General features: G+C 72.8%; 50 protein-coding genes (2 of these 50 only partly in view). 18 read left to right on the forward strand and 32 right to left on the reverse strand.

The annotated features are described in order from the left end of the window. Positions 1 to 431 carry the 3' portion of an EF-hand domain-containing protein gene (locus ACZ4SV_RS24220; protein ID WP_468006370.1) on the forward strand. The gene continues 88 nt to the left of window position 1, outside the view, so only the last 431 of its 519 coding nucleotides appear in the window; its start codon lies beyond the left edge, outside the window; it ends in the stop codon at positions 429 to 431. A gap of 58 nt (positions 432 to 489) precedes the next feature. On the opposite strand, the gene purU is transcribed toward ACZ4SV_RS24220, so the two are convergent. After that, positions 490 to 1374 (reverse strand): formyltetrahydrofolate deformylase, encoded by an 885-nt coding sequence (gene purU, locus ACZ4SV_RS24225; protein WP_365872470.1) that lies wholly within the window; start codon positions 1372 to 1374, stop codon positions 490 to 492. A gap of 40 nt (positions 1375 to 1414) precedes the next feature. Then, complete coding sequence (locus ACZ4SV_RS24230) at positions 1415 to 1915, reverse strand: SCO4402 family protein (protein ID WP_365876262.1); 501 nt, start codon at positions 1913 to 1915, stop codon at positions 1415 to 1417. Positions 1916 to 2032: 117 nt separating this feature from the next. Here ACZ4SV_RS24230 and ACZ4SV_RS24235 point away from each other — a divergent pair, with 117 nt between their 5' ends. Next, on the forward strand, positions 2033 to 3349 hold the full coding sequence (locus ACZ4SV_RS24235; RefSeq protein WP_468006371.1) for an ABC transporter substrate-binding protein: 1317 nt from the start codon (positions 2033 to 2035) through the stop codon (positions 3347 to 3349). Between the two features lie 31 nt (positions 3350 to 3380). Here the strand turns inward: ACZ4SV_RS24235 and ACZ4SV_RS24240 are convergent, their stop codons facing one another. Continuing rightward, positions 3381 to 5153 (reverse strand): hypothetical protein, encoded by a 1773-nt coding sequence (locus ACZ4SV_RS24240; RefSeq protein WP_468006372.1) that lies wholly within the window; start codon positions 5151 to 5153, stop codon positions 3381 to 3383. A 201-nt stretch (positions 5154 to 5354) separates the two neighbouring features. After that, positions 5355 to 6740 carry a transcriptional regulator gene (locus ACZ4SV_RS24245; protein ID WP_365876256.1) on the reverse strand — a complete coding sequence of 462 codons (1386 nt, stop codon included), beginning with the start codon at positions 6738 to 6740 and terminating at the stop codon, positions 5355 to 5357. Between the two features lie 299 nt (positions 6741 to 7039). Between ACZ4SV_RS24245 and ACZ4SV_RS24250 the strand changes: the two genes are divergently transcribed. Further along, complete coding sequence (locus ACZ4SV_RS24250; RefSeq protein WP_468006373.1) at positions 7040 to 7705, forward strand: bifunctional DNA primase/polymerase; 666 nt, start codon at positions 7040 to 7042, stop codon at positions 7703 to 7705. A 210-nt stretch (positions 7706 to 7915) separates the two neighbouring features. On the opposite strand, the gene ACZ4SV_RS24255 is transcribed toward ACZ4SV_RS24250, so the two are convergent. Both ACZ4SV_RS24255 and ACZ4SV_RS24260 read right to left on the reverse strand, forming a co-directional pair. After that, complete coding sequence (locus ACZ4SV_RS24255) at positions 7916 to 8857, reverse strand: alpha/beta fold hydrolase (RefSeq protein ID WP_468006374.1); 942 nt, start codon at positions 8855 to 8857, stop codon at positions 7916 to 7918. 273 nt (positions 8858 to 9130) lie between these two features. Continuing rightward, positions 9131 to 9823, reverse strand: coding sequence for a metal-dependent transcriptional regulator (locus tag ACZ4SV_RS24260; protein ID WP_030734521.1), 693 nt, complete (start codon positions 9821 to 9823; stop codon positions 9131 to 9133). 378 nt (positions 9824 to 10201) lie between these two features. Here ACZ4SV_RS24260 and ACZ4SV_RS24265 point away from each other — a divergent pair, with 378 nt between their 5' ends. Next, positions 10202 to 10957: an SIS domain-containing protein gene (locus ACZ4SV_RS24265; RefSeq protein WP_365876250.1), complete on the forward strand. Its 756-nt coding sequence runs from the start codon at positions 10202 to 10204 to the stop codon at positions 10955 to 10957. Positions 10958 to 11080: 123 nt separating this feature from the next. Here the strand turns inward: ACZ4SV_RS24265 and ACZ4SV_RS24270 are convergent, their stop codons facing one another. Together ACZ4SV_RS24270 and pdxH are read right to left on the reverse strand one after the other, a co-directional pair. Continuing rightward, entirely contained in the window at positions 11081 to 12490 is a 1410-nt protein-coding gene (locus ACZ4SV_RS24270; RefSeq protein ID WP_468006375.1) for a PAS domain-containing protein, read from the reverse strand. 380 nt (positions 12491 to 12870) lie between these two features. After that, positions 12871 to 13557, reverse strand: a complete 687-nt coding sequence (gene pdxH, locus ACZ4SV_RS24275; protein ID WP_468006376.1) for a pyridoxamine 5'-phosphate oxidase — start codon at positions 13555 to 13557, stop codon at positions 12871 to 12873. A gap of 175 nt (positions 13558 to 13732) precedes the next feature. On the opposite strand from pdxH, the gene ACZ4SV_RS24280 reads away from it, so the two are divergent. Next, positions 13733 to 14833, forward strand: coding sequence for a citrate synthase 2 (locus ACZ4SV_RS24280; RefSeq protein WP_365876244.1), 1101 nt, complete (start codon positions 13733 to 13735; stop codon positions 14831 to 14833). A gap of 143 nt (positions 14834 to 14976) precedes the next feature. On the opposite strand, the gene ACZ4SV_RS24285 is transcribed toward ACZ4SV_RS24280, so the two are convergent. From ACZ4SV_RS24285 to ACZ4SV_RS24320, 8 genes are all read right to left on the reverse strand, one after another. After that, complete coding sequence (locus tag ACZ4SV_RS24285) at positions 14977 to 16002, reverse strand: isopenicillin N synthase family dioxygenase (RefSeq protein ID WP_365876242.1); 1026 nt, start codon at positions 16000 to 16002, stop codon at positions 14977 to 14979. A 244-nt stretch (positions 16003 to 16246) separates the two neighbouring features. Beyond that, positions 16247 to 16852: a TetR/AcrR family transcriptional regulator gene (locus tag ACZ4SV_RS24290; RefSeq protein ID WP_365876240.1), complete on the reverse strand. Its 606-nt coding sequence runs from the start codon at positions 16850 to 16852 to the stop codon at positions 16247 to 16249. After that, entirely contained in the window at positions 16840 to 17577 is a 738-nt protein-coding gene (locus tag ACZ4SV_RS24295) for an enoyl-CoA hydratase family protein (protein ID WP_397937694.1), read from the reverse strand. The genes ACZ4SV_RS24290 and ACZ4SV_RS24295 overlap by 13 nt, the downstream gene beginning before the upstream one ends. A 144-nt stretch (positions 17578 to 17721) precedes the next feature. Then, entirely contained in the window at positions 17722 to 18882 is a 1161-nt protein-coding gene (locus ACZ4SV_RS24300) for an acyl-CoA dehydrogenase family protein (protein WP_468006377.1), read from the reverse strand. 7 nt (positions 18883 to 18889) lie between these two features. Continuing rightward, on the reverse strand, positions 18890 to 20743 hold the full coding sequence (locus ACZ4SV_RS24305) for an acetyl/propionyl/methylcrotonyl-CoA carboxylase subunit alpha (RefSeq protein WP_468006378.1): 1854 nt from the start codon (positions 20741 to 20743) through the stop codon (positions 18890 to 18892). An 8-nt stretch (positions 20744 to 20751) separates the two neighbouring features. Then, on the reverse strand, positions 20752 to 22350 hold the full coding sequence (locus tag ACZ4SV_RS24310; RefSeq protein ID WP_468006379.1) for an acyl-CoA carboxylase subunit beta: 1599 nt from the start codon (positions 22348 to 22350) through the stop codon (positions 20752 to 20754). A 13-nt stretch (positions 22351 to 22363) separates the two neighbouring features. Beyond that, a complete protein-coding gene (locus ACZ4SV_RS24315) occupies positions 22364 to 24040 on the reverse strand; it encodes an acyclic terpene utilization AtuA family protein (protein WP_468006380.1) in 1677 nt (558 codons plus the stop codon). Further along, the gene (locus ACZ4SV_RS24320; RefSeq protein WP_468006381.1) at positions 24037 to 24831 is read right to left on the reverse strand and encodes a TIGR03084 family metal-binding protein; all 795 of its coding nucleotides are present in this window, start codon (positions 24829 to 24831) and stop codon (positions 24037 to 24039) included. The genes ACZ4SV_RS24315 and ACZ4SV_RS24320 overlap by 4 nt, the downstream gene beginning before the upstream one ends. Before the next feature lie 388 nt (positions 24832 to 25219). Here ACZ4SV_RS24320 and ACZ4SV_RS24325 point away from each other — a divergent pair, with 388 nt between their 5' ends. Further along, a complete protein-coding gene (locus ACZ4SV_RS24325; protein ID WP_468006382.1) occupies positions 25220 to 26071 on the forward strand; it encodes a methyltransferase domain-containing protein in 852 nt (283 codons plus the stop codon). Between the two features lie 139 nt (positions 26072 to 26210). Here the strand turns inward: ACZ4SV_RS24325 and ACZ4SV_RS24330 are convergent, their stop codons facing one another. Continuing rightward, positions 26211 to 26987 (reverse strand): alpha/beta fold hydrolase, encoded by a 777-nt coding sequence (locus tag ACZ4SV_RS24330; protein WP_468006383.1) that lies wholly within the window; start codon positions 26985 to 26987, stop codon positions 26211 to 26213. 110 nt (positions 26988 to 27097) lie between these two features. On the opposite strand from ACZ4SV_RS24330, the gene ACZ4SV_RS24335 reads away from it, so the two are divergent. Further along, entirely contained in the window at positions 27098 to 27925 is an 828-nt protein-coding gene (locus tag ACZ4SV_RS24335; protein ID WP_468006384.1) for a helix-turn-helix domain-containing protein, read from the forward strand. 113 nt (positions 27926 to 28038) lie between these two features. Here the strand turns inward: ACZ4SV_RS24335 and ACZ4SV_RS24340 are convergent, their stop codons facing one another. Then, complete coding sequence (locus tag ACZ4SV_RS24340; protein WP_365871206.1) at positions 28039 to 28980, reverse strand: EamA family transporter; 942 nt, start codon at positions 28978 to 28980, stop codon at positions 28039 to 28041. A 145-nt stretch (positions 28981 to 29125) separates the two neighbouring features. Next, positions 29126 to 32470, reverse strand: coding sequence for an FAD-binding and (Fe-S)-binding domain-containing protein (locus ACZ4SV_RS24345; RefSeq protein WP_468006385.1), 3345 nt, complete (start codon positions 32468 to 32470; stop codon positions 29126 to 29128). Positions 32471 to 32626: 156 nt separating this feature from the next. Here ACZ4SV_RS24345 and serC point away from each other — a divergent pair, with 156 nt between their 5' ends. Continuing rightward, on the forward strand, positions 32627 to 33745 hold the full coding sequence (gene serC, locus ACZ4SV_RS24350; protein ID WP_365871208.1) for a phosphoserine transaminase: 1119 nt from the start codon (positions 32627 to 32629) through the stop codon (positions 33743 to 33745). Positions 33746 to 33816: 71 nt separating this feature from the next. Here serC and ACZ4SV_RS24355 read toward each other — a convergent pair whose 3' ends face one another. After that, positions 33817 to 33996, reverse strand: a complete 180-nt coding sequence (locus ACZ4SV_RS24355; protein ID WP_468006386.1) for a DUF397 domain-containing protein — start codon at positions 33994 to 33996, stop codon at positions 33817 to 33819. After that, positions 33993 to 34862, reverse strand: coding sequence for a helix-turn-helix domain-containing protein (locus tag ACZ4SV_RS24360; RefSeq protein ID WP_397937673.1), 870 nt, complete (start codon positions 34860 to 34862; stop codon positions 33993 to 33995). The genes ACZ4SV_RS24355 and ACZ4SV_RS24360 overlap by 4 nt, the downstream gene beginning before the upstream one ends. 140 nt (positions 34863 to 35002) lie before the next feature. Here ACZ4SV_RS24360 and ACZ4SV_RS24365 point away from each other — a divergent pair, with 140 nt between their 5' ends. Then, positions 35003 to 35401, forward strand: a complete 399-nt coding sequence (locus tag ACZ4SV_RS24365; RefSeq protein WP_397937671.1) for an ATP-binding protein — start codon at positions 35003 to 35005, stop codon at positions 35399 to 35401. Between the two features lie 16 nt (positions 35402 to 35417). Here ACZ4SV_RS24365 and ACZ4SV_RS24370 read toward each other — a convergent pair whose 3' ends face one another. Next, positions 35418 to 36266, reverse strand: a complete 849-nt coding sequence (locus ACZ4SV_RS24370) for a helix-turn-helix domain-containing protein (protein ID WP_468006387.1) — start codon at positions 36264 to 36266, stop codon at positions 35418 to 35420. 11 nt (positions 36267 to 36277) lie between these two features. Beyond that, entirely contained in the window at positions 36278 to 37045 is a 768-nt protein-coding gene (locus ACZ4SV_RS24375; protein ID WP_468006388.1) for a DUF6879 family protein, read from the reverse strand. 198 nt (positions 37046 to 37243) lie between these two features. On the opposite strand from ACZ4SV_RS24375, the gene ACZ4SV_RS24380 reads away from it, so the two are divergent. Both ACZ4SV_RS24380 and ACZ4SV_RS24385 read left to right on the forward strand, forming a co-directional pair. Then, on the forward strand, positions 37244 to 37477 hold the full coding sequence (locus ACZ4SV_RS24380) for a DUF397 domain-containing protein (protein ID WP_365871220.1): 234 nt from the start codon (positions 37244 to 37246) through the stop codon (positions 37475 to 37477). Between the two features lie 85 nt (positions 37478 to 37562). After that, positions 37563 to 38030 (forward strand): hypothetical protein, encoded by a 468-nt coding sequence (locus ACZ4SV_RS24385; protein ID WP_468006389.1) that lies wholly within the window; start codon positions 37563 to 37565, stop codon positions 38028 to 38030. 40 nt (positions 38031 to 38070) lie between these two features. Here ACZ4SV_RS24385 and ACZ4SV_RS24390 read toward each other — a convergent pair whose 3' ends face one another. Next, positions 38071 to 39603 (reverse strand): cellulase family glycosylhydrolase, encoded by a 1533-nt coding sequence (locus tag ACZ4SV_RS24390; RefSeq protein WP_468006390.1) that lies wholly within the window; start codon positions 39601 to 39603, stop codon positions 38071 to 38073. A gap of 305 nt (positions 39604 to 39908) precedes the next feature. Here ACZ4SV_RS24390 and ACZ4SV_RS24395 point away from each other — a divergent pair, with 305 nt between their 5' ends. Then, complete coding sequence (locus ACZ4SV_RS24395) at positions 39909 to 40637, forward strand: hypothetical protein (RefSeq protein WP_468006391.1); 729 nt, start codon at positions 39909 to 39911, stop codon at positions 40635 to 40637. A gap of 214 nt (positions 40638 to 40851) precedes the next feature. On the opposite strand, the gene ACZ4SV_RS24400 is transcribed toward ACZ4SV_RS24395, so the two are convergent. Continuing rightward, positions 40852 to 41829, reverse strand: a complete 978-nt coding sequence (locus tag ACZ4SV_RS24400; protein ID WP_468006392.1) for a WD40 repeat domain-containing protein — start codon at positions 41827 to 41829, stop codon at positions 40852 to 40854. A 99-nt stretch (positions 41830 to 41928) separates the two neighbouring features. Here ACZ4SV_RS24400 and ACZ4SV_RS24405 point away from each other — a divergent pair, with 99 nt between their 5' ends. The 3 genes from ACZ4SV_RS24405 (at position 41929) to ACZ4SV_RS24415 (ending at position 44403) form a co-directional block, all read left to right on the forward strand. Further along, positions 41929 to 42612 carry a GDSL-type esterase/lipase family protein gene (locus ACZ4SV_RS24405; protein WP_468006393.1) on the forward strand — a complete coding sequence of 228 codons (684 nt, stop codon included), beginning with the start codon at positions 41929 to 41931 and terminating at the stop codon, positions 42610 to 42612. Positions 42613 to 42700: 88 nt separating this feature from the next. Then, positions 42701 to 43294 carry a Uma2 family endonuclease gene (locus ACZ4SV_RS24410; RefSeq protein WP_468006394.1) on the forward strand — a complete coding sequence of 198 codons (594 nt, stop codon included), beginning with the start codon at positions 42701 to 42703 and terminating at the stop codon, positions 43292 to 43294. A gap of 113 nt (positions 43295 to 43407) precedes the next feature. Continuing rightward, positions 43408 to 44403, forward strand: coding sequence for an aldo/keto reductase (locus ACZ4SV_RS24415; protein WP_468006395.1), 996 nt, complete (start codon positions 43408 to 43410; stop codon positions 44401 to 44403). A 249-nt stretch (positions 44404 to 44652) separates the two neighbouring features. Here ACZ4SV_RS24415 and thpR read toward each other — a convergent pair whose 3' ends face one another. After that, a complete protein-coding gene (gene thpR, locus ACZ4SV_RS24420) occupies positions 44653 to 45225 on the reverse strand; it encodes an RNA 2',3'-cyclic phosphodiesterase (RefSeq protein ID WP_468006396.1) in 573 nt (190 codons plus the stop codon). Positions 45226 to 45264: 39 nt separating this feature from the next. Between thpR and ACZ4SV_RS24425 the strand changes: the two genes are divergently transcribed. Next, entirely contained in the window at positions 45265 to 45789 is a 525-nt protein-coding gene (locus tag ACZ4SV_RS24425; protein ID WP_468006397.1) for a GNAT family N-acetyltransferase, read from the forward strand. Positions 45790 to 45949: 160 nt separating this feature from the next. Here ACZ4SV_RS24425 and ACZ4SV_RS24430 read toward each other — a convergent pair whose 3' ends face one another. The 3 genes from ACZ4SV_RS24430 to ACZ4SV_RS24440 form a co-directional block, all read right to left on the reverse strand. Beyond that, positions 45950 to 47293 carry an MFS transporter gene (locus tag ACZ4SV_RS24430; RefSeq protein WP_468006398.1) on the reverse strand — a complete coding sequence of 448 codons (1344 nt, stop codon included), beginning with the start codon at positions 47291 to 47293 and terminating at the stop codon, positions 45950 to 45952. A gap of 27 nt (positions 47294 to 47320) precedes the next feature. Then, positions 47321 to 47758 (reverse strand): MarR family winged helix-turn-helix transcriptional regulator, encoded by a 438-nt coding sequence (locus ACZ4SV_RS24435; RefSeq protein WP_468006399.1) that lies wholly within the window; start codon positions 47756 to 47758, stop codon positions 47321 to 47323. Positions 47759 to 47934: 176 nt separating this feature from the next. Beyond that, positions 47935 to 49386, reverse strand: a complete 1452-nt coding sequence (locus ACZ4SV_RS24440; RefSeq protein WP_365871240.1) for an NCS2 family permease — start codon at positions 49384 to 49386, stop codon at positions 47935 to 47937. A gap of 151 nt (positions 49387 to 49537) precedes the next feature. Between ACZ4SV_RS24440 and ACZ4SV_RS24445 the strand changes: the two genes are divergently transcribed. Then, complete coding sequence (locus ACZ4SV_RS24445; protein ID WP_468006400.1) at positions 49538 to 49804, forward strand: DUF2530 domain-containing protein; 267 nt, start codon at positions 49538 to 49540, stop codon at positions 49802 to 49804. A gap of 476 nt (positions 49805 to 50280) precedes the next feature. Beyond that, positions 50281 to 52677 (forward strand): HAD-IC family P-type ATPase, encoded by a 2397-nt coding sequence (locus tag ACZ4SV_RS24450; RefSeq protein WP_468006401.1) that lies wholly within the window; start codon positions 50281 to 50283, stop codon positions 52675 to 52677. 3 nt (positions 52678 to 52680) lie between these two features. Here the strand turns inward: ACZ4SV_RS24450 and ACZ4SV_RS24455 are convergent, their stop codons facing one another. The 3 genes from ACZ4SV_RS24455 to ACZ4SV_RS24465 all read right to left on the reverse strand — a co-directional run. Next, the gene (locus tag ACZ4SV_RS24455) at positions 52681 to 53463 is read right to left on the reverse strand and encodes a hypothetical protein (RefSeq protein ID WP_468006402.1); all 783 of its coding nucleotides are present in this window, start codon (positions 53461 to 53463) and stop codon (positions 52681 to 52683) included. 218 nt (positions 53464 to 53681) lie between these two features. After that, on the reverse strand, positions 53682 to 54440 hold the full coding sequence (locus ACZ4SV_RS24460) for a calcium-binding protein (RefSeq protein WP_468006403.1): 759 nt from the start codon (positions 54438 to 54440) through the stop codon (positions 53682 to 53684). Positions 54441 to 54570: 130 nt separating this feature from the next. Then, positions 54571 to 56174, reverse strand: partial view of a sacsin N-terminal ATP-binding-like domain-containing protein gene (locus ACZ4SV_RS24465; protein ID WP_468006404.1) — the 3' portion only. It continues 1555 nt past the right edge of the window; the window shows 1604 of its 3159 coding nt (coding positions 1556–3159); the start codon falls outside the window, past its right edge — the gene reads right to left on this strand; its stop codon occupies positions 54571 to 54573.

Here is a 56174-nt window from a genome sequence, read left to right on the forward strand (position 1 = left end):
TCAGCGCGGCGGCCAAGGCGCTGCTCGCCGAGTTCGCCGTGCCCGCCCGCTCCGCCAAGGGACAGGCGCTGTACGCCGGCGCGGAGGCGTTCTGGCAGGGCATGGCCGGGATCGCCGACCGGGACGGCGACCAGCGCATCACCCGCGCGGAGTTCGTCAGCGGCGCGGTCAAGCGGCTGAGCGACAGACCCGGCCGCTTCGCCGAGATCGCCCGGCCCTTCCTGCACGCGGCCCTGGCGGTCGCCGACACCGACGACGACGGCCGCGTCACCGTCCCGGACGCCGCCCGCGCGCTGCGCGCCCTGCGGGTGCCGGACCCGCTCGCCGAGACGAGCGCCGGCGCGCTCGACACCGACGGCGACGGGAAGATCGGGGAAACCGACGTCGTACCGGCCTTCGCCCGTTACTTCACGATGCCGGAGCAGCCCTGACCGCACGCGCCAGCCGGCCCGTCAGGCTCGCGGGCCGGCCTCCGGGCGCGGCCCCGGCTCAGGCGAAGACGACCGTCCGGCGGCCGTTCAGCAGGATGCGCCGCTCCGCGTGCCACTTGACGGCGCGCGCCAGCGCCTGGCACTCCACGTCGCGGCCGAGGGCGACGAGCTGGTCCGGCGTCACGCCGTGCCCGACCCGCTCGACCTCCTGCTCGATGATCGGCCCCTCGTCCAGGTCCGCGGTGACGTAGTGCGCCGTCGCGCCGATCAGCTTCACGCCCCGCGCGTGCGCCTGGTGGTACGGCTTCGCGCCCTTGAAGCTGGGCAGGAACGAGTGGTGGATGTTGATGATCCGGCCGCTGAGCCGCTTGCACAGGTCGTCCGAGAGGACCTGCATGTAGCGGGCGAGGACGACCAGTTCGACCTGCTCCTCGCGCACGATCTCCAGCAGCTTCCCCTCGGCCTCGGACTTGGTGTCCTTGGTGACCGGGAGGTGGTGGAAGGGAATGTTGTACGAACCCACCAGTTCCTGGAAGTCGGTGTGATTGGAGACCACGCCGACGATGTCCACCGGGAGCGCGCCGATCCGCGCCCGGAACAGCAGGTCGTTCAGGCAGTGCCCGAACTTGCTGACCATGAGCAGGATGCGCATCCGCTGGTCGGCCCGGTTGAGCTGCCAGTCCATGTGGAAGGAGTCGCCGACCGCGGCGAAACTGGCCCGCAGCTTCTCCACCGTCACCGGCGCCTCGGCCGAGAAGTGGACGCGCATGAAGAACAGTCCCGTGTCGTGGTCGCCGAACTGCTGGCTGTCCTCGATGTTGCAGCCGGTCATGAACAGATAGCTCGACACGGCGTGCACGATGCCCTGCTTGTCCGGGCAGGAGAGCGTCAGGACGTACTGGTCGGCCGGCGCGGCGGCGGAGGAGGCGGACTGATCGGTCATGCACTACAGGGTCCCATACCGGCCACCCCGCGCGGGTCCGCTAGGCGGACCGCGTCAGGATGCGCAGCATCTCCAGGCTCTGCGGCGGCGCGTCCGGATCGTCGCCGTCGCTCGCCGCGAGCCGCAGGTGCGCGTCCCGCGCCGCCCGGACCGCGTCCGGCCAGCCCGAGTGCTCCAGATACGCGGAGACCGGCGCGTCCGGGCCGACCTGGTGCATGATCCGCAGCACCCGCAGCACGGCGGTGTCGACGAGCGCCGCCTCCTGCGAGTCCCGGAAGATGGTGCCGACGTACTTCTCCGCCGACCAGTTGTCCAGCCAGGTGTCCTCCACCAGCCGGTACACGGCGTCCGTCACGTCGCCGTAGCCGTCGACGCCGGCCAGCCAGACGTCCCGCTGGAACACCGGGTCGGAGAGCATGTGCAGCGCCGAGCGCACGTTGCTGCGCCAGCGCCACCACGGCATGTCGTTCAGGGGCATGCCGCCCATGGTGGAGGAGCGACGGCCGCGACGGGAAGAGTTCTCCGAACCTTGCACGGTCACCGATCGTACGTTCCCCGGCCTCCGGCCCTCGCCGGACCCCGTAATTCACCGTGATGTCACCCGTCGTTGCGCGTGGGTCACTTCCCGGTTAGCGGTGTGAGGGAATCGTGTGGGCCCATGACCGGCAGGCGACGCACCAGCCCTCTTCCCGCCCTCCCCCGCCCCGTCCGGGCCGCCGCCCTCGCCCTGGGCGCCACGGCCCTGTGCGCGTCGCTCACCGCCGCGTGCGGGATCGTCCCCGGTGCCACGGGGGGCTCCGGGGACGATCCGGTCAGGGTGATGACCTGGGCCCCGCAGGACACCGACGCCACCAACAAGCCCGGCATGCCCGCGATGGCCCTCGCCTACGCCCGGTGGGTCAACGCCCACGGCGGGGTCCACGGCCACAGGCTCGAGGTCCTGACCTGCAACGACCACAACGACAGCGTCGGCGCCGCGAAGTGCGCGAAGCGTGCCGCGGCCGAGGACGTGGTCGCGGTCGTCGGCTCCTACAGCCAGTTCGGCGACTCCTTCCTGGCCCCGCTGGAAGGCGCCGGCATCCCCTACATAGGCGGCTACGGCGTCACCAACGACGAGTTCACCGGCACCATGTCCTACCCGGTCAACGGCGGCCAGCCCGCCCTTCTGGCCGGTCTCGGCAAGGCCCTCGCGGCGAACTGCGGCGGCATCGCCCTGGTCCGCCCCGACAGCATCGCCGGCGACCAGCTCCCCGCGCTGCTCGACTCGGGCCTGAAGGCCGGCGGGCACCCGGACGCCCGGGACCAGCTCGCCGCCGAGGACGCCACCGAGTACGGCGACCAGGCCGAGCGGGCGCTGCGCTCGGCCACCAAGGGCGCGGCCGGGGAGGGCTGTGTGGTGCCCGCGCTCGGCGACCGCACGGACACCTTCATGGACTCCTTCCGGCGCTCCCGCCAGGACTTCCCGGAGGTGCGCACGGCGACCGTGCTCGGCAGCGTCGACCAGACGGTGATCAACGCCACCGGCGGGGCGTCCGGGCCGTACGAGGGGTCGTACATCACCGGCTGGTACCCGGCCGCCTCCGATCCGCGCTGGGACCCCATGAAGAAGGTGATCAACGAGGAGGCGTTCGACGACGACCGCATCGATCCCGCGGACGCCGGGGTGCAGACCACGTGGATCGCCTACACCGTGCTCAGGGCCGTGCTGGAGCGGATCGGCGACGGCGAGGTGAGCGCCGACACCGTGCGGCACACCCTCAACGACGGGCTGCGGGTCTCCACCGGCGGCCTCACCCCGCCCCTGCGCTGGCCCTACGACGGCGAGCTGGCCTCGGTCGGCTTCCCGCGGCTGGTCAACGCCGACGTCACCCTCCAGGTGGTCCGGGACGGCAAGCTGGTCGCGGCCGGGCAGGACGGCGGCCGGAACGGGGTCGCCGACATGACCTCGGTGCTGGCGCACGCGGACGTGCCCTGACGGGCCCCGGTGCCGGGGCCCGCCGCGGCCGTCAGAGCTGGGTGGGCTGGCGCTGGGTGAGGCCGTACTGCTTGGCGATCGCGTTCCACAGCGGCGCCGCCTTCGCCTTCTGCTGGCTCGCGGTGCCGCTGTCGCGGTTGCCGGCCTGCGTCTCGCCGGTGGTCCGGGCGTGCCCCTTGTGGCAGCCCTTGTGCCCCTTGGCCTGGTCGGCCCAGGCCGCGTAGTGGTTGTCGGCCGCGGCCGACGCCTGCCAGGCCTTGGTCAGGGCGTCCCGCAGGTGCCCCTGGGCGTGCAGCTTGTCCGTGGAGAGCCGGTTGAGCCGGGTGACGAGCTGACCGCGCTGCCTGGCCGCGTCCCGCAGGCTGGCGGCGGCCTGGTCGAGGTTGTCGCAGCCGCGCACGTCGGACACCGCCTGGATGACCGAGGCCCGGCTGCTGCCGCTGTCCGCGAGCAGCTTGTCCAGCGCCACCGCCTGCTCCCGGGCGGGATCGACGGTGGGCGAGGCGGAGGGCTGGGCGGCCGGGGAGGTGGCGGCGACCGTCTGGTCGGCGTCCTGGGTGTCGTCCTTGCCGCCGCCGGTGCTCAGCAGCGCGCCGACGCCCACCCCGACCACGATCAGACCCACACCGACGGCGGCGATCAGCGGCACCCGGGACCGGCCGCCGCGCCGGCCGCCGCCGTCGTGGCCCGGCTCCGCGTCGTACGCCGCCGGAGCCGGCCGGTACGACGCCGGTGCCGCGCCGGGATAGGCGTCCGGCTGCTCGACGCGCGGGAGCTGCTGGGTGGAGCCGGCCGGGCCGTCGTCGCCCGCCGGGCCACCGCGGAAGAGGTTGTCGAACTCGGCGGGCGGCTGCCGGTCGCCGCCCTGCGCCTGGGCGGCGTAGGGCGGGATGTACTGCGTGGCCTCCGCGTCGGCGGGCGCGGGCGCCTGCGGACGGGGCGCCCGGCCGAGGTAGCGGGTCTCGTCGCCGCCCGGCTGCGGCGGCAGCGCGCCGGCCGCCATCGGCGGGATGTACTGCGTGGCCTCCGCGTCCCCGGGGCCCGCGGGCCCGGCGGGGACCGGCGGGAGGTACTGAGTGGCGCCCTCGGCCGGCACGGGCGGCAGGTACTGGGTGGCGCCCTCGGCGGCGGCCGGGCCGGTGCCCGCCCCGGGAACCGGCGGGAGGTACTGGGTCGCGGCGTCGGCCGGCGGCGGCAGCGGGGCACCGGCGTTGGGGTACGCGCCGGGCGCGGCGGGCGGCAGCGGCGCCGCGGACTGCCCGGGGTACGGCTGCTGGTGCTCCGGTATCTGCTGGTACTGCGGCTGCTGGTGCTGCTGGTACGGGTCCGGCGTGCCGTACCCGGACTGCTGGGCCGCACCGGGGCCGGGCTGTCCGGCGTAGGAACCGGTCCGGCCGTCGTAGCCGGGAGCCTGGCCGTCGTAGGAGGAGGTCTGGCCGTTGTAGCCAGACGTCTGACCGTCGTAGCCACCGGGTGCCTGGCCGTCGTAACCGGGGGTCTGGCCGCCGTACGACGGGGCCGGGGCGCCCTCCGGGGGCAGGGGGCCGGGGCCCGCCGCGGGGCGGGGCTGCTGGTCGTGGCCGGTCCACTGCGGGGCCGCCGCCGGGGGCCAGCCCTGACCGGGCTGGGGCGCCTGCTGCCCGGAGCCCCAGGAACCGTCCCAGGTCTGCCCGCCGGCCGGGGCGGCGGGCGCGGGCGGCGCGGTCGTGCCCGGCAGCAGGGGCTCGCCTCCGTCGGAGGGCAGCACGATGCCTTCGCGCGCGGGCCGCGCCGAGGGCTCCTCGCCCTGTCCACTCTGCGTCACCGGGACTCCTACCAATGGGGGACCTTGTGAAATCGTCGGCTCACGCTACCGGGTCCCCGGAGCCGGGTGCCACGCAGCTCAAAACGTGATCTTGCCCGTGCTCCGCCGGGCGGCGTCAGCGGTGACGGATCCGCCCCGCGAGGCGCTGTTCACGGCACCCGGCGCACACCGGGTGCCGTCCGCCGCGCCCCGGGACGGGTGTCACGCGGCCTGCTGGAGTTCCAGGCGCGCCCCGAACTCCCGTACCACCGCCTCCTCCCGGAAGGGCTCCAGACGCTGCTGGAGGTCGTCCAGGTACTCGGCGCCGCGGTTGGAGCGCAGCGTCTCCAGCAGCTCCACCGCCTTCATACCGGTGTGGCACGCCTGCTCGACCTCGCGCTGCTGCACCTGGGCGGTGGCGAGCAGCACATAGCCGATGGCGCGCCGGCGGGCCCGTGACCGGGCATGACCGGCCAGCGCCTGCTCGGCATACCGGGCCGCCTGCTCGGGCTGCCCGAGGTCGCGGTGGCAGTGCGCCAGCTCGTCGGCGAGATACGCCTCGTCGAAGTGCGCGATCCACACCGGGTCGTCCCCGGCGGCTCCGTCCGCGCGCTCCATCGCCGCGACCGCCCGGCCGCCCGCCGCCTGGGCCGCGCGCGCGTCCCCGAGCAGGGCGTGCCCGCGCGCCTCGGCGGCGTGGAAGAGCGCTTCCGCGCGCGGCGGCACATGCCCGCGCGCCCCTTCCTGCGCGGCCCGCGCCAGTTGGGCGATCTCCCGCGGGTTCCCGAGCTGTGCGGCGAGGTGGCTCATGGAGGCGGCGAGGACGTAACCGCCGTAGCCGCGGTCGCCGGCGGCCTGTGCGAGCCGCAGCGACTGGATGTAGTACCGCTGGGCGAGGCCCGGCTGACCGGTGTCCACGGCCATGTACCCGGCCAGCTCGGTCAGCCGGGCGACCGTGCCGAAGAGTTCCCGGCCCACCGCCTCCCGGTACGAGCCCGCGAGCAGCCCCGAGACCACGCTGTTGAGGTAGTGCACGAGGACCGGGCGCACATGCCCGCTGCCGTACTGGTGGTCCAGATCCACCAGCGCCTGGGTCATGGACCGTACGGCGGCCACGTCGGACTGGCCCACGCGCGGGCCGGCCTGCCGGGCCACCTGGGCGTCCGGCGCCGAGATCAGCCAGTCACGGCTGGGCTCGACCAGCGCGGAAGCGGCCACGGAGGAGCCGGACAGGAAGTCCCGGCGCCCCACGTCGCTGCGCCACAGCTCGCAGACCTGCTCGATGGCGCCCAGGACCGTCGGCGAGAACTGCAGGCCGACGCCCGAGGCGAGGTTCTTGCCGTTGGCCATGCCGATCTCGTCGATCGTGACCGCACGGCCCAGCTTGCGCCCGAGCGCCTCGGCGATGATCGCCGGTGCCCGGCCCCGGGGCTGCTGGCCGCGCAGCCAGCGGGCCACGGACGTCTTGTCGTAGCGCAGGTCGAGGCCGTGCTCGGCGCCGCACATGTTGACCCGCCGGGCCAGCCCGGCGTTCGAGCACCCCGCTTCCTGGATGAGTGCCTGCAGCCGTTCGTTCGGCTGCCTCGCCACGAGAGGCCTTGCGGCCATTGCTTACCCCCTGCGGTGCGGTCTCCTGGAGCGTTGCGATCCTCCGGAGCGTGAAGTTCCGGCCGAGACGATCCGTTCGGCTCGATCACTGCCCACCTGACATACCGTCAATGCACGACATGTGCGGTTTGCCGGGGTAACGGCGGATGCCCACCCCAGCCCTGGCTACCCAGCACACGCCCCGCTTCCTCCCGCGCGCCCCCGGACATGCCTCCATGCGCCCCGAGCGGCGAATCGATGCTCCTCCCCCGCGCGCGCCGCGGCCGTAACCCCGGATGGGTGCGGGAGTTGAGTGGGGCGTGGAAGAGACGATCGCGGACGCCCAGCACCCTCACTTTTCCGGTCAGATTCCGCAGCAGCGCGGGGAATCCCTGCTGGAGGCCGCCGTACGCTACGCCGAGGAGCGGCACTGGGACGTGTTCGCGGGCACCTGGCTGGAAGACGCCGACGGGACGCAGCGCTGCTCGTGCGGTGACCCCTCCTGCCGCGCGCCGGGGGCGCACCCCGCGCGCCCCGACTGGACCACCCAGGCGACCGGCAGCGCGACCGCCGTGCGCCGGATGTGGCAGAAGCAGCCGACGGCCTCGGTCCTGCTGCCGACGGGGCGCACGTTCGACGCGCTGTCCGTCCCGGAGAGCGCCGGGTTCCTGGCGATGGCCCGGATGGAACGGATGCGGCGCACGCTCGGACCGGTCACGCTGGCCCCGGACCGGCGGATGCAGTTCTTCGTCCTGCCGGGAGCGTCGGCGAAGCTGGCGGACCTGGTGCGGGGGCAGGGGTGGTCGCCGGCGGCACTGGATCTGGTGGCACTGGGCGAGGGCGCGTACGTGGCCGCGCCGCCCACCCGGTTCGGGTCCCGGGGCGCCGTGCAGTGGGCCTGCCGGCCGACCCCGGAGAACCGCTGGCTGCCGGACGCGGAGGAACTGATCTCACCCCTGGCCTACGCCTGCGGCCGGGACCGGTAGCGGTCGCCGCGCCGTCCGCGGACGCTCGCCGGCGTGGTGCCCCACGCTCCCCTCGGGGACACGGGGCACCACGCACGTACCAGCCGCGGGCAACGCCTCACGGCCCGGGCACCACCACGAGGCCGGGCAACAGCTCAGCCCCCGCGCAACACCTCAGCCCCCGGGCAGCACCTCAGCCCCCGGGCAACAGCTCAGACCTCGGGCAGCGCCTCAGCCCTTGGGCAGCGCGTCGAGAAACGGCGCCACGGCCTCCCGCCAGGCCGCCGGCAGACCGTAGTGCGCGAGATGGCCCGCGTCCGGGACCTCCGCGTACTCGCCCCGCGGCAGCACCCGCACCATCTCCTGCGCCTCCGCCCGCCCCAGCTCGCCGTCCACGCCCCGCACCACCAGCGCCGGGCAGCGCACCTGGGCCAGCTCGTCCCAGTGGGCGTCGTACACCCAGGTCTCGCGGGAGCTGAGCATCTGCTCCGGATCGAACACCGGCCGCCAGCCGTCCTCGCCCTCGTGCATCACCTCGGCGTAGAACGCGCCGCGTGCCGGGTCGGGCCGCTCCACCCGCGGGTCGTCCTCGCCGAACCACTTGCGGACCTCGGCCGGGTCGGCGAAGGGCACGGGCCAGGAGCCGAACCACTCGGCCCACTCGCGCTGCGAGGCCGCGCCGAGCGCGGAGGCCCGCATGTCGCAGATGACCAGGCCGCGCACCAGGTCCGGGCGTCTGGCGGCGAGCTGCCAGGCGGTCAGCGCGCCCATGGCGTGGCCGATCAGGACGACCGGGGCGAGACCGAGCTGTTCGACGGCGGCCTCGGCGTCCGCGACGTACGCCTCGCGGGTGTACGCCTGCGGGCCGGGCTTCTCGCTGCGGCCGTGGCCGCGCTGGTCGAGCGCTATCGCGCGGTGGCGTCCGGCGAGCCAGCGGGCGGTGGCCGCCCAGTGCGAGGCGCGGCCCATCAGACCGTGCAGTAACAGCACGCCCGGAGCGCCGGACTCCGCCGTGGCCCCGGACGCCTCGGCGCCGGGCCCCGACCGCGGTCCGGGCTCCGCCTGCGCTTCCGGCTCCCGCTCCGGCTCCGGCTCCGGCTCCGGGGGATCGGTGAATTCCCAGGCGGCCAGGCGCACCCCGCCCGCTCCCGTCACATCGATACGCCGTGCCATCGGCCTGGCACCCCCAGCTCCGCCTGTCGCCGTCCAGTCGCCTCAGGTTATCGAATACCTATTCGAAAGATCCGTCTCCGCGGACAACACCCCTCATTTGAGTGACACCCGTCGGTGAATGATCGCCGCACCGGAGGGGATCTCTTCTGCGGGAGGCGGACCGCTCGGGGAAAAGCCGGTCCGAAGGGAATGACCTTGAGAGCTCGGGGCTCCGGGTCAGCACGGGGGAGGGCAAGGCCCCGGCGCCCAGTGCGCCGGGGCCCTCACCTCGTCTCAGCGCTTGGCGACGAACACGTGCGAGGCGACGTCCGCCTCCAGTTCGGCGGCCTCGCCGCCGCTGCCCACCAGCACTCCGCCGGGCGACTCGGTCACGCTCACCACCGAGCCGGGCTGCACGCCCGCCCGGCGCAGCGTGTACATCAGCTGCGCGTCCGTCTGGATCGGCTCGCCGATCCGGCGGACGACGACCGTCTTGCCGTCCGCGCCCGCGTCCAGGTCGGCCAGCGACACCATGCCCTCGTCCAGGAACGGGTCCGCCCCGTCCTTCTCGCCCAGCTCCTCCAGGCCCGGGATGGGGTTGCCGTACGGCGACTCGGTGGGGTGCCGCAGCAGCTCCAGCACGCGCCGCTCCACGGCCTCGCTCATCACGTGCTCCCAGCGGCACGCCTCCGCGTGCACCTGCTCCCACTCCAGCCCGATCACGTCGACGAGCAGACACTCGGCCAGACGGTGCTTGCGCATCACGCGCGTCGCCAGCCGGCGTCCCTCCTCCGTCAGCTCCAGGTGCCGGTCGCTGGCCACGGACACCAGACCGTCGCGCTCCATACGCGCCACCGTCTGGCTCACCGTCGGCCCGCTCTGGTCCAGCCGCTCCGCGATGCGGGCGCGCATGGGGACTACGCCTTCCTCTTCGAGTTCGAGGATGGTGCGGAGATACATCTCCGTGGTGTCGATCAGTCCGGACATACGTGCCCCTCGATTACCTCTGCCGGCAGCCTCGCGCGTGCGCTGGCCCTGACACCAATTCTGCCGGATCCCACTGACAAGCGGGCGGCGCCGGGGAAACCACGACGTGGTGGAGGGTACGCGCGGTGACGGCGGTGCGCGGGCCGGCACCGCCGGGCGCGCGGCGCGACGCCCGGCCGGGCGCACGTGGCCGGAACGCGCCCACCGACTCCGGACCGGCCTCCCGCCCCAGGCGCACGTTTTCAGCCACAACGCCCGCGCCCAGGCGTCCCCCTGACGGTCGTGACCCGGCGCGACCGTGCCCTCCGGCCGTATTGACACCGCACTGGTCCAGACCGCACCGTGATCCGCGACACAGACGCTGCGAAGGGGCACCGCATGAGCGACGGCACGGCTGCCGACCTGTTCTTCGACGCCGCCATCGGCCTGCTGCAACGGGTCCGCGACGAGGAGGCCGGAGCGATCACCGCCGCCGGCGCCCTGCTCGCCGACACCGTCGCGGCCGGCGGCCGCCTGTTCGCCTTCGGCGCCGGGCACTCCTCGCTGGCCGCCCAGGACGTCGTCTACCGCGCGGGCGGCCTGGCCCTGATGAACCTGCTCGCCGTCCCCGGCGTCGTCGGCGTCGACGTCACCCCGGCCACCCTCGGCTCCGCCCTCGAACGCGTCGACGGCCTCGCCAGCGCCGTCCTGGACACCTCACCGGTCCGCGCCGGCGACGCCCTCGTGATCATCTCCCTGTCCGGCCGCAACGCCCTGCCGGTGGAGATGGCCCAGAGCGCCCGCGCCCGGGGGCTGCGGGTCATCGGGGTGACCTCGGTGGCGTACGCCGCGCAGACCACCTCCCGGCACGGCTCGGGGACCTTCCTCAAGGACCACTGCGACCTCGTCCTCGACTCCAAGATCGCGGTCGGCGACGCGGAACTCACCCTGGACACCATCCCGGCGCCCTTCGCGCCCGCCTCCACGGTCGTCACCACCGCCCTGATGCAGGCCGTCATGGCCACCGCCGCGGCCGCCCTCGCCGACCGCGGCATCGAGCCGCCCCTGCTGCGCAGCGGCAACGTCGACGGCGGCCACGAGTGGAACGGCCGGGTGATGGCGGAGTACGGCGACCGCATCTTCTACCGCCGCTGACCCCACCGGACACCGCCGCCGACCCACCCGGACACCGCCGCTGCCCCACCGGGAACCCGCCGACCGCACCCGGAACCCGGGAACCCGGCGGGCTCCCCTCGCCGGACCCCTCCACGAGCGCCTTCAGCGGGCCGCTCCCCCGGCCGCCTCCCGCAGCACGTCCGCCAGGTCCAGGGCCGTCGCGATCCGTACGGCTACGTCCTCCGCGTACGCCGTGTCGGACCGCTCGAAACGGCTGCGGCCGGCCGCGCGCAGGAAGGTCACCACGCCCAGCGTCCGTCCCCGGCTGCGCAGCACCGTGCACAGCGCGTACACCGCGTCGGCGGGCCACTGCCGCTCCAGCGCCCACTCCCGCGCCCGCTCGGCCGGCACCGTCCCGGCGTCCGCGCGCACCGACCCGGTCCGCTGCACGCACTGCACCGCCGGATGGCCGTCGCCGTAGCGCACCGGCAGCCCGGCCGCGCCCGTGAGCAGGCTCGGCCCCGGCGCCCCGGCGGGCGTGGTGGCCAGCCGTACCAGCCGGACCGGCTCCCCGGACCCGTCGCCCTCCGCGCGCGCCGGGCCCGTCACCCGGTCGACCAGCCCGTGGTCGGCGAACCCGGCGAGGGCGAAGTCCAGGTGGACGACGGCCGCCTCCACCGGGTCGTCGCACTCGGCGGCGGCCCGGGCCGCGCGGTGCAACTGGTTCGACCGGAACCGCAGCAGGGACGCCTCCTGCCGGTCCTGTCTGTCCTCGGTGACGTCCTGGAACAGCCAGCCCACGCCGAGCGGCACCGGCTCCTCCGCCAGCGGCGAGGCCAGCCGCAGGAACCCGCTCCGCCAGCAGCGCCGCCGCTCGCCCTCCGCGGTCCGCACGGCCACCCACATCTCGGCGGGCGCCGGCGGCGCGCCCTCGGCCAGGACGTGCGTCAGCGCGGCCTCCAGCTCCTCCGCGCCCTGCGCGAGCAGTTCGCCCAGCGGCCGGCCCAGCGCCGACGTCCGCCCGACGCCCAGCGCCCGCGCCGCGTAGGCGTTCACGACGGCGGGCCGCAGATCGGCGTCGACGAGCACGACACCCCAGGCCGCGTCCTCGAACAGGGCCTCGCTCAGCGCGATCGACCGCTCCAGGTCGATCTGCGCGTGCACCTCGCTGAACGCGCAGTACACCCCGGCGGGCTTGCCGTCGGGCCCGCGCACGGCGGCCGACTGGGTGCGCACGAGCACCCGCCCGCCGTCCTTGGTCACCAGCGCGAACTCGTGCACCTGCCGGCCCGGCGCGTGCATCGCCGCCATCAGCCGGGCCTGCACCTCCTCGGCGTCGGCGCTGCGCACCGCCCACCCGGCGAACCCGTGCCGCCCGACGGCCTCGGCGGCCGTCCATCCGAGGATCCGCTCGGCCTCCCGGTTCCAGTGCGTGACGACCCCGTCCGCGTCGAACGCGCACAACGCCGCGTCCATGCCGTCGAGCAGGGCGGCGAGCAGATCGGAACCCGGCTCGCCGGGCTCGTCCGGCCCCAGCTCGTCCGTGGCCCCACTCCGCCGCGAAGCACTCACCTGGACCCCCTGAAAACTGCGTCCGCGTCCACACATACGGCGCTCGGTTCGCCACCGTCCTTCATTCAACTGGAACGTGACCCAGCCCACACCCTGTTCCCGTAAGAAAAAAGAGTTGAGCGGCTCGCGGACGCTTCCTAGTCTGTCGGTACACGAGAAGGGAGGTGGTTCGGCAGATGTATGAGAACCGGACGCGTGAGGTGGCTGCGGGCTAGCGGCCCGTCACCACGGCATGTGCGGTGCCGGACCCGTGCGCGATCACCGCGTGCAGCCGGCCCAATCCCATAGCAGTCACCCGACCCGCGGGCTGCCGGTACGTCCGGCCGGCTCCTCTTTCGAGGGACCCAGCCCGCGGGTCGTCTGCGTTGTCGCCCGGGGGGTCAGGGGCTGAGGCGTTCGATCCGCCAGGTGCCGTCCGGCCGGGCGGTGTAGCGCAGGCGGTCGTGGAGGCGGTTGGCGCGGCCCTGCCAGAACTCGATCGTCTCCGGGGCGATGCGGAAACCGCCCCAGTGCGGCGGTACCGGAACCTTCTCGTCGTCCGGGTAGCGGGCCTCGAGTGCGGCGTAGGCCGTGTCGAGTTCGGTGCGGGAGGCGATCACCGTGGACTGGGCGCTGGCCCAGGCGCCCAGCTGGGAGCCGTGCGGGCGGGTGCGGAAGTAGGCGGCGGTCTCGTCGCGGCCGGTGCGCCGGGCGGTGCCGGTGACGATGACCTGGCGGGCCAGCGGGTGCCACGGGAAGAGCAGCGCGACGTGCGGGTTCTCCGTGAGGTCGCGGGCCTTGCGGGAGCCGTAGTTGGTGTAGAAGACGAAGCCCTCGGTGTCGTACTGCTTCATCAGGACCGTGCGGGAGCTGGGGCGGCCCGCCGCGTCGGCCGTGGAGACGACCATCGCGTTGGGTTCGTAGAGCGTGCCGTGCAGGGCCGCCCGGGCGGCATCCTCGAACCAGCGGGCGAACTGGTCCATCGGATGCGTGGCGAGGTCTTCTTCGGCGAGGCCGTCGGCCCGGTACTGCTTGCGCATGGCGGCGGGGTCGAGGACGGGGTCCGGAAGCGGGTCGCGGTCGGTCACGCGGTCATCTTGCCGTATCGAACGGGTATGGCACTGGGTGTCGTGTGGTCTCCCCAAGCGTGGCACCGGGCGCTATCGTGCTGCTCCCTTTGCGGTCGGGTTGACCACGGGTGACCACCGGCGGGCCGGGGCATCACCGGGGTGACCGCCGCCCACAGCTACGAGGAGCCGCCTGATGTCCGATTTCGTACCCGGACTCGAAGGGGTCGTCGCGTTCGAGACGGAGATCGCCGAACCGGACAAGGAGGGCGGCGCCCTCCGCTACCGGGGCGTCGACATCGAGGACCTGGTCGGACAGGTGTCGTTCGGGAACGTGTGGGGCCTGCTGGTCGACGGCGCCTTCAACCCCGGTCTGCCGCCCGCCGAGCCGTTCCCGATCCCGGTGCACTCCGGTGACATCCGCGTCGACGTGCAGTCGGCGCTGGCCATGCTCGCCCCCGTGTGGGGGCTGCGGCCCCTGCTCGACATCGACGAGCGGCGGGCCCGCGACGACCTGGCGCGGGCCGCCGTCATGGCCCTGTCGTACGTCGCCCAGTCCGCGCGCGGGCAGGGGCTGCCGATGGTGCCGCAGCGCGAGATCGACAAGGCGAACTCGGTGGTGGAACGGTTCATGATCCGCTGGCGCGGGGAGCCGGACCCCAAGCACGTGGCGGCCGTGGACGCCTACTGGACGTCCGCCGCCGAGCACGGGATGAACGCCTCGACCTTCACGGCCCGGGTCATCGCCTCCACGGGCGCGGACGTCGCCGCGGCACTGTCGGGCGCGGTCGGCGCGATGTCGGGTCCGCTGCACGGCGGTGCGCCGTCGCGGGTGCTCGGGATGATCGAGGAGATCGAGCGCACGGGTGACGCGGAGGCATACGTGCGGCAGGCGCTGGACCGCGGTGAGCGGCTGATGGGCTTCGGGCACCGGGTGTACCGGGCCGAGGACCCGCGGGCCCGGGTGCTGCGGCGGACGGCGCGGGAGCTGGGCGCGCCGCGGTTCGAGGTGGCGGAGGCGCTGGAGAAGGCGGCGCTGGAGGAGCTGCACAGCCGGCGGCCCGACCGGGTGCTGGCGACCAACGTCGAGTTCTGGGCGGCGATCGTGCTGGACTTCGCCGAGGTTCCGGCGCACATGTTCACGTCGATGTTCACGTGCGCGCGGACGGCCGGGTGGTCGGCGCACATCCTGGAGCAGAAGCGGACGGGGCGGCTGGTGCGGCCGTCGGCGCGGTACATGGGGCCGGGTCCGCGGCGGCCCGAGGACATCGAGGGGTACCCGGACATCGCCCGCTGAGCGGGGCGTCCGGAGCGGAGGAGCACCCGGGGCCCGGGGGCGGGCGCGCGGGCGGGCGGGCCGTGGTGGCTCGCCCGGTTCCCCGCGCCCCGGAGAGCCCCTCGGGGTGCACTCCCAGGGGAGCGGCCCTCCGGGCCCGGCGGTCACGCCGGTGTCAGCAGGTCTCCGTGGTGCCGCCGGGCGACCAGCGGGTGGGCCCTCAGCTTGCCCTTGAGTTCGTTGTAGCCGTACTCGGCGTACAGCGGGTTCGCCGGGTCGTCGGTGATGCCGGGGGCCCGGGAGGCGTGCGGGAAGGGCAGGGGCTCGATCCTGGCGTCCAGACGGGGGTTGTAGAAGAACGGGACCGAGTAGCGCTCGGTGGCGCCGGGCGGGCTGACGACGCGGTGGTTGGTGGCGAGGAGGTAGCCGTCGGTGGCCACTTCCAGGAGTTCGCCGAGGTTGACGACGAAGGCGCCCTCGACCGGCGGTACGTCGTGGAAGCGGCCGTCCTCGCGCTGGACCTGGAGACCGCCGACGGTGTCCTGGAGGAGCAGGGTGAGGAAGCCGTAGTCCTTGTGGGCGCCCACGCCCTGGCCGGTGCCGTCGGCCGCGCTGCCGGGGTAGCGGACGAGTTTGAGGTGCGGGTGGGCGTGGTCGCCGAAGACCGGGTCGTAGAAGCCGGCGGGGGCGCCGATCGCGGTCAGCAGCTCGCGCAGCAGGCGGTGGGCGACCGCGCTGAGCCGGTCGATCCAGGCGAGGGCGGCGGTGCGCAGTCCGGGCAGGGCGGCGGGCCACTGGTTGGGGCCCTGGAGCCACCAGTAGGGGGGTTCGCCGGGGCCGGGGATCCGGGCGGGGCGTTCGGCGCCGATGTCGAGCTGGTCGCGCCAGTCGCGGGCGCCGGCGGTGCGTTCGTCGCCGGTGCGGGTGTAGCCGCGGAAGTGCGGGGAGTTGACGTTGTCGAGCGCGAGCCGGTCGGCCTCGGGGAGGGCGAAGAAGGCGCGCATGGCGGTGAGCAGCGCCTCGGTCTCGGCCGGGGTCACGCCGTGTCCGACGAGCTGGAAGAAGCCGACGTCGTGGGCGGCGCTGTGCAGCCGGGCGTGGAGCAGGGCGCGGTCCCGGGGGCCGCGGCCGGCGGCCGAGAGGTCGATGATCGGGAGCTGGTCGTACGACGGCGCTGTGTGCGTGGTCATGGGTGCGTCCGCGGGGTCTACGGGGCACGGGTGGCCGCCGGAGGGTGTGGGCGGCCCCCGGTGCCGGAAAAAGGGAAGAAAAAGGGAGATGCAGGGGGCTGGTCAGGCGGCGAGGCGCGGACAGCCCATGCTCGTGACGCGCACGTAGTCCACGTGGCGGCGGCGGACGAGCATCGGAAGCATGGGCCAAGGGTAACGCGCCGGGTGCCGGTCCCGGCCGGGCGGCCACGTGGTCGCGGACGGCTCAGTCCAGGACCTGGCCCAGCAGGTCCGCCCACTGGGCGACGACCCGTTCGCGGCGGGCGGTGTCGTCGGTGAGGAGGTTGGCGAGGCCCAGGCCGCGGGCCATGTCGAGGAGCCCTTGGACGGTCTCGCGGACGCCGGGGCGGGACTCGTCGGCGCCGAGCAGGTCGACGGCGATGCGGTGGGTCTCGCGGCCGACGCGGGCCTCCAGTTCGGTGACGCGCGGGCGCAGTTGTTCCTCATTCGAGGCGGCGACCCACAGGTGCAGGGCGGCGCGGAAGAGGGGGCCGGTGTAGAGGTCGACGAGGGCGGCGACGACGGCCCGGCGGTCGGCGGGGCCGTCCGGGAACAGGGCCCGCAGCGCGAGGGAGCGTTCCTCGGAGACGTACTCGACGGCCGCGGTGAAGAGGTCCTCGCGGGTCGGGAAGTGGTGCTGGGCGGCGCCCCGGGAGACGCCGGCGCGTTCGGCGACGACGGCGACCGTGGAGCCCGCCCAGCCGTGTGCGGCGAGGCAGGCCACGGCGGCCTCCAGGAGCCGCTGCCGGGTGGCCCGGCTGCGGTCCTGCTTGGGAACGCGCTCGCGTTCGGTCGTACTCACACCACCCATGCCGCATCACGTCTTTCCAGGAAGGCCGTTATCCCCTCCCGGGCCTCGCCGGAGGAGAACAGCCGGGCCGTGAGCGCGGTCAGTTCCGCCGCGTCCCGGTCGAATGTCTCCAGCACCCTAGCCGTGAGCAGCCGTTTCGTCTCGGCCAGGGCCTCGGGCGCGGAACGGCGCAGGCCGTCCAGGACGGGGGCGAGGGCGGTGTCGACGTCGTCGGCGGTCATGGTCAGCAGGCCCAGGCGCACGGCCTCGGCCGCGTCGAAGCGTTCGCCGGTGAGGCAGTACCGGGCGAGGGCGCGGGGGTCGGCGCGCGGGAGCACCGCGAGGGAGATCACGGCGGGGGCGACTCCGAGGCGTACCTCGGTGAAGGCGAAGCCGGCCGTGCGGGAGGCCGCGGCGATGTCGCAGGCGGCGAGCAGGCCGAGGCCGCCGGCGCGGACCTGGCCGGTGACCCGGGCGACGACCGGTCTGGGCAGCTCCACGAGCTGCCGCAGCAGCGCCACCAGGGCGGCCGGATCGGGCGGGTCGCGCAGGTCGGCGCCGGCGCAGAACGTCGTACCGGTGTGGGTGAGGACCACGGCGCGGACGTCCGGGTCCCCGGCGCAGTCGGCCAGGGCTCCGGAGAGTTCCGCGACGAGGGCGGCGGACAGGGCGTTGCGGGTCCCGGTGGCGTCCAGGCTGAGGGTGTGGACGCCCCGCGCGCGGGTGCGGGTGACGAGGTCGGTCATGGGTGCTCCCTGAGCTGTCCGCGCGGGATCCTGCGGGAGGCGGCGCGGGGGACGGTGCCGGTAGAAGGTGATCCGGCGGGCGACGAAGGTGTGCGGGCCCCCCGTACGCCCTGTGGATCACGGTTCCGCCCTGACACGGGGTGCCTAATAGGATTTGGGCAGGCCCAGGGTCTGGTGGGAGACGTAGTTGAGGATCATCTCCCGGCTCACCGGGGCGATACGGGCCACGCGTGCGGCCGTTATCAGCGAGGCGAGGCCGAACTCGCGGGTGAGGCCGTTGCCGCCGAGGGTGTGCACAGCTTGGTCGACGGCCTTCACACAGGCCTCGGCCGCCGCGTACTTGGCCATGTTGGCGGCCTCGCCCGCGCCCGTGTCGTCCCCCGCGTCGCAGAGATGGGCCGCCTTCTGCATCATCAGCCGGGCCAGTTCCAGCTCGATGTGGGCCTGGGCGAGCGGGTGCGCGATGGCCTGGTGGGCGCCGATGGGTGCCTTCCAGACCGTGCGGTCGCGGGCGTACGCGACGGCCTTGCCGAGCGCGTGGCGGCCCATGCCGATCGCGAACGCGGCCGTCATGATCCGCTCCGGGTTGAGCCCGGCGAACAGTTGGAGCAGCCCGGCGTCCTCGTCGCCCACCAGGGCGTCGGCCGGCAGCCGTACGTCGTCCAGGACCAGTTCGAACTGCTTCTCCGCCGCGTTGATCTCCATGTCGATCGGGTGCCTGCGGAAGCCTTCGGCGTCCGTCGGGACGATGAACAGGCAGGGTTTGAGGGTCCCGGTGCGGGCGTCCTCGGTGCGGCCGACGATGAGGACGGCGTCGGCCATGTCGACCCCGGAGACGAACACCTTGCGGCCGGTGAGCAGCCAGTCGGTGCCGTCCCGCCGGGCCGTGGTGGTGATGCGGTGGGAGTTCGAGCCGGCGTCGGGTTCGGTGATCCCGAAGGCCATCAGGCGGGTGCCGTCGGCGATGCCGGGCAGCCAGCGCCGTTTCTGCCGCTCGGTGCCGAAGCGGGAGATCACCGTGCCGCAGATGGCCGGGGAGACGACGAGCATGAGCAGGGGCGAGCCGGCCGCTCCCAGCTCCTCCAGCACGATGGAGAGTTCGGCGATGCCGCCGCCCCCGCCGCCGTACTCCTCCGGGAGGCTGACTCCCAGATAGCCGAGTCTGCCCGCCTCCGACCAGAGGGCGGACGGGTGCTTTCCCTCGGCGACGGTCCGCACGGCGTAGTCCCGGCCGTAGCGCTTGCCGAGGGCGGCCACCGCGGACCGCAGGTCCTGGTGCTCTTCGGTTTCGATGACGGGAGACATGGAGCTCCTAGGAAGAGGGTTCCTGTACGACGGCGAGCAAGGTGCCCGGCTCCACCTGCCGGCCCGGTTCGGCGTGCAGGGCGGTGAGCGTGCCCGCCACCGGGGCGGAGATCAGGTGCTGCATTTTCATCGCCTCCACCCATATGAGGCCCTGGCCGGCCCGAACCGTTGCCCCTTCCGCCAGCCCCTCGGCGATCCGGACGACCGTGCCCGGCATGGGGGCCACCAGGGAACCCGGTGCGAGCCGGGCGACCGGATCGGGGAAGCGGGGCAGGGCGGTGAGGCGGGTGGTGCCGACGTGGATCTGGTCGCCGTAGCGGGCGACCGTGAACCTGCGCCGTACGCCGTCCACGTCGAGGACGACGAGCCGCGCGTCGGCGTGCACGACCCGCACGCCGTCGGCCGCGAGGCCGTCGCGGGTGTGCCGGTAGCGGACCTCGTGCTCCTGGCTGGCCATCGCGTACCGCTTCACCTGCGGCTGCGAGGGGACGTTGCGCCAGCCGCCGAAGCGGGAGCGGCCGTGGGCGTCGGCGAGGGCGGCGGCCAGCGGGGCGTACGGGTCGGCGGCGGGCTCGGCCAGGGCGGCGAGGTGGCGGTCGTAGAAGCCGGTGTCCATGCGGGCCGCCGTGAACTCCTCGTGGCGCAGGGAGGCGACCAGCAGGTCCCGGTTGGTGACCGGGCCGTGCACCGCGGCGGACTCCAGCGCGCCGGCGAGCCTGCGGACCGCCTCGGCGCGCGTGGGGGCGTGGGCGACGACCTTGGCGAGCATCGGGTCGTAGTGGACGCCGATGGTGTCGCCGTCGGTGTAGCCGGTGTCCAGGCGGACTCCGTCCGGTACGGCGAGACGGTGCAGGGTGCCGGTCTGGGGCGCCCAACCGTGCGCGGGGTCCTCGGCGTACAGGCGGGCCTCGATCGCGTGGCCGCGCGCCGGGGGCGGCTCCTTCGCCAGGGCGTGGCCCTCGGCGATCCGGATCTGTTCGGCGACCAGGTCGATGCCGTACACGGCCTCGGTGACGGGGTGCTCGACCTGGAGGCGGGTGTTCATCTCCAGGAAGTGGGCGCGGCCGTCGGCGACCAGGAACTCGACCGTGCCGGCACCGACGTACGAGACGGCGCGGGCGGCGCGCACGGACAGCGTGCGCAGCTCCTTCACGAGCCCTTCGGTGAGTCCGGGCGCCGGGGCCTCCTCGACGACCTTCTGGTGGCGGCGCTGGAGCGAGCAGTCGCGGGTGCCGAGCGGCCAGACCGTGCCGTGGGTGTCGGCGAGGATCTGCACCTCCACATGGCGGCCGTGCTCGATGTACGGCTCCACGAACACCTCGCCGTCGCCGAAGGCGCTCGCGGCCTCGGCGCGCGCGCCCTCCAGCGCCGCCTCCAGCTCCTCCAGGCGGCGCACGATCCGCATCCCGCGCCCCCCGCCGCCCGCCGCCGCCTTCACCAGGACCGGCAGGTCGCCCTCGGTCACCGCGGCCGGGTCCAGGGGCGCGAGGCCCATCAGCCGCTTGGCGCGGGTCTTGGACGCCATGGCCTCGACGGCCTGCGGGGGCGGGCCGATCCAGACCAGGCCGGCGTCGAGGACGGCGCGGGCGAAACCGGCGTTCTCGGAGAGGAAGCCGTAGCCCGGGTGCACGGCGTCGGCGCCGGACGCCAGGGCCGCCCGCACGATCAGGTCGCCGCGCAGGTACGTCTCGGCGGGCGCCGCGCCCGGCAGCCGTACCGCCGCGTCGGCCACGCGCGCGTGCAGCGCGTTCCCGTCGGCGTCGGAGTGCACCGCGACCGTCCGGATCCCCGCCTCACGGCAGGTGCGGAAGATCCGGCAGGCGATCTCGCCCCGGTTGGCGACGAGCACACTGGAGATCATCTGGTCCCTCACATCCGGAAGACGCCGAAGCCGCCGCGCACGCCCTCGTACGGCGCGGTGTGCAGGGCGGACAGGCACAGGCCGAGGACGGTGCGGGTGTCGCGCGGGTCGATGACGCCGTCGTCGTACAGCCGCCCGGACAGGAACATCGGCAGCGACTCGGACTCGATCTGCTGCTCCACCATGGCGCGCAGGGCGGCGTCCGCGTCCTCGTCGTACGGCTGTCCCTTGGCCGCCGCCGACTGCCGGGCGACGATCGACAGCACGCCGGCGAGCTGCTGCGGGCCCATCACGGCGGACTTGGCGCCGGGCCAGGCGAACAGGAACCGCGGGTCGTAGGCCCGGCCGCACATGCCGTAGTGCCCGGCGCCGTAGGAGGCGCCCATGAGGACCGACAGGTGCGGCACCCGGCTGTTGGCGACCGCGTTGATCATCATGGCGCCGTGCTTGATGATCCCGCCCTGCTCGTACTCCTTGCCGACCATGTAGCCGGTGGTGTTGTGCAGGAAGAGCAGCGGGATGTCGCGCTGGTTGGCGAGCTGCACGAACTGGGCGGCCTTCTGCGACTCGGCGCTGAACAGCACGCCCTGGGCGTTGGCCAGGATGCCGACGGGATAGCCGTGCAGCGCGGCCCAGCCGGTGACCAGGCTCGTGCCGTACGACGGCTTGAACTCGTCGAAGTCGGAGCCGTCCACGATCCGCGCGATCACCTCGCGCGGGTCGAACGGGATCTTCAGGTCGTCCGGGACGATGCCCAGCAGCTCTTCCGGGTCGTACGCGGGCGGCTCGGCGGGGCCCGGGTCCGGGTACGCCTTGCGGTGGTTCAGGCGGGCCACGACCCGGCGCGCCTGGCGCAGCGCGTCCGGTTCGTCCAGCGCGAAGTGGTCGGCGAGGCCGGACACGCGCGCGTGCATCTCGGCGCCGCCCAGCGACTCGTCGTCGCTCTCCTCGCCGGTCGCCATCTTCACCAGCGGCGGCCCGCCGAGGAACACCTTCGCCCGCTCCTTGACCATGATGACGTGGTCGGACATGCCGGGGACGTAGGCGCCGCCGGCGGTGGAGTTGCCGAAGACGACGGCGATGGTCGGGATGCCGGCGGCGGACAGCCGGGTGAGGTCGCGGAAGATGGCGCCGCCCGGGATGAAGATCTCCTTCTGGGACGGCAGGTCGGCACCCCCGGACTCCACCAGGCTGATGCAGGGCAGCCGGTTGGCCAGGGCGATGTCGTTGGCGCGCAGGGCCTTCTTCAGGCTCCACGGATTGCTGGCGCCGCCGCGCACGGTCGGGTCGTTGGCGGTGATCAGGCACTCCACGCCCTCCACCACACCGATGCCGGTGACCAGGGAGGCGCCGACCGGGTACTCGCTGCCCCAGGCGGCCAGCGGCGACAGCTCCAGGAACGGGGTGTCGGGGTCGAGCAGCAGCTCGATCCGCTCGCGGGCGAGCAGTTTGCCGCGCTCCCGGTGCCGTCGTACGTACTTCTCGCCGCCGCCCGCGAGCGCCTTGGCGTGTTCGCCCTCCAGCGCGGCCAGCTTGGCGAGCATCGCCTCGCGGTGTGCGCGGTAGTCGGGTCCGGTGGGGTCGAGAGCGGTCTGCAGAACCGTCACAGCGGGGTCTCCGTCACAGCAGGGTCTCCGGGATGTCCAGGTGGCGGGAGCGCAGCCATTCGCCGAGGGCCTTGGCCTGCGGGTCGAAACGGTGCTGGGCGGCGACGCCGGCGCCGAGGATGCCCTCGACGACGAAGTTGAGGGCGCGCAGCCGGGGCAGGACGTGCCGGGTGACCGGCAGGTCGCGGCTCTCGGGCAGCAGCCGCCGGAAGGCGTCGGTGGTGAGGGTGTGCGCGAGCCACCGCCAGCCCTCGTCCGTCCGGGCCCACACCCCCACGTTGGCGTTCCCGCCCTTGTCCCCGCTGCGGGCGCCGGCCACCAGCCCGAGCGGCGCCCGCCGGGTGGGGCCGGGCGGCAGGGGTTCCGGGAGGGGCGGGGACGGTACGGGGTCCAGGGGCCGGGTCTCGGGGGGCGGCGGTACGGGGACACGGCGGCCGGTGTGGAGGACGGCCACATGGTCGACGGCACCATGGGGGACGTACACATCCTCGAACACCCCATAGGGGGCGCCCTTTCCGGGTGGTGCCAACACATGGAATCCCGGGTAGCTGGCCAGGGCCAGTTCCACCGCCGCGCCGCTCAGTGCCCGCCCCACGACCTGCTGGTCCGGGTCCCGTACGACGAGCCGCAGCAGCGCGCTGGCCGTCTCCTCGGTGTCCGCGTCGGCCCGGTCGGTGCGCACCAGCTCCCAGCGCACCTCCCGGGGCGGTGACGCGGTGAGCGCGTCGGCGAGCTGGTCGCGCACCAGGGCCGCCTTGGCCTCGATGTCGAGCCCGGTGAGCACGAAGACGACCTCGTTGCGGAAGCCGCCGAGCCGGTTGAGCCCGACCTTGAGCGCGGGCGGCGGGGCCTCGCCGCGCACGCCCTCGATGCGCACCCGGTCCGGCCCGTCCGGGCCGAGCCGGACGGTGTCCAGCCGGGCGGTGACGTCGGGCCCGGCGTACCGGGCGCCGCCGGTCTCGTAGAGCAACTGGGCGGTGACCGTGCCCATGTCCACGAAGCCGCCGGTGCCGGGATGCTTGGTGATCACGCTGCTGCCGTCGGCGTGGATCTCGGCGAGCGGGAAGCCGGGCCTGCGTACGTCGCCCTCGCCGAAGAAGGCGTAGTTCCCGCCGGTCGCCTGGGTGCCGCACTCCAGCACATGGCCGGCGACGACGGCACCGGCGAGCCGGTCGTGGTCCGCGGGACGCCAGCCGAAGTGGGCGGCGGCGGGCCCGGTGACGAGGGCCGCATCGGTCACCCGGCCGGTGACGACCACGTGGGCGCCGGCCCGCAGGCACTCGGCGATGCCGAAGCCGCCGAGGTAGGCGTGGGCGGCGAGGGCGCCGGGGTGGGCGGCGGTCAGGTCGTCGCCCTCGACGTGCGCGACCCGCACGGGCAGACCGAGCCGGTCGGCGAGTTCCCGTATGCGGCCGGCGAGTCCGGCGGGGTTCAGGCCGCCCGCGTTGGTCACGATCCGCACCCCGCGCTCCCGGGCGAGGCCGAGGCAGTCCTCCAGCCGGCGCAGGAAGGTGCGGGCGTATCCGGCGGCCGGGTCCTTCAACCGGTCGCGGGCGAGGATGAGCATGGTGAGTTCGGCGAGGTAGTCACCGGTGAGGACGTCGACCTCGCCGCCGGTCAGCATCTCGCGCAGGGCGTCGGAGCGGTCGCCGTAGAAACCGGAGAAGTTGCCGATGCGCAGCGGTGTCACCGGGCGGCCTCCTTCCGCGGGCGGCCGGTGCCGGGCGGTCCTGCGAAGGCCTGGGCGATGCCGAGCCACCGGTCCGCGTCCGCGCCCACGGCGGTCAGGGCGAGGTCGGCGCGGTGGGCGCGCTGGGTGACCAGCAGGCAGAAGTCGAGGGCCGGTCCGGTGACGCGTTGCGGGGCGTCCTCGGGGCCGTACGCCCACACCGCGCCGGACGGCGCGCTCAGTTCGACGCGGAACTCCTCGGCCGGCGGGGTGAGTCCGTGCACGCCGTACGCGAAGTCACGGGTCCGCACCCCGAGCCGGACCACATGCCGGATCCGGTCGGTGGGTGGGCGCACCACACCCAGGGCATCGGCGACGTCCAGGGCGTGCGCCCAGGTCTCCATGAGCCGGGCCGTGGCCATGGAGGCGGCGGACATGGGCGGTCCGTACCAGGGGAACCGGGCGCCGGGCGGGGCGCCGAGCAGGGCTTCGCGCAGGCTCGCGCGTCCGGCGCGCCAAGCCGTCAGCAGGTCGGCGGGGGCCCGCCCGGCACCCTCCTCGGCGCCCTCGTCCACGAACGAGCCGGGGTCGGCGAGTGCCTTCTCCACCAGCGCGTGGAAGGCGTCGGCGTCGGTGACGGCGACCAGCGCGGAGCGGTCGGTCCAGGCGAGGTGCGCGATCTGGTGAGCGACGCTCCAGCCGGCCGCGGGAGTGGGCAGTGCCCACTGCCCGAGGCTCAACCCGGATACGAGACGGTCGAGTTCCTCGCTCTCGGCACGCAGATCGTCGAGGACGGACATCAGGTCGGCCATGGGGGGAGCATGGCAGCGGAGGCAGAAACAATCAAGCGTGCTTGCATTAATTTCGGCGGGGGGTGTGCGGGGTGGGGTGGTGCGCTGGGGGCGCGGCGGTGACGGGGGCGGCAGGCGGGGCGCACCAGGTCGTGTCTTCCAACTCCGTGGGAGATCAGGGGCTTCGGCGGTGCTCGTAGACTCATGACGTGGCATTCATGAGCACCCCGCACTGCTGCTTTCTGTGATCGGAAGGCGTTGAGGGCGATGCCGGACGGCGTCGCCCTCCTTGGCGTGCCTGCTGCGTGAACCACGCTCCTGACGCCGGCCGTTCCTTTCCGAAGCGGTGACGGTCCGAGCGTGCGTGCAGGCACGGTTCCTTCCCTTCAGCCCTTGCCAGGAGTGCCTCGTGCCCGTGTCGCTTCCCCCTGCCCTCGAACTGTCCCTCGACCTGCTGTGCTGCCCAACGTGCCGCACGCGCCACCTGCATCCCGACCGAGGCGCGCTGCGCTGCCCGGTGGGCCACACCTTCGACATCGCCCGCCACGGCTACGCCAGTCTGCTGACGGGCACGCGCGCCACCAGCGGCGACGACGCGGCCATGGTCCAGGCCCGGGACCGGTTCCTGGCCACCGGCGCCTACGCGCCCCTCCGCGAAGCCGGGGCCCGCTTGGCGGCCGACGCCGTGCCCGGGCAGGCCACGGTGGTGGACGTGGGCTGCGGTACGGGCTACTACCTGGCCGGCGTGCTCGACCAGTTGTCCGGCGCCCGTGGTCTGGGTCTGGACACATCGGTACGCGCGCTGCGCTCGGCAGCCCGTGCCCACGACCGAGCCGCCGCGGTGGCCTGGGACGTCTTCCGTCCCTTCCCGCTGGCCGACGGGGTGGCCGACGTCGTACTGAACGTGTTCGCCCCGCGCAACCCGGCCGAGTTCCACCGCATACTGCGCCCGGCCGGCCGGCTGATCGTGGTCCGCCCCACCGGGCGGCACCTGGCCGAGCTGCGCGGCCGGTTGCCCGCGATGGTCACGATCGACCCGGCCAAGGAACAGCGTCTGCACCGGGCGCTGGACCCCTTCTTCGAGACCGCCGTCACCGAACAGGTGGAGTACCCGGCGATCCTGTCCAGGCGGGATGCCCTCGACCTGGTGGCGATGACGCCGAGCGCACGCCACGTGAGTCCTGCGGATCTGAACGATGACGGCTTCCTGCCCGATCGGGTGACCGTCTCCGTGCTGGCCACCGCCTACCGGCCTCGGTGACCACGAGCGGGCGCACACGCCTGCTGACCGACGAGCAGTAGGCACGCCTGGCGCCCTGCCTTCCCCGCAGCACAGGGAGGGCAGGGCGGCGCCCCGCGGATGATCGTGGACGAAGTCGATCGTCAGGCCGTGCAGGTGGTCAGACTGCTGGTGCGAAGGCCGTGATGGCGTCGACGAGATCGGCTGGAGCTTCCAGCGGGATCAGGTGCCCCGTGTTCGGGATCACCGTGAAGTCGGCTCCGGAGAGGTAGGGCACCAGGTTGTTGACGAGTACGTCGACGGGCTCGACGTGGTCGTTCTCTCCGGCGACGACGAGGGCGGGGACGTTGATCATGCGGGTGTGCTCGCGGACGTCCTCCGCGATGCCGCGCAGCGGCCACTCAGTGCGGGCGGCGTCGGAGCCGGCCCGCGAGTCGGTCACGATCTGCGACTTGATCGATGCGGGCAGCTCGGTCGCGGTGAGGATGTGATCGCGTGCGCCGGCGACGGACTCGTCGGAGTCGTAGGCGTGCGAAAGGCCTTCCCGGTACTCGGGAGTGATCTCTACGGCGGGCTTCGCCGGAGCGGAACCGACGAGGATGATCCCGCGGAGGCCGGCGGGCCGGGTCGCCGCTGCGAGCTGTGCGATCTTGCCACCCATGGAATGTCCGACGAGGACGTAGTCGGTGACGCCCGCGTCGGCGATCACGGCGAGCGTGTCGTCGGCGAGCTGGCGGAGGGTGTAGGGGCCGGCCAGGTGGCTCGAGCGGCTCCACCCGCGGAAGTCGACCGTGAGCATGTCGCGTCCGGCGAGGCGGTCGACGACGAGGTCCCAGGTGCGGGCGGATCCACCCCAGTAGTGCAGGAACACCAGGGTCGGTCCGGTCCCCGGCCGGTGGTCGTAAACGGGCAGTAGCGGTTGCTGCGTCGTGTACATCGTGCTCTCTCGGTCAACGTTCTGCGGCGGTTTTCTGTGTGTTCATCGAACCTCTTCCGCTGTGCCGGGGCATCGGCACGACTGGTCACCTGATGGTGGAAACTGGACAGATGACCGTGATCCGGCAGATGACCTACCAGCCCGTCGGGCGCCGGGCCGCCACTGTCGAAACCATGACGTTCGACCGCCTTCGCGAGCTGAACGACGGCGGGACACAGCGTGCCGACTTCCATGTCCTCGCCGTCGTCGATGCCGGGCACGGATCCGTCACCGTGGACTTCCTCCGCCACCCGCTCCAGGAGCGGTCCGCGGTGTGGATCGCTCCCGGGGCTGTGCACCGATGGGACGACATCGCCGGCGTGGCCGGGCACGTCGTACTGTTCGTGCCGACCGCTCCGGTCACCCACGCCACCCGGGAGCTCGTCGCGTCCCCGGACCTGGTCGCACACTGGCGCATTCCCGACGCGGACTGGCCGTTCGTCGACACCGCGCGCGACCATCTCCTCCTCGAAACATCCGCCCCACCCGGGGATGTCTCGACGGAGCTGCCCGAGATCCTGCTCTCCGCGCTCATCGCCCGGCTACGGCCCCCTCACGCCGAAGCACGGTCGGTCAATCCGGTGTTCCGGCTGTTCCGGTCCAGCGTCGAAGCGCACTTCCGGGAACATCACGACGTCGGCTACTACGCCCGGACGCTGGGATACGCCCCCCGCACCCTCACGAGAGCGGTGCAGCAGGTCACCGGCCGCAGCGCGAAGGCGTACATCGCCGATCGGATCGCCCTGGAAGCCAAACGGCTCCTCGCACACGACCGCCTCACCGCGGCCGCCTGCGCCCACACGCTCGGCTTCACCGACGCGTCCAACTTCTCGGTGTTCTTCCTCAAGACGACAGGCATGCGTCCGGGTGCGTGGCATGCGACGGTGGCCGCCGAGTGAGGGGGTGCACCCGAGAAAGGCACCACCCATGATCACCGTCGCGACTCCGTGATCGTCAGGGCTCCGTATCTGCCTCGCTGCCCGGGTATCACCGTGCCTGTCTGTGCGACCTCTTAGACGGTTTCTGTGGGCAAGGTGGCCTTGCCTCGGCCTATCTGGGTGCGGACCGCGCCGATGCTCGCCGCTATGACCAGGGAGATGGCCGCGGCCTCGGTCGCGGAGAGGGACTGGTCGAGGATGAGGAAGCCGGCGGTGGCCGCGATGGCCGGTTCCAGACTCATGAGGATGGCGAAGGTGGAGGCCGGCAGGTGGCGCAGGGCCAGCAGTTCCAGGGTGTAGGGCAGGACCGAGGAGAGCAGGGCCACCGCCGAACCAAGGGCGATCGTGGTGGGGTTCAGCAGGCGGGTGCCGGCGTCGGCGATGCCCAGCGGCAGGAAGAGCAGCGCTGCCACCGCCATGGCCAGAGCCAGGCCGTCGGCCTGCGGGAAGCGGCGGCCCGTACGGGCGCTGAAGATGATGTAGGCCGCCCACATGGCACCCGCACCCACGGCGAACGCGACGCCTATGGGGTCCAGGTTGCCGAAGCCTCCGCCGCCGAGCAGGAACACCCCGGCGAGGGCCAGGCCGGCCCAGAGCGCGTTGATCAGGCGGCGGGAGGCCAGGACGGAGAGGGTCAGCGGGCCGAGGACCTCCAGGGTGACCGCCGGACCCAGCGGGATGCGGGCCACCGCCTCGTAGAACAGGCCGTTCATCGCGCCCATGGTGATGCCGAAGACGATCACCGTGCCCCAGTCGGCGCGCGAGTGGCCGCGCAGCCGGGGCCGGCAGACCACGAGGAGGACGACCGCCGCCGCGAGCAGGCGCAGCGTCACCACGCCGAGCGCGCCCGCCCGGGGCATCAGCGTGACCGCCAGCGCGCCGCCGAACTGCACCGAGATACAGCCCGTCAGCACCAGCCCGACCGGTCCGAGGGCGGTGGAGCGGCCCGGAGCACCCGGAGACGGCGGTGCCGGTGACGTGGAGTTCGCTGCGCTGGGGCTGTTGACGGTGTTCACGGCGGTCCTGGTGCTGGCAGGGATCAGATCATGTACATCTCCGTGTACTTCTGAGTCCAGCGTAATGGACCTTGTCAGGAGTGTGAATCCCTTATGCCGCTGTACTGCATGGTGAGATGCGCCTCTCTCGTATGCCGGGCCGGGCTCACCGGGCGCCGCCCGTGGACGCGTCCAGCGCCTGTGCCAGCACCTCCGCCAGATGCCGGCCGTGGACCCCGCCGAGTTGGTCCAGCTGGGTGCGGCAGGAGAAGCCGTCCGCGAGGATCACCGCGTCCGGTGCCGCCTGCCGTACGGACGGCAGGAGCTGCTCCTCCGCGCAGGCCCGGGAGACGTCGAAGTGGCCCTGTTCGAAGCCGAAGTTGCCCGCCAGGCCGCAGCAGCCTCCGCTCAGCTCGCCGGTGAGGCCGGCGGCGGCGCGCAGCCGGCGGTCGGGGCCGTCACCGAGGACCGCGTGCTGGTGGCAGTGGGTCTGACCGGCCACCAGGCGGTCCACGGCGGGCGGCATCCAGTGCGGGGCGTGCCGTTCCAGGGTCTCGGCGAAGGTGAGGACCGCGGCGGCCAGCCGGGCGGCGCGGGGATCGTCGGGCAGGAGTTCCGGGAGGTCGGTGCGGAGCGCGGCGGCGCAGCTCGGTTCGAGGACGACGACCGGGGCCCCGGCTTCGAGCACCGGTTCCATCAGGTCCAGGGTGCGGCGCAGCACCGCACGGGCGCGGTCGAGCTGGCCGGTGGAGACATAGGTGAGGCCGCAGCAGACCCGGGCCCGGCGAGCCGTGAGCAGCGCGGTCGCCGATCTGGTCCGGCCGTCGCCGATCGCTCCCCGGCGCGGCAGCAGCGTCGGCGGCAGGGCCACCTTCAGCCCGGCGGCCTCCAGCACCCGGACGGCGGCCCGTCCGACGGACGGCGACAGATGCTCGGTGAAGGTGTCGGGCCAGAGGACGACCAGGGTTCCGGGGCCTGGGGCCGGGGTTTCGGCGGGGCTCGGGGCTGGGGTACCGGTGGGACTCGCGCCCAGGGTTTCGGCAGACTTGGGGGTCGGGGGTTCGGCGGGCTTCGGAGACGGGTTGCCGACGGGGCCCGGGGCGGGGATTTCGGCGGGACTCGGTGCCGAGTTACCGGCCGGACTGGGGGCCGGGCTTTCGGCGGGACCCGGCGCCGGGGTATCGGCCGGACGGGGAGCCAGACCCCCAGCGGGACCCGGCGCCGGAGTTTCGGCTGGGCTCGGGACCGGGTTGCCGACGGGGCCCGGGCCCGGGGTCCCGGCGGCCGGTGTCGGCGAGTCCCCGCCCCGCGCGGACAAGCCCTCAGCCCCCGGCGCGGACGAGTCCCCCGTGCCCAGCACAGAGGAGTCGCTCGTGCCCCGCGCGGGTGGTTTCCCGGTGGCCGTCGTCGGGCCGCGGTCGCGCCACCATGTCGTGAACGTCTGTGTCGCCAGGCGTGGGATCTCGCGTTCCGGGGTGATCCCGGCCAGTCGTTTGGCGAGGCGGGACAGGGGCCCGACGCCCGCGAGGGCGTTGAGCAGCGGTGCCGTGCGCGTGCGGGCCGCCCAGCGCAGCCACTGGGGCAGGCGGCCCATGCTGTGGTGGGCGGCGGGGCGGCGCCGGCCCGCGTAGTGGTGGTGCAGGAACTCGGCTTTGTAGGTGGCCATGTCGACGCCGACCGGGCAGTCCGAGCGGCAGCCCTTGCAGGACAGGCAGAGGTCGAGGGCGTCGCGGACCTCCGTGGACCGCCAGCCGTCGGTGACCAGCTCGCCGGCGAGCATCTCGTGCAGCAGCCGGGCCCGGCCGCGGGTGGAGTGCTCCTCCTCGCCGGTCGCCCGGAAGGACGGGCACATCACGGCCGGGCCGGACCCCGTCGTCGTACGGCACTTGGCGACGCCGACGCAGCGGCGGACGGCCGCGCGGAAGTCGCCGCCGTCGGCCGGGTAGGCGAAGGCCACGTCGACCGGGCGGCGGGGCAGCACCGCGAAGCGGAGGTTGTCGTCCAGCCGGGCCGGGCGGACCAGCACGCCCGGGTTGAGGAGGTCGTCCGGGTCCCAGACCGCCTTGGCCCGCTCGAAGAGCCGTACCGTCTCCGCGCCGTACATCCGCGGCAGCAGCTCCGCGCGGGCCTGGCCGTCGCCGTGCTCCCCGGACAGCGAACCGCCGTGGGCCACCACCAGCTCGGCCAGCTCCTCCGAGAAGCGGCGGAAACGGCCGACGCCCGCCTCGGTGAGCAGGTCGAAGTCGATGCGGACGTGGATGCAGCCGTCCCCGAAGTGGCCGTACGGCGCGCCGCGCAGTCCGTGGGCCGCCAGCAGCGCGCGGAACTCGCGGAGATAGGCGCCGAGCCGGGCGGGCGGCACCGCGCAGTCCTCCCAGCCGGGCCAGGCCTCCGTGCCGTCCGGCATCCGGGTGGCCGTGCCGGCCGCGTCCTCCCGGATCCGCCACAGCGCCCGCTGCGCGGCCGGGTCCGTCACCACCAGGGCGTCCACGACCTCGGCCGCGCGCACGATCTCCTCCGCCCGCGCGCGTGCCTCGGCCGGCGTCGCCCCGCCGGTCTCCGCGAACAGCCAGGCGCCGCCCCGGGGCAGCGCGGCGCCGGCCGGCACCAGGTCGGCGGCCATGCCCTCCACCGTGAGCGGCCGCAGCGGCAGCAGGCCGGCGGCAGCCTCGGCGGCGGCGCCCTCGTCGGCGTACCCCAGCACGGCCAGGGCCCGGGCGCGCGGGGGCTCGACCAGGCGGACCACGGCCTCGGTGAGGATGCCGAGGGTGCCCTCGGAGCCGCAGAAGGAGCGGGCGACGTCCGCGCCGTTCTCGGGCAGCAGCGCGTCCAGCGCATACCCGGAGATGCGGCGGGGCAGGTCCGGGAAGCCCGTGCGCAGTCTGGCCAGGTCGCCTTCGGCCAGGGCCCGCAGCCCGTCCGGGGCGCCCGCCCAGCCCGGCCCGAGCCGCAGCCGCTCACCGCGCGCGGTGACGACGGACAGCTCCCGCACGCTGTCCGCGGTCGTGCCCCAGGCCACCGAGTGGGAGCCGCACGCGTTGTTGCCGATCATGCCGCCGAGCGTGCATCTGCTGTGCGTGGACGGGTCGGGGCCGAAGCGCAGTCCGTGCGGGGCGGCGGCCTCCTGGAGCCGGTCCAGGACGAGCCCCGGCTGCACCACCGCCGTACCGCTGCCCGGGTCCAGCTCCACCAGCCCGGCCATGTGCCGGGTGAAGTCCAGCACCACGCCGGTGCCGGTCGCCTGTCCGGCGATCGACGTGCCCCCGCCGCGCGCCACCACCGGCACCCCGCGCGCCCGGCACACCTCCAGCGCGGCCGCCACGTCGTCGGCGTCTCTGGGCGCGACGACGCCCAGCGGGACCCGCCGGTAGTTCGACGCGTCCATGGTGACCAGCGCCCGGGCGGTGACATCGAAGCCGACCTCACCCCGGACGGCCTTGCGCAGCGCGCCCGCGAGGCCGGCGGCTTCCGCGCCCCCCGCACCCTCCGCAACATCCGCACGATCCGTCATGCGTCCAGAATGCATCCGGCCACGCTCCGTCACCGCGAGTTTTCCACAGCCCCGCCCATATCGTCGTACGACATCACAAGTCCACGTCTCAGTGATCTCGTCTCATCGAACGGACACGCCTCCACGCGGCCTCCGCCATACGGATAACCTCGTCCCGTGGCCGACATCCAGATTCCCGCTGACATCAAGCCCGCCGACGGACGTTTCGGCGCGGGCCCCTCCAAGGTGCGCACCGAGGCGCTGGACGCCCTCGCCGCCACCGGTACGTCCCTGCTGGGCACGTCCCACCGGCAGGCGCCGGTCAAGAACCTGGTCGGCAAGGTGCGCGAGGGCATCTCCGAGCTGTTCTCCCTGCCCGAGGGCTACGAGGTCGTCCTCGGCAACGGCGGCTCCACCGCCTTCTGGGACATCGCCACGCACGGCCTGATCGAGAACAAGTCGCAGCACCTGAACTTCGGCGAGTTCTCCTCCAAGTTCGCCAAGGCCGCGAAGCTGGCACCCTGGCTGGCCGAGCCCACCGTCATCGCCTCCGACCCGGGCACCCACCCGGAGGCGCAGGCCGAGGCCGGCGTCGACGTCTACGCCTTCACCCACAACGAGACCTCCACCGGTGTCGCCATGCCGATCCGGCGCGTGGCCGGCGCCGACGAGGGCGCGCTCGTCCTCGTGGACGCCACGTCCGGCGCGGGCGGCCTCCCGGTGGACATCGCCGAGACCGACGTCTACTACTTCGCCCCGCAGAAGTCCTTCGCCTCCGACGGCGGCCTGTGGATCGGCGTCTTCTCCCCGGCCGCGATCGAGCGCGCCGAGCGCGTCCACGCGTCCGGCCGCCACATCCCGGAGTTCTTCTCGCTCCCCACGGCGATCGACAACTCCCGCAAGAACCAGACGTACAACACCCCGGGCCTCGCCACGCTGTTCCTGCTCAACGAGCAGTTGGAGTGGATCAACGGCCAGGGCGGCCTCGCCTGGTCCACGGCCCGTACGAAGGACTCCTCGACCCGCCTGTACACCTGGGCGGAAGAGGCCAAGTACGCCACCCCGTTCGTCTCCGACCCGGCCAAGCGGTCCCAGGTCATCGGCACGATCGACTTCGCCGACGAGATCGACGCCGCCGCCGTCGCCAAGGTGCTGCGCGCGAACGGCGTCGTGGACACCGAGCCGTACCGCAAGCTGGGCCGCAACCAGCTGCGCATCGCGATGTTCCCGGCGATCGACCCGGCGGACGTCGAGGCGCTGACGCGCTGCGTCGACTACGTCATCGAGAAGCTCTGACCTCTCGGATACGACGACGAAGGGCGCCCGGTGACAAACACCGGGCGCCCTTCGTGTCTACTACGCGCTGCCTATGCGAACTGCCGGATGAAGGTCCGCCAGGCCTCCCGGGAGAGAGTGAGGAGGGGGCCGTCCTGCTGCTTGCTGTCGCGGACGGCACGACCGCCGGGCGCCGTGTCGGCGACCTCCACGCAGGCGTTTTCCTGCCCCGAGTACGACGACTTCCAGAAGGGGCTTACGACCTCGGTCACGATGTGTCTTCCTTCAGGCTCCGCAGTATGCCCCGGATGAGTTTCGCACTCGCGTCCGGTGCCAACGCCGCCGATCGTAGTAGGTCGAACGCATTGGCATAAGCGGCGAGATCCTCTGGTCCCTCAAGGACCGACGCGCCGCGCAGATTATCCATGGCGACCGCTTCGACCGTCGGCTCGTCGTCGAAGCTGAAGGAGTAGAAGGCGGACGAGTAGCCGGCCAGCGCACCCGCGCTGAACGGCAGCACCTGCACCGTGACGTTCTTCCGCTTACCGATCTCCAGGATCGCGGACAACTGCTCCTGGTGGACCTCCACGTCCAGCAGCGGATGAGTGAGCACCGACTCCCAGAGGATGGCCGTGTACGACGCTCCGCCTTCCTCGATCTTCGCTTGCCGCGCGAGCCGCACCTTCACCAGTTGGGCGGCGCGTTCCGGGTCGAGGTAGTGAGGGCCACCGGCGATGACGGCTTCCGCGTAGGCCGGAGTCTGCAGGAGTCCCGGCACCATGATCGGCTGCCACTCGCGGATGTACGTCGCGTCGTCCTCCAGCGCGATGTGGTCCAAGTAGTCCGGCCGCAAGTGCTCCGCGTGTTCGAGCCACCAGCCCCGGTTCTTGGAGTGCTTGGCCAACTCCTCCAGCTTGGCGCGCACTTCCGCATCGGCGACACCGTACGCGTCCAGCAGCAGGCGCACTTCGATCACACGCGGTGTGGCGTGTCCGCTCTCGATGCGGCTGATCCTGGCCTGACTCGTGGCGATCACCTCGGCGGCTTGCGGCTGGTCCAGCCTGGCGGCCTGTCGGTATTGCCTGAGTGCCGTGCCAAGTCGCCTGCTGCGCACGGTCGGTCGTCCACCTGCGGGCATGGAACCTCCCTTTCTCCCGGCGAAACCCTGCCACATCGAAGGTTCCGGAAGAGCACGCATAACTCGATCGAGTGAAACGCCTGCATGTATTTCTCGGTTTTCATTGCGGCGATGCTGCATGTATTTCTAGGTTCAGCCGCATGCCAACCATCGAAACCTTCCGCATCCCCACCCGCCGCCAGCACGTCCCGACCGCGCGGCACTACGTCCGCAAGGCGCTCGCGGACTGGGGCATCACCGGTGACCTGGCCGACCGGGCGGTCCTCTCGGCGAACGAACTCGTCACCAACGCCGTGGCCCACTGCCTGGTGTCCCACGCCCGCGTCCGGGTCACGCTCATCCTCTGCGCCCGGGAACTGGTCCTGGAGGTCTCCGACCCGGACCGGGACCGGCTGCCCCGGCCGCGTCACCCCGGCCCCGACGAGGAGGGCGGACGCGGCCTCGCACTGGTCGCCGCGCTGGCGGACGCGTGGGGCCACCGGCAGGAGCCGTACACCAAGACGGTGTGGGCCCGGTTCGCGCTGACGCCGGCGGAGTAGACCCTCGTACCTGGCTTCAGACCTTGATGCTCCGGCGGACCCGTGCGATCACCTGTTGTGCCTCGGTGCCGAAGACGGCCGACTCGGCGAAGGTGTCCCAGACGCGGCGGTAGAGAGCGATCGTTTCGGCATCGTCCAGCCAGAGTTCGGCGTGCCAGTCCTCGACCACGACCAGGCGGTCGTCGAGCATCGTGAAGGGGTTCCCCGGCGGGATGCGGAGTTCCGCGTCCAGGGGCAGGATGCCGAGGCGCACCGTGTCCATGCCGACCACGCCCGACAGCCGGTCGAGTTGGGCGACGAGTACCTCCGCCGGACACACCCGGGCCCACAGGGCCCCTTCCCACATCAGCAGGTTGAGCCGTTTACCGGGCCGGTACAGCCACTCCTGCCGCTTCATGCGAGCCCTCACGGCCTCTTCCATGTCCCTTGGAGAGGACCGGAGATCCGTGTAGCGCTCGAAGACGTAGCGGGCGTAGTCGGCGGTCTGGAGCATGCCGCTGACCAGGTTGTTCTCCCACATGTGCAGGACACGGGACTCCGCGACGAGTGCGTTCCAGGTCTCCTGCACGGGGCGGTGGCCCGCCGCCAGCTGGCGCCGCCAGGAGCGGACGTGGCTCTCGAAGCCCCTGAGCCGGGAGCGGAGTTCGGCGAAGGCGTCCGGCTGCCCCACGGCTTCGGTCCACGCCCGCAGGTCGTCGTCCGTGGGAGTCTGTCTGCCGTTCTCCAGCTTGCTGACCTTCGACTGCGGCCACCCCAGCCGCTGCGCCAGTTGGATACCGGTGAGCCGGCCAGCAGGGCATTCGATCCGCAGTTCCCTGAGCTTGCGCCCCAGTTCCTCGCGTGCCCTCTGATAATCCGTGCTCACCGGTCTCCGCTCTATCCCCTGTGCGTCGCCTCCGCCATGAACCGCTTCCACGGTACGGCGTGGTGCCAGGCAGCATCCCGCACCATGCAGCAGCGCACCACTTCCGCGGGCTCGGTGATCAGATCCACGTGCGTGAGGTTGTCGTCGTCATCGAACCGCAGGAGCGCGATGAGGCGGCTGTCGAACAGCCAGAAGTCCTCGGCGGGCAGCCGGAGCCGGTCCGCGTCCGCACGCCACATGTTGCGGATGTCCTCGCCGAGGCCGACGTTCCACCTGGCACTGTCGAGGAGGTACCGCTGGCCGGTGGTGGCGGGCTGGTCCACGATGCGTACTCGCTCGACCCGCCTGCCCTGCGCGGTGTGCCCGCGGATCGTCTCGGTCCACCAGCCGTAGACCGAGTCCGAGTCCGGCCCCTCGCCGATCGTCCCGTTCTTGATGAACCGGTCCCACCGGTCGCCCGCTTCGTCGCTCGCGTACCGGCGGCGTGTCTCCAGGCGCCATGCCGTGTGCTCGAACTTCTCGAACAGGGTGTGGAACTCGTCCAGGTCGATCGTCCGCACCTGCCGCGTGCGCTCCTTCGGGGTCCAGTCGACCAGAAGGTCCCGCGGTACGACCACGGCGACCTCCCCCTCCGACAAGTGCCGGAGCTGCGCGATGTCCTCCGCATCGGCGAGCGGCGGGCCGTGCACGATCACCTCTCCGCTGTCCAGATCCTCATGCACGGACGGGCATCCGGTCACACCGCTTCCCGTCCCGTTGAACCGCAACCTGCGTGCCACGATCAACCACCCCCTGGGTGTCGACTACGTTCGCACCCAGCTTTTCGGTGCCTGTGCGTGAAAGTCCATGCATCCAGAGTGACCATGCGAGAATAATGGAGAATATTCGCCGCCTTGCTGCTCCCCCGCCTCCTACCTTCCTCACCAAGGCCACACCCCCCTAAGGACTCCGCGGCAGCGGAGCAGGAAGGTGCACCCATGGTGAACGGAATCGACCTGTACGCCCTCGATCTCGGCGGCGCCTCGTTCGTGACGGCGTGCGGAGGGAGTACTCATCCGGACGGGGAGGCGTGCGTGACGCTGGCCCGGATCGGGGAGGACGTCTGGGCCCTCGGGGACAGCAAGCGCCCCGACCTGGAGCCGTTGCGGTTCACCTCGGAGGAGTTGAGCGTCGCCGGAATCGATCCGACGCGGTTCGGTCTGGCTCTCTGAGCGTCCCGTCGGTCAGGAGTTCCCGCCGGTTCCGGGCCGTCCGCGTGCGGGCCGGGACCGGCGGGGACGGCAGCGGAGAGGTCCCGTGCACCACCACGCCTACCTCTGGACCGGGCCCAAGGTCCGCTTCGACCAGGAGGCCCTGCGGCGGCCCCCTCACCCGGAGCCGCCCCCGCCCGGCAGCGGTCCGGAGCTGATCCAGCGTTACCGCGCGGCCGTCGCCGAGTTCCCGGTCTCGGAGCTGCCTCCGCTGGAGACCGCCCACTGGCTGGTCAAGCCGCGCTCGCTGGTCCGCGGAAGCTGGGCGGAGCCGGACGCGGCGGCCGCATGGGTCCGCGATCAACTGGACGCGTACGCGTCCCGGTTCGCGGCGCCCGCGCAGCGGGACCGCGACCGGCTCGGCGGCCTGGTCGCCTCCGCCCGGCAGCGGCTCGCGGCCGGCGGTGACGTGTCGCTCGGGTTCTACCTCGAACGGCCCGTCTATCTGTCCCTGGCCGTGGTGACCTGCGAGCCCAATCGCGCGCGGCCCGGTCTGGCCTGCCCCCTGCGGTGAGGAGGGCGCCCGGGGTCGTGCGTGGCCGGGCGCCCTTCGGTTATGTGGCTGTGCAGGTCAGCGTCGGTGTTGTTGCGCCGCCCGGGGTCGCTCCGAAGCCGAAGGTGGCCGAGCTTGCGGGTGCCACGGTGCCGTTGTGGGCCGCGTTCACGGCTGTCACGGTGGCGCCGCTCTGGGTGTAGCCCGCGTTCCACAGGGACGTGATCTTCTGGGCGCCGGCCCACGTCCACGTCACCTTCCAGGACTTCAGGGCCACGGTGCCGGTGTTGGCCACCTTCACCTCGGCGTTGAAGCCGCCGCCCCAGTCGCTGCTGACGGTGTACGAGGCGGTGCACGCGGGCGTGTTGCCACCGCCACCGCCACCGCCGCCTCCGTCGCCGCCACCGCCGCCGGTACCCGGGAACAGCGGTGCCTTGACGCTCTTCAGGTACCCGTCCTTCACGGTGTCGACGGTCGTCCAGTCGTCCTTCAGGATGCCGCCCGTGTCACCGGAGTTGGGGTTCAGGGACCAGTACGTCCACTGGAAGGAGTCGGCGCCGTACGCCGAGGTCGGCCGCAGGTAGTCCGCCAGCGCGGCCAGCCACTTCTGGTCGACGGCCGACTGGAGCGTCGTACCGAACTCGCCCACCCACACCGGAGCGATGTTCTGCTTGAAGAGGTAGCCCCAGTACTTGTCCCACACGCCCGGCATGTTGGCCGGGAACGAGGGATCGCTGAACCACGTCTGCTGGGCGACGCTCGTGGCGTAGTCGTGGGCGGAGTAGACCACCCGGTTGGGCACGCTGAGCTGTACCGGGTACTGGCCGGCGCCCATCAGGTTGCCGCCCCACCAGCCGGACACGCCGTCGTACGTCTGGACGCCCTCGACGAAGACGAGCAGGTCCGGGTTGACCGACAGGACCGCGTTGCCGGCGCGCTGGGCGGCCAGGCGCCAGTCGGTGGCCTGGTCGCCGCAGCCCCAGCAGGCCGGGTCGTGCGGCTCGTTGTGCAGGTCGATGCCGATCACCGTGTTCTGGCCGAGGTAGCGCGTGGCCATCGCCTTGAGGTTGGTGATCCAGGTCGACTCCGGTACGGACGCGGTGTACCAGAGCGCCGACTGGCCGCCGGAGTCGGGCCGGTGCCGGTCCAGGATGACCTTCAGGCCGTCCTGGCCGGCGTAGGCGACGATCCGGTCCAGGACCTGGAGGGACGTGAGGCCCTGGAGGTCGGCGTTCTTGGTGTAGTCGATGCCGCTGGGGGCGGCGCCGGCCTTGAGGATGTCGTCGCTGTACGGGATGCGCAGGGTGTTGTAGCCCAGCGACCTCACCTGGTCGATCATGCCCTTGTAGTCGCGGGTCCACAGGCCGTGGACCACCTGGTTGCTGGTCTCGAAGCCGAACCAGTTGATCCCGGCGATGCGCACCGGCTGGCCGGCCGCGTCCAGGATCTGCCTGCCGCTGGTGTGCCAGTACCCGGCTCCGGGAGCGGCGGCGGCCGTGGGCGCGTCGGTCGCCTGTGCCGCGTACGCCCCGGCCAGGGGCAGGAGGAGCGCCGCCGCCGCGGTGCACAGCGCCCTTCTCAACGTGCGGAACATGTCTCGGTTCCTCTCGGGAGGCGCGGCGTCGAAGCTGGTATGGGAGCGCTCCCAAGTGCCGCGCAGGCACAGGAAACCGAGACAACATGAGCACGTCAAGACTTGCGGCACACCTCGGTACACAGCGCGCGCCACGGCACCGGTGACCTCACTCCCCCGCCGGAGACCGGGATTCCTTTTCCTGCCGAAAACCAGCGGAAGGAACAGAATGGTGATGTTCCTCCGCCGTCCTCCGCCGTCCTCCGCTTCCCAGGGTTTCCTCCCACTTCCCCCGCCACTCCGCCCACGCTTCGAGGAGCCTCTCCGTGACCGTGTCCGCCCGCCGCCGCGCCGTCCTGACCCTCCCGGTTCTCCTGACCGCGCTCGGCACCGGCGCTGTGCTGCCGGTGGCCGCCGCCTCGGCCGCTCCCGCCGCGCGGACCGCCGTGGCGGCCCCCGCGTCCCCTCCGGACGCCCGTTACGCGGGCAAGGCCGTCGCCCTCGGCAAGGACCTGGTGGCCGTCCTGCGCAACGACCCGGAGGCGGGCGGCCCGGAGGCGTGGATCCGTGCCGTCCGGCCGCACTGGCGGCCGGGCGACGCCTACACGTACCGCGTCCTGGCCAAGCTGGACCGCACGCACACCGCCTCCGCGCTGCGCGGTCTCTCCCTGCGCCTGACCGGCACCGGCGGCTCCGCGCCCGCGCTCCGGGTGACCGGCGCCGAGGGCGGCCCGCACACCTTCGCGCTCCCCGGGGCGGGCACCCCGGACGCCCGGGGCTGCACGATCGTCACGGAGCACTCCATCGGGGCCGGGACCGTCGCCGTCCTGAGCAACGGCCCGGCCGGACCGTCGGCGTTCTTCGAGGACGCGGGCGACGGCACGCGCTTCGCCGGCGTGATCGACCGCGCCCGGCCCGCACTGCCGAGGAGCGCCGGGTTCGCCGCCCGCATCGTGCACCCCGACGGGCCGGCTCCCCGGCTCGTCACCACCATGGAGGGCGGCGGCCACCCGGCCAGCACGACCCCGTTCCCGGCACCGGGGTGCGTACGGTGACACCGCGGGCCGGCCGGGACCCCCGGTAGGCGGGACCGCCGGGGCGGCGCGGCGGACGGTACGGCGTGACTGCCGGGCTGTCGGGACCGCCGGACCCCCGGGACCGCTGGTCTGCCAATACCGCCGGGTCAGCCGGCACCGCCGGACGGCACCCGGGCCCGCGCACCCAATCTCACCCCCGCCGGCCCCCTGACCCCGCCCCCCGCCAGTCGCCTCAGCTCCGGCGCAGCCACCGCAGTCCGAGGAACGCGGCCACGCCCGCCGCCAGGATCACCGCGCCCACCGTGAGGCTCGGGGTGCCGCCCTCGTCCTCGGCGGAGTGCGGACTCCCGCTCGCGGACGGGGAGTTCGCGGGACGTTCGGGTGCGTCCTTCGCCTGTACCGTGCTCTCCGCGCCCTCGCTGCCGTACATCAGCTCCGTGCCGTCGGCGGAGTACGACACGGACTCGCCCTGCCCCTGGAACGGCACGTTCAGGCGGCCCTTGCGGGTGATCCGGCCGTCGTTCCAGTCGTAGTAGACACCGCCGAAGTAGCCGCGTACGGCGAGCTGCCGGCCGTCCGGCGAGAAGGCGGCGTCGGTGGCCCACAGGTCGACGGGCGGACCCGGCTTGAAGACGTTCGCGCCGGACGTGGAGAGCGTCTCCGGGCCCTCGTACAGGTGCCCGCCCTCCTCGTTCTTGTCGATGATGTAGACGCGCCCGGTCTTCGGGTGCACGAGCAGCGACTCGGCGTCGCGCGGCCCGTCCTCGTACTTCACGACGTACTGCGTGGCCGTGACCGTCTGGTCCGTCAGCCGCTTCGGCTCGGGCAGCCGGTAGATCCACACGTACGGCCACTTGCCGCCGAAGTTGTCGCCGATGTCGCCGACGTAGATCTCGTTGTGCGGGCCGAGGGAGATGGCCTCGACATCGCGCGGGGAGCCGATGCCGCGCAGGGTGATCCGGGCGACGGTCCGGCCGGTGGCGCTGTCGACGGCGTACAGGTACGGCCCGTCGTCGCTGTCGTTGTGCGTCCAGTAGATCCCCGGGTGCTGCCGGGACGCGGCGAGCCCGCTGGACTCGGTTATCCGGGGGTCCTTGATGGTGAAACCCTGGTCGCCGGTGTTCCCGGCGGCCGTCGGGGCGGCGGAGGCGGGCAGCGCGCAGGCACCGGTGAGCAGGGCCCCGGCGAGTACGGCGAACGGTCGACGCATGCGCCAAGCCTGCCATTCCCGGCGGGGGTCCGGGGGACGTGGTCCGCCTCACAGTCCCCGCCGATCCCCCGGGCCGCGGCCATCGTCCATCATGAGCGGATGCTCAGGTTCATGCCCGTCGGTGACTCCATGACGATCGGAAGCGCGGGCGAACACACGTGGCGTTACCGGCTGTGGCGGCACCTGTGCACGGCGCACGGCGGCCCGTTCACGTTCGTCGGCCCGCGCGAGACGCTGTACGACAAGCAGACCGACGCCCCGACGTCCCTCGGCTACGCCGATCCCGGTTTCCCGCGCGCCCACCTCGCGGGCTGGGGCGAGGGCTGGCTGCACATGGCTCCGCTGATCGGCGAGGCGGTGCGGGTCCACCGCGCCGATGTGCTGCTGGTCTCGCTCGGCCTGATCGACCTGGGTTTCTACACGAACGCCGAGCAGACGGCGGAGAACGTGCGGGCGTTCATCGCGGGCGCGCGGGAGGCCGGGCCGCGCGTCCGGATGGTGCTGCTGCCGGTCGTCCCGAACGTCCGGGCCGCGTCCGACGCGCTCTTCGCCGAGCAGGTGGACCGGTTCAACGTGCTGCTCGCCAAGACGGTCGCCGACCTGGACGAGCCGCGGTCGCCGCTGCTGCTGGCCTCGCCGCCGCGGGGCTGGGACCTCCACACCCACACCTACGACGGCACGCATCCCAACGCCCGCGGGGAACACCTGATCGCGGAAGCGTTCGCGGGGGCGATGTGGGAGGGCTGGGGCGTGGGACAGGCGTACGGAGCGGGCACGGACTGACCGGAACCCGGCGTCTCCCGGCCCCGGTGCCTATCGTTGTACCGCGCGGTCGCGCCTGTTCGTGGAGCGGCCGGGGAGGAGCGCCACGATGACCGTCCTCGGAGACAGGATCGAGATGGCCGACGCGGACACCGACACCCGGCGTCTGGACGAGTGGTTCGAGCGTCTTGAGCGGATGCCCGTCCCCGAAGGATTCAGGGTCGAGATCGTCGGGGGCACCGTTTTCATGACGCCGCAGCGGGACACGCACTGGGTGATCATCCGCCGCATCGTGCGGGCGCTGGAGGACAGGTTCGGAGTGGACGCCAAAGTGTTCTCCGATGTCCGCATCGACTTCCCCGGCGACACCAACGGATTCTGCCCGGATGTCGCCCTGCTCAAGGACTCGGCCGAGAAGGACGCGACAGGACACTGGCGGTACCGGGACGTGGAGTTCGTCGCCGAGGTGATCTCCCGGGGCACCGCGGCCAACGACTACGGCCCGAAGAAGGCCGCCTACGCAGCCGCCGAAGTCCCCGTGTATGTCATCGCCGATCCCTACAAGGGCATGTGTTACGTCTACACCCACCCCAAGGAAGGCGATTACCTCACGAGGACGAAGGCCGGCTTCGGGGAGTCCGTCGATCTGACCGGCACCCCGCTCGGGCTGGTCCTGCGGACCGACGCCTTTCCCCGGGACTGACGACGCGTCCGTGCGTACCGCGTCCCGTCCGGTCCTCTCCGCGGGGGCACGGCGGGCGCGTCCGGCCGGAAGCCCTTGCCTAGAGCGCACTCCAGGCCGTTGGCTGGTGGACCATGGAGTACACGCAGCTCGGACGCACAGGACTCAAGGTCAGCCGGCTCGTCCTCGGGACGATGAACTTCGGTCCGCAGACCGACGAAGCCGACAGTCACGCGATCATGGACGCGGCGCTGGACGCGGGCATCAACTTCTTCGACACCGCCAACGTCTACGGCTGGGGCGAGAACAAGGGCCGGACCGAGTCCATCATCGGCAACTGGTTCGCCCAGGGCGGCGGCCGGCGGGAGAAGACCGTCATCGCCACCAAGGTGTACGGCAACATGGACCCGGACGGCGGCTCCGTGTGGCCCAACCACGACAAGCTCTCCGCGCTGAACATCCGGCGCGCGGTGGACGCCAGCCTCAAGCGGCTCCAGACGGACCACATCGACCTCTACCAGTTCCACCACATCGACCGGAACACCCCGTTCGAGGAGATCTGGCAGGCGATCGACGTCCTCGTCCAGCAGGGCAAGATCCTCTACGTCGGCTCCAGCAACTTCCCCGGCTACAAGATCGCCCAGGCCAACGAGGCCGCCGCCCGCCGCGGCGGCACCATCGGGCTGGTCAGCGAGCAGTGCCTGTACAACCTCGCCGAGCGCCGCGCCGAGATGGAGGTCATCCCGGCCGCGCAGGACTACGGCCTCGGGGTCATCCCCTGGTCGCCGCTGCACGGCGGGCTGCTCGGCGGGGTCATCCGGAAGGAGGTCCAGGGCGGACGCCGCGCCGCCGGCCGGGCCGCCGACACGCTCAAGGACCCGGCGACCCGCGCGCAGATCCAGGCGTACGAGGACCTGCTCGACAAGCACGGCCTGGAGCCCGGCGAGGTGGCCCTGGCCTGGCTGCTCACCCGGCCCGGGGTGACCGGCCCGATCGTCGGCCCGCGCACCGCCGGACAGCTTGAGTCGGCGCTGCGGGCGGTGGAGCTGGAGCTGAGCGAGGAACTGCTGACCGGCCTGGACGAGATCTTCCCGGGCCCGGGCCCGTCCCCGGAAGCCTTCGCCTGGTAGGCACCGCGCGGCAGGCACCAGCGGCAGGCACCGCCGGGGGGCCGGCGGCCCGCCAGGGGTGCGGGGAGGCGGGGAACCGCGCGATCCGCCGCGGCGCGCCCGCGGCCGGAAACGGCGGCGGTTCCCCGGCCCCGCGCCCGCCCCGGCGCGCCCTAACGCACAGCCGACGTCAGGGCCACCACGACGAACAGAAGAACAAGCGCACCGGCCATGATCCGGTTCCGGGTTTTCGGGTCCACGTCTTCGAGACTAACCGCCCGCGCCCAGTGCCCAGCGCCCGACCACCTCGTACCGCGGCTGCTCCCCCGGCACCCCGGACGCCGGCAGCCGGCTGCGCACCAGCGTCATCTCGGTGACCTGCCAGCTCCGCCCGGCGTACGCGCCCAGCAGCTCCACCTGCGGCCGGACGTCCACCGGGCCCCGGCCGCGGGCGACCGTCAGATGGGCCTTGTAGGGCCGGTGCTCGTCCGTCGGCACGCCCGCCTTCCGCGCCGCCGCCTGCGCCCGCCCGGCCAGCAGGCTCAGCTCCTCCACGTCGCCGCGGGCGCCCGCCCACAGCGCGCGGCCCTGGCCGAACCGGCCGCCGCCCGCGATGGCGAGGGTGAAGGGCGCGGCACGGCGGGCGGCGCGGGCCAGCCGGTCCGACAGGGCGGGTACGACGTCCTCGGCGACCTCGCCGTAGAAGGCGAGGGTGAAGTGCCAGCCGGGGCGTTCCGTCCAGCGCAGCCGGTCGGCGCCCGGCAGCCCCCGCAACCGGTCCACCTCGGCGGCGAACTCGTCCGCGATGTCCTCCGGGGGCAGTACGGCGGCGAAGAGTCTCATGGCTTCCACCCTCCCAGAACCGGCGGGCATGATGGGCCGATGGAGATCATCATCCGGGACGGCGGCCCCGGCGACCTGCCCGCGATACTCGGCATGTTCGACAGCGGTGTGGAGTGGCTGGTCTCACAGGGGCGCACCCGGCAGTGGGGCACCGAGCCGCTGTCGCAGCACGAGAAGACGGTGGAGGCGCTGGTGCGGGCCATGGACGAGGGCGCGACGTACCTCGCCGAGGCCGACGGCGTGCCGGCGGCCTGTCTCGTCCTCACCGACGGGCCCGGCCCCCACCTGTCCCACCTGCCGCCGCCCGGCGAGCCCGAGCGGTACGTCCGCTGGCTCGCCTCCGACCGCCGCTTCAAGGGCCGGGGCACGGGCGGCGCGCTGCTCGCGCACGCCGCCGAGGTGACCCGGCGGGCCGGCGTGGGCCTGCTGCGCGTGGACTGCTACGCCGGGGACGACCGCGCGCTCGTCGCCTACTACCAGGCCCACGGCTTCACCCCGACGGACAGCTACACCCACGGCCCGGACGCCTGGCCGGGCCAGGTACTGGCCCGGCGGGTCGACTAGCCTGCCCCCTCACGCGGCGACCGCCGTCCGGCCGGGTCACGCCGACCGGTCCCGGTCCCCCAGGCCGTACGGCCGGGGCACGCGGCGACCGGTCCCGGTCCCGGTCCCACGGACCGTCCGGCCGGGTAAGGCGATCGGTCCCCGGGCCGCACGGCCCGGGTCACGCTGCGGTCGTCAGCCGTTCCCGGTCGCGCGGGACGAAGCGGACCCGGGGGTGGCCGCCGTACCAGCCGACCGACAGCCGCAGGCCGCCGATGCGGGTCAGGACGAGGCCGATCGCGGCGGCCGCGACGGCCGACACCACACCGCCGGCCGCGAAGCCGATCCGGGCGCCGTAGGTGTCGGTGATCCAGCCGACCACGGGCGCGCCCAGCGGCGTACCGCCCATGAACACCATCATGAACAGCGCCATCACCCGGCCGCGCATGGCCGGGTCGGTGGCCATCTGCACGGCCGTGTTCGCGGTGACGTTGACCGTGAGGCCGAACATGCCGATGGGCACCATGAGCAGCGCGAACAGCCAGTACGACGGGGCCGCTGCGGCCACCGTCTCCAGCGTGCCGAAGGCCAGCGCGGCGGCGATCAGCACGCGCAGCCGGGCCGTGCCGCGCCGGGCGGCCAGCAGGGCGCCGACCAGGGAGCCCACGGCCATCAGGGTGTTGAAGAGGCTGTAGGCGCCGGCGCCGGAGCGGAAGACGTCGTCGGCGTAGGCGGACAGCCACACCGGGAAGTTGAAGCCGAACGTGCCGATGAACCCGACCAGGACGATCGGCCAGATCAGCTCCGGCCGCTTCGCCACATAGCCGAGGCCCTCGCGGAGCTGGCCCTTGCCGCGCGGGGCGCGCTGGACGACGTGCAGCTCGCGGGCGCGCATCAGCAGCAGGCCGGCGATCGGCGCGGCGAAGGACAGGCCGTTGGCGAGGAACGCCCAGCCGGTGCCCACACCGGTGATCATGAGTCCGGCGACGGCCGGGCCGACGAGCCGGGCGGACTGGAAGTTGGCCGAGTTCAGGCTGACCGCGTTCTGGAGCTGGTCGGGGCCGACCATCTCGGAGACGAAGGACTGGCGGGCCGGGTTGTCGATCACCGTGGCGAGGCCGACGGCGAAGGCGGCGACGTAGACGTGCCAGACCTGGACGTGTCCGGTGAGGGTCAGCGCGGCGAGCGCGAGTCCGGTGACGGCCATCGCGGCCTGCGTGACCAGCAGCGTGGGCCGCTTGGGCAGCCGGTCCACGAGGACGCCGCCGTACAGACCGAACAGCAGCATCGGCAGGAACTGCAGGGCCGTGGTGATGCCGACGGCCGCGGAGGAGCCGGTGAGGCCGAGGACCAGCCAGTCCTGGGCGATGCGCTGCATCCACGTGCCCGTGTTGGAGACGACCTGGCCGGCGAAGAAGAGGCGGTAGTTCCGGATCTTCAGCGAGCTGAACATCGAGGACTTGCGGGCCACGGCTGTGGCAGGGCTCGGTGCGGGGGCGGAAGGTGCTCCGGATCCCGGACTCAACGGCGTTCGCCTCCTTCGGTGGTGCGCTTACAGGTGTGCGAGTTTCTCCAGCACCGGGGCGGCGGCGCGCAGGCTGGCCCACTCGTCCTCGTCGAGGCCCTCGACCAGGCCGGCCAGGAAGGCGTTGCGCTTGCGGCGGCTCTCCTCGAGCATCGCCTCGGCCTGCTCGGTCTGGGTGACGACCTTCTGGCGCCGGTCCTCGGGGTGCGGCTCCAGCCGGACCAGCCCCTTGGCTTCGAGCAGCGCGACGATGCGGGTCATCGACGGCGGCTGTACGTGCTCCTTGCGGGCGAGTTCGCCCGGCGTGGCGGAGCCGCAGCGGGCCAGGGTGCCGAGCACCGACATCTCGGTGGGGCTCAGCGACTCGTCGACCCGCTGGTGCTTGAGGCGACGGGACAGCCGCATCACGGCGGAACGGAGAGCGTTCACGGCGGCAGCATCGTCGCCATGGGTAAGGTCCGGCATGTTCTTTAGCGTAACTCATTACTCTGACTAAAGACCACCGGGGCGTGGGCGGCGGCCCGTGACGCCCGCCACTGCGCCGGTCCCGTGCTCCGGCACCGCGCGGCGGGAACATGAATGAGCGCCCGGGACCGTGTGGTCCGGGCGCTCATCCGTCTTCGTGTGCGTCAGGGTGGGGCTTACGTGAGGCCCAGGGCCGGCATCAGGTAGTAGAAGGCGAAGACGGCCGAGACGGCGTACATCGGCACCGGGATGTCCCGGGCCCGCCCGGCGACCAGGCGCAGCACCGTGAAGGTGATGAAGCCCATGCCGATGCCGTTCGTGATCGAGTAGGTGAACGGCATCATCAGCATCGTCACGAAGGCCGGGACGGCGATGGTGTAGTCCGCCCAGTCGATCTCCTTGACGGAGTTGGACAGGATCAGGAAGCCCACCGCGATCAGCGCCGGGGTGGCCGCCTGGGACGGGACCATGGTGGCGATCGGCGTGAGGAACAGCGCCACGGCGAACAGACCGCCCGTGACCACGTTCGCGAGGCCGGTGCGCGCGCCCTCGCCGACGCCCGCCGTGGACTCCACGAAGGCGGTGGTGGCCGACGAGGAGCTGGCACCGCCCGCGGCGACCGCGAGGCCGTCGACCAGCAGGACCTTGTTGATGCCGGGCATGTAGCCCTGGGCGTCGGTCAGCTTGGCCTCGTCGCTGATGCCCATGATCGTGCCCATCGCGTCGAAGAAGCACGACAGCAGGACCGTGAAGACGAAGAGGATGCCGGTCAGCACGCCGACCTTGGAGAAGCCGCCGAACAGGCTGACGTGGCCGACCAGGCCGAAGTCGGGCGTGGCGACCGGGTTGCCCGGCCACTTCGGGACGGTCAGGCCCCAGGACGGGATGGTGGCGACCGCGTTGACGATCACCGCGAGGACGGTCATGCCGACGATCGAGACGAGGATCGCGCCCGGCACCTTGCGGACGATCAGCGCGAAGGTGAGCAGCACGCCCAGGACGAAGACGAGCACCGGCCAGCCGAGGAGATGGCCGCCCGTGCCGAGCTGGAGCGGGACGGTGGTCTGGGCGGCGTCCGGCATCCGGGTGACGAACCCGGAGTCGACCAGGCCGATCAGCATGATGAACAGGCCGATACCGATCGAGATCGCCTTGCGCAGGCCGAACGGCACGGCGTTCATCACGCGCTCGCGCAGCCCGGTGGCGACCAGCAGCATGACCACGAAACCGGCCAGGACGACCATGCCCATGGCGTCCGGCCAGGACATCCGGGGCGCGAGCTGGAGCGCGACGACCGAGTTCACGCCGAGGCCGGCCGCGAGCGCGATCGGCACGTTGCCGATGACGCCCATCAGCAGGGTGGAGAACGCGGCGGTCAGCGCCGTCGCCGTCACCAGCTGGCCGTTGTCCAGGTGGTGTCCGTACATGTCCTTCGCGCTGCCCAGGATGATCGGGTTCAGCACGATGATGTACGCCATCGCGAAGAAGGTGGCCAGACCGCCGCGGACCTCGCGCACGACGGTGCTGCCGCGCTCGGAGATCTTGAAGTAGCGGTCGAGGGCGCCGAAGGCGGGCGCACCGCCCGGCTTCTCGGGGGTGGGGACCTTGGCGGGTGCCGAGGTGGACATGCGTGACCTCATCACCAGCGGGGTTCCCCCGAGCCCCGTTGGAGTTTCATACGAGCGGAAGTGGTCAAAGACAAACGGTTTCAGTATGAAGGTATGAAGCTGAAGATCGCTATCTCCGCGCGTAGACAGTGGCGGCGCTTAAGCTGTGCGCATGGCTAAGTGGACTCCCCGGCACGAGGCACCGGAACCCCTGGAGGGACCCGTCGTCGCCACGATCACCGGCGGCACCCTCGTGTGGTTCGTCCTCTTCCTGGTACAGCTCCCCTTCTACGGCTGGTTCGACGACCACGGTCACCTGTGGTGGCTGTGGACCTGCCTGGCCGGGGGCGGACTGGGACTGATCGGCATCTGGTACGTCCGGAGGCGGGACGCGGCGATCAAGCGCGCGACGGGCGTGGGGCCGGTGACGGCCGAATAGGCCACCGGCGCGGGGCCGGACCGCGGCCAGCGCGGTGGCTGACCGCCGGGGCGGGGGTTAACCGCCGCCGGGGCGGGGGCTGACCGCCGGGGCGGGGGTCGACCGCCGCCGGGACGGGGACGGACCGCGCCGGGACGGGGACGGACCACCGCCAGGAGGGTGACCACCGCCGGGACGGGGACGGACCGCGGCCGGGGCGGGGGCTGACCGCGCCGGGACGGGGACGGACCACCGCCAGCGCGGGGGCTGACCGCGCCGGGACGGGGACGGACCACCGCCAGCGCGGGGGCTGACCGCCGCCGGGACGGGAACGGACCACCGCCAGGGGTGGGCTGACCACCGCCCGCGCGGGAACGGACCGCCGCCGGGACGGGGACGGACCGCCGTCGGCGCGGGGCCGGGCACGGGCGGCGCCGGTGTCGGGGGGCACGGGTGTCGGTGGGCACCGGTGTGGAGACGCACGTACCGTCGAATGCATGAGCCACATAGACGCGGGCGCGGAACTCGATCCGGTGCATCCGGTGCCGCCGCCGACGACCCGCCCGGCCGGGCTGACCCGCGCCGAAGTGGCGGACCGCGTCGCGCGCGGCCAGGTCAACGACATCCCGGTGCGCAGCAGCCGGTCGCTGGGCGAGATCGTCCGGGCGAACGTCCTCACCCGGTTCAACGCGATCATCGGCGTGCTCTGGCTGGTCATGCTGTTCGTCGCGCCGATCCAGGACAGCCTCTTCGGCTTCGTGATCCTCGCCAACACCGGCATCGGCATCGTCCAGGAGTGGCGGGCCAAGCAGACCCTGGACTCGCTCGCGGTGATCGGCGAGAGCCGGCCCACGGTACGGCGGGAGGGCCGGGCGGCCGAGGTGGCCACCGACGAGATCGTCCTGGACGACCTGATCGAGATCGGCCCCGGCGACAAGATCGTGGTCGACGGGGTGTGCGCGGAGGCGGACGGCCTGGAGATCGACGAGTCGCTGCTCACCGGCGAGGCCGACCCCGTCGTCAAACGCCCCGGCGACCCGCTCATGTCCGGCAGTTTCGTGGTGGCCGGCGGCGGCGCCTTCCAGGCCACCAAGGTCGGCCGCGAGGCCTACGCCGCCCAGCTCGCCGAGGAGGCGTCCCGCTTCACGCTCGTCCACTCCGAGCTGCGCAGCGGCATCTCCGTCATCCTCAAGTACGTCACCTGGATGATGGTCCCGGCGGCCGCCGGGCTCGTCGTCACCCAGCTCGTCGTCAAGAACAACGACCTCAAGGACGCCCTGGCCCGCACGGTCGGCGGGATCGTGCCGATGGTCCCCGAGGGGCTGGTGCTGCTCACCTCCGTCGCCTTCGCGATCGGCGTCATCCGGCTGGGCCGCAGACAGTGCCTGGTGCAGGAGCTGCCGGCCATCGAGGGCCTGGCCCGCGTCGACACCGTCTGCCTGGACAAGACCGGCACCCTCACCGAGGGCGGCATGGACGTCACCGCGCTGCGGCCGCTGAACGGGGCGGACGAGGACTACGTGCGCAAGGTGCTCGGCGCGCTCGGCGAGTCCGACCCGCGTCCGAACGCCTCCCTCCAGGCGATCATCGACGCCTGTCCGGACAGCGAGGAGTGGCGGTGCGTGGAGTCGCTGCCCTTCTCCTCCGCGCGCAAGTACAGCGGGGCCGCGTTCAGCGAGGGCGACGGCGAGACCAGCACCTGGCTGCTGGGCGCCCCGGACGTGCTGCTGGGCCCCGGCGACCCGGCGCTGGCCGAGACCGAGCGGCTCAACGAGCAGGGGCTGCGGGTGCTGTTGCTGGCCCGCGCCCGCCGCGACCTGGACGACCCCGAGCCGGCCCGGGGCGCCCGCCCCGCCGCGCTGGTCGTACTGGACCAGCGGCTGCGCCCGGACGCCTCCGACACCCTGCGCTACTTCGCCGAGCAGGACATCCGTACCAAGGTCATCTCCGGGGACAACGCGGTGTCGGTCGGTGCGGTCGCCGCGAAGCTGGGCCTCGCGGGCACGGCGGTGGACGCGCGGCGGCTGCCCGGCGAGCGGTCCGCGATGGCCGAGGCGCTGGACTCGGGCACGGTCTTCGGACGGGTCACCCCGCGGCAGAAGCGGGACATGGTCGGCGCGCTCCAGTCGAGCGGCCACACGGTGGCGATGACCGGGGACGGCGTGAACGACGTGCTGGCCCTGAAGGACGCGGACATCGGTGTCGCCATGGGTTCCGGTTCGGAGGCGACGCGGGCGGTGGCCCAGATCGTGCTGCTGGACAACAGTTTCGCGAGCCTGCCCTCGGTGGTCGGCGAGGGCCGCCGGGTGATCGGCAACATCACGCGGGTGGCCACGCTGTTCCTGGTGAAGACGGTGTACTCGGTGCTGCTGGCGCTGCTGGTGGTGTGCTGGGGGGTGGAGTACCCGTTCCTGCCCCGGCACCTGACCCTGCTGTCCACGCTCACCATCGGCGTCCCGGCCTTCTTCCTGGCCCTGGCGCCGAACAACGAGCGGGCCAGACCGCACTTCACACGCCGGGTGATGCGGTACGCGATTCCCGGCGGGGTGGTGGCCGGGGCGGCGACCTTCGTGACGTACCTGCTCGCCCGGCACCACTACACCGGGCCCGGCGCCCTGGGCGCGGAGACCAGCGCGGCCACCCTGACCCTGTTCCTGGTGTCCATGTGGGTCCTGGCGGTCATCGCCCGCCCCTACACCTGGTGGCGGGCGGTGCTGGTGGCCTCGATGGGCGCGGCCTTCCTGCTGGTGCTCGCCGTGCCCGCGCTCCAGGACTTCTTCGCGCTGCGGCTGGTCGGCGTGGAGACGCCGTGGACGGCGGTCGGCGTGGCGGTGGTGGCGGCGGCCGGTCTGGACCTGCTGTGGCGCCGGGTCGGCCGCCGCGCACCGGACTAGCGGTTACTGCACGTCGACGTAGTCACCGGCGGCGCTGACGGCGCCCGAGGTGGTCGACCCGGCGTAGCTGTAGCGGTAGTAGCCGTCGTAGCCGGCCGTGACCGTCGTCTTCAGCGCGCCCGTGGCGGAGGAGGTGACGGTCTTGACGGTGGTGTAGGTGGTGGAGCCGGCCTTGCGGAACTGGAGCTGCACCGACTGGCTGGAAAAGGCGCCGTACGTGCCGCGCTCCCAGTCGGCGCGGGTCAGCTTGCCGGTGACCGTGAGCGTGGCGCCCTTCTTCACCGGCTCCGGGGCGGCGTCAGCGGTGAGCTTGGTGCCGCGGCGGACCGGGAGGGTGCCGAGGTCGCTCTGCCACTTCTCGGCCTGGGTCTTCTTGTCGACCGCGACACCGCCCCGCTTCCAGGTGCCGGCGTCGGAGTTGTACAGCTCCTCGGCGGGCAGGGTGATCGTGGCCGAGCAGTTCACGGTGGTCGAGTCCACCGTGGTGCAGCTGCCCGGTTCGTCGCTGCCGACCAGGGTGTCGGCGTCCTGCGCCGAGGTGCCGCGGTACAGGAGCGGACCGGTCTGGACGTTCGTCATCGAGACGGTGGTGGGGTGCGTGACGGTGTAGGTCGCCTTGACCTCGACCGTGGAGGTGGCACCGAGGGTGATCGCCTTGCCGCCGTTGATCTCCACGTGGGAGAAGGTGACGTTCGGCGCGGTGCCGGCCGCGTGGGCGGCGGGCACGGCGAAGGCGGACAGGGCCAGGGCGCCGGAGACGGCGGCCACGGTGGCACGGATGCGCATGTGTGTTTCCCCTGGAGGGAGAGTGATCGTCGAGTCGGTCGACTCACGCGCTCAGATCCACGAGACAGACAACGGGTTGTACGGCAAGAGCACGTTCCGGCCAGATTTTCCACGCCGATTACCCCCTGGGGCCGCTCATTACCCACGCATGGCACGCAGCAGAGGAAACGTTCCGGCTCCGGGGGCGGCACACGCTCCCGGAGCCGGACCGGCACCGCCTACTTCACATCGACGAAGTCGCCCGCGGCGCTGACCGCGGCGCTGCTGGAGTTACCCGCGTAGGAGAAGCGGTAGTAGCCGTCGGCCGTGGCCGTGGTGGTGGTCTTCAGGTTGCCCTTGGCGTCCGCCTTGACGGTCTTGAGCGTGGTGTAGGCGGTGGCGCTCTTCTTGCGGAACTGGAGCTTCACGGACTGCGAGCCGTAGGCGCCGTACTTCAGCGACTCCCAGTTGGCGCGGGTGAGGGCACCGGTGACGGTGAGCGCCTTGCCCTTCTTCACCGGCTCCGGAGCGGCGTTGACGGTCAGCTTGGTGGCGCGCTGGAAGGAGAAGGTGCCGGCCTTCTCCTTCCAGTTGTAGTCGCCGTCGTTCGCGTCGACCCACACGTCCACGTACCAGGTGCCCGCGCTCTTGTTGCTGAGGTAGTCCGTCCTCGGGTCGAGCTTCACCGAGGCGGTGCAGGTGGAGGTGGTGGTGTTGACCTTGGTGCAGGCGGGCTTGCCGGTGGAGGCGTACCCGTAGCCGGGGCCGTAGAGCTCGAACGAGTTGGCGCCCTTGATGCCCGAGTTGTCGGTAGCGGTCACGCTGACCTTGACGGTCACCGCGGCCGAGGTACCGATCTGCACCTTGTTGTCGCCGTCCACGACGACCTTGGTGACCTTCGTGTCGCCGTAGCTGCCCGAGGCCTGGGCGGCCGGTACGGCGAGGGCGGACAGGGCCAGGGCGCCGGTGACGACGGCGACGGAGGCACGGATGCGCATGTAGTGGTCCCCACGTTCAGATCTGAGGGAGTCGGGTGTGACTCCGCTGATTTGACGCGGGGACAAGGTGAAAGGTTGTACTACTGGTAAGGATTTCGTGAGGAGTTGGCCGAGTGACGGGCCGCCGGGGTCAGTCGAACCAGCGGTCCCGGGCCAGTTCCTCCGTCCGTGACGGGTCCTCCAGCAACGCGGCCACCTCGAACCGCCGCGGCCACTGCCCCGCCGCCCACGCGAGGCCCGCCGCGACCCCTTCCAGCGTGGCCGCGTGCAGCACTCCGTCGTCGGTGAGCCGCCAGTCGATCTCCACGCCGTCCACGACGAGTTCCTCGTGCTCGACGTAGGTCTGCGGCGTCCGCGGCCCGAGCAGCACCCGCACCGCGTCCGGCACGCCGTGCTCGGCGCCCTCGGAGTGCACCGCGCCGGTGACGGACTCGCTCAGCCGCCGCACCTGGAACAGCTCTGCCAGCTCGGCGGCCCGCGCCGGCCGCACCGGCAGCAGCGGCACCCCGGAGGTGAACGGCAGCAGGTCCGGCGAGTCGACCACGACGGCCGACCCGGCGTCCACGACCACCGTCCGCCCGTCGACCACGGCGCGCAGCTCGTCCGGCAGCGTCACCCGGTCGGGGTCGAGGTCCGCCAGCGCGCTGTACAGCCCGTGCAGTTGGGCGGGCGTGACCGGACGCTCCGGGTCGGCGAGCCGGTCCAGCAGCTCGGCGGCGCCGCCGGGCTCGTCCAGCAGCGCGGCGACGGAGGTGCGCACGCCGAGCGCCCGCAGCACCTGCTCGTCCTCGAACCCGGTGGCGTCGGCCTCGTCGTACAGCCCGCGCAGCAGCGGGTCGCCGCCGGCCGCGAGCAGACCGGCCGGGCGCCGCCCGTCCAGCACCGGGTGGCCGCGCAGCCACCACGCGGTGTACGGCCGTACGGCCTCGTGGGTGCCGTCGGGCAGCAGGACGCGCACGGGCTGGGTCAGCGCGTCCCGCAGCGGCGGCCGGGCCAGCAGGGCCAGCGCCTCGGGCCAGTGGTCGTCGTCCACCAGCTCCAGGTCGCGGACGGCGACGAGTTCGGTGGCGACGGGCGGCACCGGGCTGTCCGGGAACCGGTCGAGGATGTCCTCGCACCACACGTCCACGGCGTCCAGCAGTCCGGCGTCGTCGGGCTCGGCGTAGTCGCCCTCGCGGGGTTCCAGCTCGTCCGGGTCGAGGACCACGTCGGTGGCGCGGACCAGCGCGAAGTCGGTGAGCACCCCGCACGCGGCGAGCGGCTGCCCGCCCCACCGGCTCGCCAGCTCGGCGTCCACGGCGGCCAGTTCGTCCGCCCGGATCACCCGCGCGAACGGGCTGCCGGGGAACACCAGCTCGCCGGCGGGCGCCAGTTCGCCGTCCTCGTCGGGCAGCGCCAGAGCGCCCAGCCAGGGTTCGTCGCCCGGTTCCAGGCCCGCGTCCCGGACCAGGGCGAGCACGGTGTCGGCCAGTTCCTCGGCGTCGAGCGCGTCCTCCTCCCAGCCGAGGCCGCCGTCCGCGTCCAGGGAGCCCGCCACGGCGGCCCGCACCTGCGGGGTGGTCAGCACCGCGCGCGGGGTCGCGGGCAGCGCGCCCAGCTTCTCCAGCAGCGGGTGCGCGGCGTCCGGGTGGACGACCTTCAGGCCGAGCCGGCCCAGCACGTCCGGGTCGATCACGGGCGCGTCCGGGGTGGGCAGCAGTACCTGCCGGGGGCCGATGGCGGTGCGTCCCGCCC

The organism is Streptomyces sp. NPDC027672 (assembly GCF_055566335.1).

Excerpts from the sequence above, each read along its gene's own strand:
- ACZ4SV_RS24290 (WP_365876240.1), bottom strand. The coding sequence starts at position 16,852 with ATGGGTGGTGTGAGTACGACCGAACGCGAGCGCGTTCCCAAGCAGGAC.
- ACZ4SV_RS24265 (WP_365876250.1), top strand. The coding sequence starts at position 10,202 with ATGAGCGACGGCACGGCTGCCGACCTGTTCTTCGACGCCGCCATCGGC.
- thpR (WP_468006396.1), bottom strand. The coding sequence starts at position 45,225 with ATGAGACTCTTCGCCGCCGTACTGCCCCCGGAGGACATCGCGGACGAG.
- ACZ4SV_RS24235 (WP_468006371.1), top strand. The coding sequence starts at position 2,033 with ATGACCGGCAGGCGACGCACCAGCCCTCTTCCCGCCCTCCCCCGCCCC.
- ACZ4SV_RS24260 (WP_030734521.1), bottom strand. The coding sequence starts at position 9,823 with ATGTCCGGACTGATCGACACCACGGAGATGTATCTCCGCACCATCCTC.
- ACZ4SV_RS24460 (WP_468006403.1), bottom strand. The coding sequence starts at position 54,440 with ATGCGCATCCGTGCCTCCGTCGCCGTCGTCACCGGCGCCCTGGCCCTG.
- purU (WP_365872470.1), bottom strand. The coding sequence starts at position 1,374 with ATGACCGATCAGTCCGCCTCCTCCGCCGCCGCGCCGGCCGACCAGTAC.
- ACZ4SV_RS24345 (WP_468006385.1), bottom strand. The coding sequence starts at position 32,470 with ATGACGGATCGTGCGGATGTTGCGGAGGGTGCGGGGGGCGCGGAAGCC.
- ACZ4SV_RS24410 (WP_468006394.1), top strand. The coding sequence starts at position 42,701 with ATGACCGTCCTCGGAGACAGGATCGAGATGGCCGACGCGGACACCGAC.
- ACZ4SV_RS24425 (WP_468006397.1), top strand. The coding sequence starts at position 45,265 with ATGGAGATCATCATCCGGGACGGCGGCCCCGGCGACCTGCCCGCGATA.
- ACZ4SV_RS24255 (WP_468006374.1), bottom strand. The coding sequence starts at position 8,857 with ATGGCACGGCGTATCGATGTGACGGGAGCGGGCGGGGTGCGCCTGGCC.
- ACZ4SV_RS24300 (WP_468006377.1), bottom strand. The coding sequence starts at position 18,882 with ATGTCTCCCGTCATCGAAACCGAAGAGCACCAGGACCTGCGGTCCGCG.
- ACZ4SV_RS24445 (WP_468006400.1), top strand. The coding sequence starts at position 49,538 with ATGGCTAAGTGGACTCCCCGGCACGAGGCACCGGAACCCCTGGAGGGA.
- ACZ4SV_RS24450 (WP_468006401.1), top strand. The coding sequence starts at position 50,281 with ATGAGCCACATAGACGCGGGCGCGGAACTCGATCCGGTGCATCCGGTG.
- ACZ4SV_RS24455 (WP_468006402.1), bottom strand. The coding sequence starts at position 53,463 with ATGCGCATCCGTGCCACCGTGGCCGCCGTCTCCGGCGCCCTGGCCCTG.
- ACZ4SV_RS24295 (WP_397937694.1), bottom strand. The coding sequence starts at position 17,577 with ATGACCGACCTCGTCACCCGCACCCGCGCGCGGGGCGTCCACACCCTC.
- ACZ4SV_RS24390 (WP_468006390.1), bottom strand. The coding sequence starts at position 39,603 with ATGTTCCGCACGTTGAGAAGGGCGCTGTGCACCGCGGCGGCGGCGCTC.
- ACZ4SV_RS24365 (WP_397937671.1), top strand. The coding sequence starts at position 35,003 with ATGCCAACCATCGAAACCTTCCGCATCCCCACCCGCCGCCAGCACGTC.
- ACZ4SV_RS24360 (WP_397937673.1), bottom strand. The coding sequence starts at position 34,862 with ATGCCCGCAGGTGGACGACCGACCGTGCGCAGCAGGCGACTTGGCACG.
- ACZ4SV_RS24335 (WP_468006384.1), top strand. The coding sequence starts at position 27,098 with ATGACCGTGATCCGGCAGATGACCTACCAGCCCGTCGGGCGCCGGGCC.
- ACZ4SV_RS24380 (WP_365871220.1), top strand. The coding sequence starts at position 37,244 with ATGGTGAACGGAATCGACCTGTACGCCCTCGATCTCGGCGGCGCCTCG.
- ACZ4SV_RS24280 (WP_365876244.1), top strand. The coding sequence starts at position 13,733 with ATGTCCGATTTCGTACCCGGACTCGAAGGGGTCGTCGCGTTCGAGACG.
- ACZ4SV_RS24330 (WP_468006383.1), bottom strand. The coding sequence starts at position 26,987 with ATGTACACGACGCAGCAACCGCTACTGCCCGTTTACGACCACCGGCCG.
- ACZ4SV_RS24405 (WP_468006393.1), top strand. The coding sequence starts at position 41,929 with ATGCTCAGGTTCATGCCCGTCGGTGACTCCATGACGATCGGAAGCGCG.
- ACZ4SV_RS24400 (WP_468006392.1), bottom strand. The coding sequence starts at position 41,829 with ATGCGTCGACCGTTCGCCGTACTCGCCGGGGCCCTGCTCACCGGTGCC.
- ACZ4SV_RS24285 (WP_365876242.1), bottom strand. The coding sequence starts at position 16,002 with ATGACCACGCACACAGCGCCGTCGTACGACCAGCTCCCGATCATCGAC.
- ACZ4SV_RS24305 (WP_468006378.1), bottom strand. The coding sequence starts at position 20,743 with ATGATCTCCAGTGTGCTCGTCGCCAACCGGGGCGAGATCGCCTGCCGG.
- ACZ4SV_RS24415 (WP_468006395.1), top strand. The coding sequence starts at position 43,408 with ATGGAGTACACGCAGCTCGGACGCACAGGACTCAAGGTCAGCCGGCTC.
- ACZ4SV_RS24435 (WP_468006399.1), bottom strand. The coding sequence starts at position 47,758 with ATGCCGGACCTTACCCATGGCGACGATGCTGCCGCCGTGAACGCTCTC.
- ACZ4SV_RS24440 (WP_365871240.1), bottom strand. The coding sequence starts at position 49,386 with ATGTCCACCTCGGCACCCGCCAAGGTCCCCACCCCCGAGAAGCCGGGC.
- ACZ4SV_RS24320 (WP_468006381.1), bottom strand. The coding sequence starts at position 24,831 with ATGGCCGACCTGATGTCCGTCCTCGACGATCTGCGTGCCGAGAGCGAG.
- ACZ4SV_RS24245 (WP_365876256.1), bottom strand. The coding sequence starts at position 6,740 with ATGGCCGCAAGGCCTCTCGTGGCGAGGCAGCCGAACGAACGGCTGCAG.